Annotated in this window: 48 protein-coding genes (2 of these 48 cut by a window edge); 22 read left to right on the top strand and 26 right to left on the bottom strand. The window is 48.9% G+C overall.

The annotated features are described in order from the left end of the window. The 3 genes from ACXIT9_RS02700 to serA form a co-directional block, all read right to left on the bottom strand. A protein-coding gene (locus tag ACXIT9_RS02700; RefSeq protein ID WP_458054706.1) for a tetratricopeptide repeat protein crosses the window boundary here: on the bottom strand, window positions 1-2,834 show its 5' portion. It extends 166 nt beyond the left edge of the window; only the first 2,834 of its 3,000 coding nucleotides appear in the window; it begins with the start codon at window positions 2,832-2,834; its stop codon lies off the left edge, out of view. Between the two features lie 27 nt (window positions 2,835-2,861). After that, the gene (holA, locus tag ACXIT9_RS02705; RefSeq protein ID WP_458054707.1) at window positions 2,862-3,884 is read right to left on the bottom strand and encodes a DNA polymerase III subunit delta; all 1,023 of its coding nucleotides are present in this window, start codon (window positions 3,882-3,884) and stop codon (window positions 2,862-2,864) included. A 193-nt stretch (window positions 3,885-4,077) separates the two neighbouring features. Then, window positions 4,078-5,970: a phosphoglycerate dehydrogenase gene (gene serA / locus ACXIT9_RS02710; protein WP_458054708.1), complete on the bottom strand. Its 1,893-nt coding sequence runs from the start codon at window positions 5,968-5,970 to the stop codon at window positions 4,078-4,080. Between the two features lie 377 nt (window positions 5,971-6,347). Here serA and ACXIT9_RS02715 point away from each other — a divergent pair, with 377 nt between their 5' ends. Both ACXIT9_RS02715 and ACXIT9_RS02720 read left to right on the top strand, forming a co-directional pair. Beyond that, a complete protein-coding gene (locus tag ACXIT9_RS02715; protein WP_458054709.1) occupies window positions 6,348-7,271 on the top strand; it encodes a 2-hydroxyacid dehydrogenase in 924 nt (307 codons plus the stop codon). Between the two features lie 9 nt (window positions 7,272-7,280). Next, window positions 7,281-8,111 carry a universal stress protein gene (locus tag ACXIT9_RS02720; protein ID WP_458054710.1) on the top strand — a complete coding sequence of 277 codons (831 nt, stop codon included), beginning with the start codon at window positions 7,281-7,283 and terminating at the stop codon, window positions 8,109-8,111. Window positions 8,112-8,200: 89 nt separating this feature from the next. Here the strand turns inward: ACXIT9_RS02720 and ACXIT9_RS02725 are convergent, their stop codons facing one another. Next, a complete protein-coding gene (locus tag ACXIT9_RS02725; protein ID WP_458054711.1) occupies window positions 8,201-8,986 on the bottom strand; it encodes a tetratricopeptide repeat protein in 786 nt (261 codons plus the stop codon). A 166-nt stretch (window positions 8,987-9,152) separates the two neighbouring features. On the opposite strand from ACXIT9_RS02725, the gene ACXIT9_RS02730 reads away from it, so the two are divergent. From ACXIT9_RS02730 to ACXIT9_RS02755, 6 genes are all read left to right on the top strand, one after another. Further along, entirely contained in the window at window positions 9,153-9,764 is a 612-nt protein-coding gene (locus tag ACXIT9_RS02730) for a fumarylacetoacetate hydrolase family protein (RefSeq protein WP_458054712.1), read from the top strand. Then, window positions 9,761-11,641, top strand: a complete 1,881-nt coding sequence (locus ACXIT9_RS02735; RefSeq protein WP_458054713.1) for a M23 family metallopeptidase — start codon at window positions 9,761-9,763, stop codon at window positions 11,639-11,641. Before ACXIT9_RS02730 ends, ACXIT9_RS02735 begins: the two co-directional genes overlap by 4 nt. A gap of 18 nt (window positions 11,642-11,659) precedes the next feature. Beyond that, entirely contained in the window at window positions 11,660-12,109 is a 450-nt protein-coding gene (gene bcp, locus ACXIT9_RS02740) for a thioredoxin-dependent thiol peroxidase (RefSeq protein WP_458054714.1), read from the top strand. A 10-nt stretch (window positions 12,110-12,119) separates the two neighbouring features. Further along, window positions 12,120-12,971 (top strand): transketolase, encoded by an 852-nt coding sequence (locus ACXIT9_RS02745; RefSeq protein ID WP_458054715.1) that lies wholly within the window; start codon window positions 12,120-12,122, stop codon window positions 12,969-12,971. A gap of 35 nt (window positions 12,972-13,006) precedes the next feature. Then, window positions 13,007-13,981 (top strand): transketolase family protein, encoded by a 975-nt coding sequence (locus ACXIT9_RS02750; protein ID WP_458054716.1) that lies wholly within the window; start codon window positions 13,007-13,009, stop codon window positions 13,979-13,981. A gap of 344 nt (window positions 13,982-14,325) precedes the next feature. Beyond that, window positions 14,326-15,876 carry an aldehyde dehydrogenase family protein gene (locus tag ACXIT9_RS02755; protein ID WP_458054717.1) on the top strand — a complete coding sequence of 517 codons (1,551 nt, stop codon included), beginning with the start codon at window positions 14,326-14,328 and terminating at the stop codon, window positions 15,874-15,876. A 63-nt stretch (window positions 15,877-15,939) separates the two neighbouring features. On the opposite strand, the gene ACXIT9_RS02760 is transcribed toward ACXIT9_RS02755, so the two are convergent. The 3 genes from ACXIT9_RS02760 to ACXIT9_RS02770 form a co-directional block, all read right to left on the bottom strand. Continuing rightward, a complete protein-coding gene (locus tag ACXIT9_RS02760; protein ID WP_458054718.1) occupies window positions 15,940-17,322 on the bottom strand; it encodes an exonuclease domain-containing protein in 1,383 nt (460 codons plus the stop codon). Beyond that, window positions 17,319-18,920, bottom strand: a complete 1,602-nt coding sequence (locus ACXIT9_RS02765) for an NAD(P)/FAD-dependent oxidoreductase (RefSeq protein WP_458054719.1) — start codon at window positions 18,918-18,920, stop codon at window positions 17,319-17,321. Before ACXIT9_RS02765 ends, ACXIT9_RS02760 begins: the two co-directional genes overlap by 4 nt. 82 nt (window positions 18,921-19,002) lie before the next feature. Continuing rightward, window positions 19,003-19,968, bottom strand: coding sequence for a tryptophan 2,3-dioxygenase family protein (locus ACXIT9_RS02770; RefSeq protein WP_458054720.1), 966 nt, complete (start codon window positions 19,966-19,968; stop codon window positions 19,003-19,005). Window positions 19,969-20,084: 116 nt separating this feature from the next. Here ACXIT9_RS02770 and ACXIT9_RS02775 point away from each other — a divergent pair, with 116 nt between their 5' ends. The 5 genes from ACXIT9_RS02775 (at window position 20,085) to ACXIT9_RS02795 (ending at window position 26,470) form a co-directional block, all read left to right on the top strand. Then, window positions 20,085-21,293 carry an acyl-CoA dehydrogenase family protein gene (locus ACXIT9_RS02775; RefSeq protein WP_458054721.1) on the top strand — a complete coding sequence of 403 codons (1,209 nt, stop codon included), beginning with the start codon at window positions 20,085-20,087 and terminating at the stop codon, window positions 21,291-21,293. A 166-nt stretch (window positions 21,294-21,459) separates the two neighbouring features. Next, on the top strand, window positions 21,460-22,515 hold the full coding sequence (locus tag ACXIT9_RS02780) for a patatin-like phospholipase family protein (protein ID WP_458054722.1): 1,056 nt from the start codon (window positions 21,460-21,462) through the stop codon (window positions 22,513-22,515). Window positions 22,516-22,665: 150 nt separating this feature from the next. Then, window positions 22,666-23,211: a ferritin gene (locus ACXIT9_RS02785; protein WP_009056167.1), complete on the top strand. Its 546-nt coding sequence runs from the start codon at window positions 22,666-22,668 to the stop codon at window positions 23,209-23,211. 195 nt (window positions 23,212-23,406) lie between these two features. Next, window positions 23,407-25,887, top strand: coding sequence for a DPP IV N-terminal domain-containing protein (locus ACXIT9_RS02790; RefSeq protein WP_458054723.1), 2,481 nt, complete (start codon window positions 23,407-23,409; stop codon window positions 25,885-25,887). A gap of 94 nt (window positions 25,888-25,981) precedes the next feature. Beyond that, window positions 25,982-26,470: a copper resistance protein NlpE gene (locus tag ACXIT9_RS02795; RefSeq protein WP_458054724.1), complete on the top strand. Its 489-nt coding sequence runs from the start codon at window positions 25,982-25,984 to the stop codon at window positions 26,468-26,470. A gap of 158 nt (window positions 26,471-26,628) precedes the next feature. Here the strand turns inward: ACXIT9_RS02795 and rplT are convergent, their stop codons facing one another. The 4 genes from rplT to thrS form a co-directional block, all read right to left on the bottom strand. After that, window positions 26,629-26,973: a 50S ribosomal protein L20 gene (rplT, locus tag ACXIT9_RS02800; RefSeq protein ID WP_009056165.1), complete on the bottom strand. Its 345-nt coding sequence runs from the start codon at window positions 26,971-26,973 to the stop codon at window positions 26,629-26,631. Between the two features lie 107 nt (window positions 26,974-27,080). Next, the gene (rpmI, locus tag ACXIT9_RS02805) at window positions 27,081-27,275 is read right to left on the bottom strand and encodes a 50S ribosomal protein L35 (protein WP_009056163.1); all 195 of its coding nucleotides are present in this window, start codon (window positions 27,273-27,275) and stop codon (window positions 27,081-27,083) included. 21 nt (window positions 27,276-27,296) lie between these two features. Next, window positions 27,297-27,848, bottom strand: a complete 552-nt coding sequence (infC, locus tag ACXIT9_RS02810; protein WP_458054725.1) for a translation initiation factor IF-3 — start codon at window positions 27,846-27,848, stop codon at window positions 27,297-27,299. 94 nt (window positions 27,849-27,942) lie between these two features. Further along, complete coding sequence (thrS, locus tag ACXIT9_RS02815) at window positions 27,943-29,892, bottom strand: threonine--tRNA ligase (RefSeq protein WP_458054726.1); 1,950 nt, start codon at window positions 29,890-29,892, stop codon at window positions 27,943-27,945. A gap of 129 nt (window positions 29,893-30,021) precedes the next feature. Here thrS and lhgO point away from each other — a divergent pair, with 129 nt between their 5' ends. Next, window positions 30,022-31,221, top strand: a complete 1,200-nt coding sequence (gene lhgO / locus ACXIT9_RS02820) for an L-2-hydroxyglutarate oxidase (RefSeq protein ID WP_458054727.1) — start codon at window positions 30,022-30,024, stop codon at window positions 31,219-31,221. An 11-nt stretch (window positions 31,222-31,232) separates the two neighbouring features. Here the strand turns inward: lhgO and ACXIT9_RS02825 are convergent, their stop codons facing one another. Continuing rightward, the gene (locus ACXIT9_RS02825) at window positions 31,233-32,198 is read right to left on the bottom strand and encodes a YheT family hydrolase (protein WP_458054728.1); all 966 of its coding nucleotides are present in this window, start codon (window positions 32,196-32,198) and stop codon (window positions 31,233-31,235) included. Between the two features lie 114 nt (window positions 32,199-32,312). On the opposite strand from ACXIT9_RS02825, the gene ACXIT9_RS02830 reads away from it, so the two are divergent. Beyond that, a complete protein-coding gene (locus tag ACXIT9_RS02830; RefSeq protein ID WP_458054729.1) occupies window positions 32,313-33,656 on the top strand; it encodes an amidohydrolase in 1,344 nt (447 codons plus the stop codon). A gap of 181 nt (window positions 33,657-33,837) precedes the next feature. Here ACXIT9_RS02830 and ACXIT9_RS02835 read toward each other — a convergent pair whose 3' ends face one another. The 6 genes from ACXIT9_RS02835 to ACXIT9_RS02860 all read right to left on the bottom strand — a co-directional run bounded on the left by ACXIT9_RS02835 (window position 33,838) and on the right by ACXIT9_RS02860 (window position 38,281). Further along, complete coding sequence (locus ACXIT9_RS02835; protein WP_458054730.1) at window positions 33,838-34,902, bottom strand: VOC family protein; 1,065 nt, start codon at window positions 34,900-34,902, stop codon at window positions 33,838-33,840. Continuing rightward, the gene (locus tag ACXIT9_RS02840) at window positions 34,902-35,600 is read right to left on the bottom strand and encodes a TIGR04283 family arsenosugar biosynthesis glycosyltransferase (RefSeq protein ID WP_458054731.1); all 699 of its coding nucleotides are present in this window, start codon (window positions 35,598-35,600) and stop codon (window positions 34,902-34,904) included. Before ACXIT9_RS02840 ends, ACXIT9_RS02835 begins: the two co-directional genes overlap by 1 nt. 12 nt (window positions 35,601-35,612) lie before the next feature. Continuing rightward, complete coding sequence (locus tag ACXIT9_RS02845) at window positions 35,613-36,119, bottom strand: DUF6134 family protein (RefSeq protein WP_458054732.1); 507 nt, start codon at window positions 36,117-36,119, stop codon at window positions 35,613-35,615. A gap of 145 nt (window positions 36,120-36,264) precedes the next feature. After that, window positions 36,265-36,888: a TIGR04282 family arsenosugar biosynthesis glycosyltransferase gene (locus ACXIT9_RS02850; RefSeq protein ID WP_458054733.1), complete on the bottom strand. Its 624-nt coding sequence runs from the start codon at window positions 36,886-36,888 to the stop codon at window positions 36,265-36,267. A 1-nt stretch (window position 36,889) separates the two neighbouring features. Next, window positions 36,890-37,933: an arsenosugar biosynthesis radical SAM (seleno)protein ArsS gene (gene arsS / locus ACXIT9_RS02855; RefSeq protein WP_458054734.1), complete on the bottom strand. Its 1,044-nt coding sequence runs from the start codon at window positions 37,931-37,933 to the stop codon at window positions 36,890-36,892. A gap of 15 nt (window positions 37,934-37,948) precedes the next feature. Continuing rightward, window positions 37,949-38,281 (bottom strand): arsenosugar biosynthesis-associated peroxidase-like protein, encoded by a 333-nt coding sequence (locus ACXIT9_RS02860; protein WP_458054735.1) that lies wholly within the window; start codon window positions 38,279-38,281, stop codon window positions 37,949-37,951. Window positions 38,282-38,627: 346 nt separating this feature from the next. Here ACXIT9_RS02860 and ACXIT9_RS02865 point away from each other — a divergent pair, with 346 nt between their 5' ends. Next, complete coding sequence (locus ACXIT9_RS02865) at window positions 38,628-39,704, top strand: 3-oxoacyl-ACP synthase III family protein (RefSeq protein WP_458054736.1); 1,077 nt, start codon at window positions 38,628-38,630, stop codon at window positions 39,702-39,704. A 75-nt stretch (window positions 39,705-39,779) separates the two neighbouring features. Here the strand turns inward: ACXIT9_RS02865 and ACXIT9_RS02870 are convergent, their stop codons facing one another. Together ACXIT9_RS02870 and ACXIT9_RS02875 are read right to left on the bottom strand one after the other, a co-directional pair. Next, window positions 39,780-40,772, bottom strand: a complete 993-nt coding sequence (locus tag ACXIT9_RS02870) for a bile acid:sodium symporter family protein (protein WP_458054737.1) — start codon at window positions 40,770-40,772, stop codon at window positions 39,780-39,782. Between the two features lie 2 nt (window positions 40,773-40,774). After that, window positions 40,775-41,530 carry a TrmH family RNA methyltransferase gene (locus ACXIT9_RS02875; RefSeq protein ID WP_458054738.1) on the bottom strand — a complete coding sequence of 252 codons (756 nt, stop codon included), beginning with the start codon at window positions 41,528-41,530 and terminating at the stop codon, window positions 40,775-40,777. A gap of 16 nt (window positions 41,531-41,546) precedes the next feature. Between ACXIT9_RS02875 and tamL the strand changes: the two genes are divergently transcribed. Beyond that, window positions 41,547-43,970: a translocation and assembly module lipoprotein TamL gene (gene tamL, locus ACXIT9_RS02880; RefSeq protein WP_458054832.1), complete on the top strand. Its 2,424-nt coding sequence runs from the start codon at window positions 41,547-41,549 to the stop codon at window positions 43,968-43,970. A gap of 39 nt (window positions 43,971-44,009) precedes the next feature. Here the strand turns inward: tamL and ACXIT9_RS02885 are convergent, their stop codons facing one another. The 4 genes from ACXIT9_RS02885 to ACXIT9_RS02900 all read right to left on the bottom strand — a co-directional run bounded on the left by ACXIT9_RS02885 (window position 44,010) and on the right by ACXIT9_RS02900 (window position 48,736). Beyond that, on the bottom strand, window positions 44,010-44,936 hold the full coding sequence (locus ACXIT9_RS02885) for a YihY/virulence factor BrkB family protein (protein WP_458054739.1): 927 nt from the start codon (window positions 44,934-44,936) through the stop codon (window positions 44,010-44,012). 16 nt (window positions 44,937-44,952) lie between these two features. Further along, complete coding sequence (locus ACXIT9_RS02890) at window positions 44,953-45,912, bottom strand: aldo/keto reductase (RefSeq protein WP_458054740.1); 960 nt, start codon at window positions 45,910-45,912, stop codon at window positions 44,953-44,955. Window positions 45,913-46,099: 187 nt separating this feature from the next. Continuing rightward, window positions 46,100-47,488, bottom strand: coding sequence for an NmrA family NAD(P)-binding protein (locus ACXIT9_RS02895; protein WP_458054741.1), 1,389 nt, complete (start codon window positions 47,486-47,488; stop codon window positions 46,100-46,102). Then, window positions 47,489-48,736, bottom strand: coding sequence for an NAD(P)/FAD-dependent oxidoreductase (locus tag ACXIT9_RS02900; RefSeq protein WP_458054742.1), 1,248 nt, complete (start codon window positions 48,734-48,736; stop codon window positions 47,489-47,491). A gap of 294 nt (window positions 48,737-49,030) precedes the next feature. Here ACXIT9_RS02900 and ACXIT9_RS02905 point away from each other — a divergent pair, with 294 nt between their 5' ends. Further along, the gene (locus tag ACXIT9_RS02905) at window positions 49,031-50,260 is read left to right on the top strand and encodes a serine hydrolase domain-containing protein (RefSeq protein WP_458054743.1); all 1,230 of its coding nucleotides are present in this window, start codon (window positions 49,031-49,033) and stop codon (window positions 50,258-50,260) included. Window positions 50,261-50,350: 90 nt separating this feature from the next. Here ACXIT9_RS02905 and ACXIT9_RS02910 read toward each other — a convergent pair whose 3' ends face one another. Next, on the bottom strand, window positions 50,351-51,676 hold the full coding sequence (locus ACXIT9_RS02910; protein WP_458054744.1) for a DEAD/DEAH box helicase: 1,326 nt from the start codon (window positions 51,674-51,676) through the stop codon (window positions 50,351-50,353). Window positions 51,677-51,850: 174 nt separating this feature from the next. Here ACXIT9_RS02910 and ACXIT9_RS02915 point away from each other — a divergent pair, with 174 nt between their 5' ends. Continuing rightward, window positions 51,851-53,707: a gamma-glutamyltransferase family protein gene (locus ACXIT9_RS02915; protein WP_458054745.1), complete on the top strand. Its 1,857-nt coding sequence runs from the start codon at window positions 51,851-51,853 to the stop codon at window positions 53,705-53,707. A gap of 120 nt (window positions 53,708-53,827) precedes the next feature. Further along, a complete protein-coding gene (locus ACXIT9_RS02920) occupies window positions 53,828-54,115 on the top strand; it encodes a hypothetical protein (RefSeq protein WP_458054746.1) in 288 nt (95 codons plus the stop codon). A gap of 257 nt (window positions 54,116-54,372) precedes the next feature. Here ACXIT9_RS02920 and ACXIT9_RS02925 read toward each other — a convergent pair whose 3' ends face one another. Further along, complete coding sequence (locus ACXIT9_RS02925; RefSeq protein ID WP_458054747.1) at window positions 54,373-55,509, bottom strand: hypothetical protein; 1,137 nt, start codon at window positions 55,507-55,509, stop codon at window positions 54,373-54,375. A 104-nt stretch (window positions 55,510-55,613) separates the two neighbouring features. On the opposite strand from ACXIT9_RS02925, the gene ACXIT9_RS02930 reads away from it, so the two are divergent. Both ACXIT9_RS02930 and ACXIT9_RS02935 read left to right on the top strand, forming a co-directional pair. Beyond that, complete coding sequence (locus tag ACXIT9_RS02930; RefSeq protein WP_458054748.1) at window positions 55,614-57,251, top strand: acetolactate synthase large subunit; 1,638 nt, start codon at window positions 55,614-55,616, stop codon at window positions 57,249-57,251. Further along, a protein-coding gene (locus ACXIT9_RS02935) for an aldehyde dehydrogenase family protein (RefSeq protein ID WP_458054749.1) crosses the window boundary here: on the top strand, window positions 57,248-57,671 show its start. 971 nt of this gene lie beyond the right edge of the window; the window shows 424 of its 1,395 coding nt (coding positions 1-424); its start codon is at window positions 57,248-57,250; the stop codon falls past the right edge of the window. Before ACXIT9_RS02930 ends, ACXIT9_RS02935 begins: the two co-directional genes overlap by 4 nt.

Here is a 57,671-nt window from a genome sequence, read left to right on the forward strand (position 1 = left end):
TAGGCCGAAAATGCAGCCGACTCATCGAATATCAACTCATTCGATGCAGCAAAAGCCCGCTCCTTGCGCTTCATTTCCGCCACCATGTACAGCGCCTCAGCCCCTTGAATGGTCTTATGGGCCTTATAAAGTTCTGTGAGGGTCCCTGAAGCCTGCGCGGTTCTGTTTTGCGCCAGCTGTGCCTTCCCCTTCATCAGCAGGGCCTCTGGCTGCGACTCCGGAGTAATTGAGCCAAGGCGCAAAATTTCCTCTGCGAAAAATACGACAGAGTCCGGATTGCTGAGCGCCGCATAAGCTTGCATCAGCCCACGATTAGACTCGTACTCATCCATCTTCGTTCGCGCCGTTCCACGCCACTCCCGGAAGAAAGGCACCGCACGCCGATACTGCTTGTTGGCCAACTCAATACCCGCTAAACGCTGAACCGCACGTACCCGCTGCGGAGAGGTCCTCACCTGCACGATCTCCTGGTACAGCCTCGCCGCTTCTGTCGTGTTTTCCAACCTAAAATGAGACTCGGCTAAAAAGAGTTTAGCCTCTAGCTGATTAGCTGCTTGCGGATAATTCCGCATGTATGTTCCAAAAGCTGCCACTGCATCGCGAAACTTACCTGATAAAAACAAGCTCTTCGCTGACTCGAATTCCAGCTGCTGCACACTTTGGTTGTCTGGATTTGCCCGACGATAGGCACTCATGTAGTTGGAAAACTCACCTGCCCGCCCTAAAAGCACCAGTGACTCCTGAAGACCCACCAGCGCCTGATCGATATTGCTGGCATTGGGAAAATTATCCAGCAGCGACTTATAATCCTTCACCGACTGCTCATACTGCTGCAGCGAAAAGTTAGCGATAGCACGCCCTTCCAGGGCAAAAGGCTGAAAAGGTGAATTTGGCCGCGTCGTGATCAGCTGCCCGAAACCCTCTATCGCCTCCCGATACTGTAACTCCTCCATGTGAACCTGAGAACGCTGAAAGAGTGCATCCTCTACGTAGCGACTATTCGGAAATTGCCGAACCACTGTAGAAAAAGACTGTACCGCTGCACGATTATTCCCCTGAAAGTTCTGAATAACACCTAAACGGAAATGCGCATAATCTTGGTCAGCAACGCGCTCGTCCAGGGCACGCTGAAAGAGAAGCGAAGCATTCGTGAATTTTTTCTGCACATAATACGTATCAGCCAGGCGAAGTAGCGCATCCTCATAACGCTCCGTTCTTTGTGATCGGCTTTGTTTGTTGATATAGGTTTCAAACTCCCGCTCGGCTTTCTCATACTGCTGGGTATTAAAATAGGCATAAGCCAGGGCGTAATGCGCCTGCATAATCGCTGGACTTACCTCATTGCGATGACCAGAGATGAGCCGCTCAAATACCCGGATGGCTCCCGCCTCATCCCCCGCAGCTGCTAGGGCCTCCCCTTTCCAGAAAGTAGCTTCTTTTACCAAATCTGCATCGAGGGGCTTGCTGAGAGATTTATCGAAAAATACCTGTGCCTGTCGATAGTTTGCATCCCGAAAATAAACGATACCCTGATAATAGGTAATGCGCTGATAAGCACTTTGGATGCGGTTCGAGCTCCCCTGCCGTCCCATCTTTTCGATCATCTCGATGGCCCGCAGATAGTTACTCGTATTGATCAATGCATCCGCCAAAAGCTCTTCCGCCTGCCGTTTGTACTTGCCATTCGGATAATTTTCGATGTAGGTATCGATGGCATTTACGGCCTGCTGGAAATTACCCCGCTCTAAACTTAGCTTCGCAAAGTTAAAATACGCTTCCTCCTTGATATCGGGGCGCGCATCCAACCGCGCTGCGGTTTCGAAAGCGTTTAGCGCAAAGTTGGGGTTGTTCAACTTAACATAGGCATGCCCCAGGTAGTAGCTGGACACTTGCGCGATCGCATCATCACCCACCGCACTCACTTTAAAATAGTCCGTAGCACGCTGATAATTCTTGATTTCAAACTGCGCAATTCCCGCCTTGTACACCTGTCCGATGCTTAGATCTCCTCTACGCGCGTTCACGAAGGCATCGAAATGAAAAGCCGCACGCTCGAAGTTACGCTTCTCGAAATAAGCCTCCGACACATAAACATGAATCCGCTCCTTCCGCTCTACATTCCCTCTTTTCTGTAGCACCTCTTCGGCATAGGCGATAAGCTCTTCATAGGCCTTTTGCTCGTAATAAAGGGCTGCCAGTAAGTATGGTACCTTGCTTTGATAAAAAGGGTAGCGGTCTGCTTCCCGCAAATTTTGCACAGCGGCATCGGTGTTGCCAGCCTTTAACTCTAGATAACCCGCATAATAGTAAGCATCCGGCCGATAATTGCCCTGGCGCTCCTTTAAATAGTTGAAATAATGCAAAGCCTGCCGGTCTTGCTTGAGCTGCATGTGAGCATAGCCCTGCTTGAAGGTGGTTTCATCTCGCTGCTCTGGCCACACGTCCGCTGCCCGAACGGACGCGTAGGCACGTAAAGCTCCCGCATAATCGCGCTTATCAAAACGGAAATTACCCAGATAAAAAGCCGCCTCACTCGAACGTGGATGGGAACGATAGGTCCGAACCAAAGCCTGAAATAAGCCCTCCGCATCTTCGTCTTCTGCCTCTAGGGCAGCGATCGCACGCTTAAACTGTGCTTCTAGCAGCTGATCTGCATACAAGGTATCCTTCAGAAAACGCTCATAGGAGAAACGCGCTGCGCTAAACTGATGCAGATGGAACAACTGGGAAATTTCATCCAGTCTGGCCTCGGAGCTTCTCTGGAGTACACCCGACTGGGCGCGAGCACCCTGAAACAAGAGTAGTGCGCCAATAAAAAAAAGGACTTGCCTCATGCTTTTCTAATGGAATGGGTTGGGTTTTTAGTGCATTATTTTAAAAATGAGCTCTTTTAAGATGGCAGGCTCATCCATCTCGCCGCTGCCGACGCCCTTAGAACGTAGATCAGCTTCTTTTAAGTATTGCATGATATCAATAACCTTGCCCATTTTATAGCGATTCGCAGCGATTTTATACTCCTTTACAAAATAGGGATTCATCCCCAGCTGCCGGGCCAGGTCTTGATCCGAAGCCCCACGTGCCGCATGCGTTTGAGCGATCTTCTGAAACTGAGTAAAAATTAAAGCCAAAATAGGAATCAGCGGATGATTTCGCATGTTTTGACTGAAATAATGTACGATTTTATTCGCCTTTACCACATCCCCCACCGAAATGGCCTTCGTCAGCTCAAAATTATTGTACTCCTTATTGATGCCGATGTACTGCTGAATGTGCTCCGCCGTAATTTCGATGGACCCAGTAAAATTCAGCAGCAGCTTGCTCACCTCATTGTGCAGCACCTCGATGTTATTCCCAATGCTGTCGGCCAGCAGTTTCGCATTTACAGGCTGTATCCGATGGCCCAGTGAGGCGATATAGCCCTCGATCCAGTCTGCCATCTTATAGTCAGGCACCTTTTCACTTGTCACCAGCACCGCATGCTTGTCCAGCGCCTTAGTGAGCTTCTTTTTGCCGTCTAGCTTTTTGTACTTGTGTGCAAACACTAAAATCGTGCTTGGAAGTGGATTTTGGACGTAATGCATCAGCATCGCTTCATTTTCTTCCTTGCCAAAAAAAGGAATTTGTTGCGCCTCCTTCACGATGACCACTTGCCGCTCAGCCATCATCGGAAAACGTTTTGCATTCCCTAAAATAGCAGGCATGGTGGTATCCTTTCCGTACATAACCATCTGATTAAAGCCCTTTTCATGTTCGGCGATCGCGTGCTTCTCGATAAAATCACTGATCTGATCGATGAAAAAGGCTTCTTCTCCATGCAAAAAGTAGACGGGAGCATATTTACCCGCCTTCAAATCCTTTAAAACAGCTTCTGGTTTACTCGGCATCTAATCGTCTATTTCCAGCTCAAAGATACAATTTTCTAGCACCCACAAGCGGTTTTAAACCGCTCTTTTTTTCAGCTCCCAGCAGCCCCTCTTCTTCCTACCGTTCCTGAGGACACTTTGCGCTTCGCGCAAAAAAAAAAGGCCCCAAACCACCCTCGGCAGCCCGCGACCCTTTTTCCTGCAGGAAGCCCTACTAGTAAAGCATGCGGAAACGAATCGTTCCCGGAATTTTCTTCAGCGCGTCGATTACATCCGGCGAGTAGGCCTTATCGATATCCGTGATGACGTAACCGATTTTCTCGTTCGTCTTCAGGTATTGACCGACAATGTTAATGTCGTAGTCGGCCAGAGTACGGTTAATCTGCGCTAAAACTCCCGGCTCATTCTGGTGAATATGAATGAGGCGATGCGCATTTTTCAGGAAAGGCAGCTGAATATTCGGGAAGTTGACCGAGTTATAGGTATTCCCCGTATTGATGTACTCCATAATTTTATTCGGCACAAAATCAGCGATATTTTCCTGCGCCTCTAATGTAGATCCTCCGATATGAGGGGTCAGGATCGTGTTTCGTACGCCGATAAGCTCCGAAATAAAGGGCTCACTATTGTTTTTCGGCTCCTCAGGAAAAACATCCACCGCGGCACCCGCCAGCTTACCGCTTTCTAGGGCGGCTTTCAAAGCGGCAATTTCCACCACATGCCCCCGACTGAGGTTCACCAGGTAGGCACCCTCCTTCATTTTAGCGATAGCCGCCGCATCGATCAGGTTTTCATTATCTCCACGCCCATCCACATGCAAGCTCACAAAGTCGCAGGTGCTCAGGAGCTCGTCTAAGCTGCTCAACTTGGTCGCGTTACCTAAGGCAAGCTTCTCGATGACATCGTAGTAGTAAACGTCCATTCCCATATTTTCGGCCAAAACGGAAAGCTGTGCGCCGATATTTCCATAGCCGATGATACCTAATTTCTTTCCTCTGATCTCAAAACTTCCAGTGGCTGACTTGTCCCACTTACCCTGATGCATGGCCAGAGATTTATCATGAAAGTTTCGCGCCAGGAAGATGATTTCCGCGATAGCCATCTCCACCACAGAGCGGGTATTGCTAAAGGGGGCATTAAATACCGCTATCCCCTTTTCGGTACAGGTTTCCAGATCGATCTGATTGGTTCCGATGCAGAAGGCCCCGATGGCGATCAGGCGATTGGCTTGCGCCAAAACCTTCGCCGTCACCTGCGTCTTCGAACGTATACCCAGGATACTGACGCCTTTAATTTTTTCGGCCAGCTCCTCCTCACTAAGGGCAGAGCTGATCGTTTCCACCTGATAGCCTTCTTGGCGCATCAGTTCCTGCGCCACAGGATGGACATTTTCCAAGAGCAGAACCTGAATTCGGCTTTTCGGATAGGAAAATTTTTTATTCATTTTATTGATGTACAGGATTTCATCCAAGCTAGGCGCGATATGGTCGGCCTTACTACTCACTTTCGGGCGGTCTACATTTTCAGTGAAGGCATAAAATTTATTAGCTAAGCCTGCCTCTTTGATTTCGTAATCGGTATACCCATCCCCGATCACATAAATATCACCTTCTAAATTTAATTTCGCAATAGTGGCTGACTTACCACCATTATTGGAAAGTACATTCTCTCTATTAAAATCCACAATCCTGCCCTGCTTGTCGTAAACGAACTCATTCGCGAAGACATGGTCTGGCAAGATGCCATACTGTTCCACGATAGGGACGATAAAATCCTTAAAGCCATTCGAAATGATGATGATATCCTCGGCATTCTCCTCTAAAAACTCCCGGTTACGCGAAAAAGAGACCGACACTTTTTGCTTCAGCGCCGCGATGAGCTCTTGAATCTGCGCCTTGTCCGCTTGCAGAATCTGCAGCCGCTGCTCTAAGGATTCTCTTAGATTTAAGGTCCCTTCCATCCCCCTGTCGGTAATTTCCTTTATCGCCTGGAGTTTAGCTGCTTTTTTTGGGTCTTTCTCTAAACTGATTTCACCTAAAACATCTAAGGCTTCCACCTGCGTAAAGGTACTGTCGAAATCAATGATGAATTTTTTACTCGTTGACATGTAAGTGATTAGTTTCAATAGGTTGCTGCGAAATTACGGCTAAAATAACTGTTTTTTATTTTTATTATCAAGTTTCACAAGAAAAGGCCGAATATATTTCCTTTTTGCTAATCCTTCTGCGACTAAAGGCACATAGGCGGCAGGCGCAAAAGAACCAGTCTGAAACCTAATGCATCTCCTTTTTTCCCCCAGAGGCTTCTGTCAACAGGCAGGATGGCTTCTTTTAAATTCCTATCTAACATTTGAATAAGCCACTTACAAGGTTTTTTTGAATTAGATAAAGGTGTTTTTACTTCTTTTATTCATTTTTGACTATATTTAAAAGCTTCTAATGAAATCCTGCGAGTACGCAACACGCCAGCTATGCTTGAAAACCTATGAGTATCTTTTTATTAGCCCCAGGAAAAGACCTAGCCCCATGGAAAAAGGCCTTCCGCCGAGAGGCTCCTGAAATCCCGCTCCTGACGGAACAGGACAGTCCCCAGGAGATCGCAAAGGCGAAGATGGCCGTGCTGTGGCAGCATCCTTCCTCCTGCTGGGAGCAGCTACCCGCCCTCCAACTGATCGCCTCCATGGGCGCAGGCGTAGATCATTTACTTCAAGATCCGAATCTGCCAGAGGGCATCCCTGTCATGCGCATCGTCGATGAGGGACTTAGTCAATACATGAGCTCCTATGTCCTCTGGGGCATTTTGCAGCACCATCGCCGCGCCGGACACTTTGCGCAGCTACAGGGCCAACAGCGCTGGGACATGGAAGCCCCGACGCAGGAAGTTCGTGTGGGCGTGATGGGAGTGGGTGCGCTCGGCATGGATGTCATTCGTAAATGTCAGGCCCTGCAGCTACCCGTATGTGGCTACGGCAACAGTCCGCGTGAAAACACCGATTTTCCATACTTTGCAGCCGAGAAGCTGCCCGAATTTCTGCAGGCAGTAAATGTACTGGTCTGCCTACTGCCTCTGACACCGAAAACGGCGGGTATTTTAAATGCAGCCCTCTTCGCAGCATGCACGCCCGGAACGTACCTCATCAATGTAGGCAGGGGCAAGCATCTGGTGGAGGAGGACTTGCTTCCCGCCCTTGCTGCCGGCCAACTATCCGGCGCCCTGCTGGATGTCTTCCGACAGGAACCATTGCCGGAAGGCCACCCCTTCTGGTCCCATCCCGACGTGACGATAACTCCCCATATTTCTTCTGTCACAAATCCAGATGCCGCGGTGCCCCAGCTAGTAGAAAACTACCGCAGAATTCAAAAAAATGAACCACTCCTACACCTTGTCTCTCGCGAGAAAGGGTACTAACTCGAAACTATGCCAGCACCTAATACCTTACTTTGTCCCATAGATTTTTCCGAATGTGCATTAAATGCATTAGAATATGCCACGCGGCTTGCTAGCTACTATCAGGCGGAGCTGCACATTCTCCATGTCCTAGAAACAAAAGAGCAAGAGCTCGAAGCCATCAGTGAACAGCAGCGGGCCTTCGCGGAGGGAAAACTTCAGCGCTTTAAAGAAACCATTCTGGCAGAGACCGGGCCCCAAGGGCTAAAAGGCTGTACCACACAGGTGAGCAGTGGAAAAATTTCAGCCCAGATCATGAACTATGCAGATCAGATTCAGGCCTCCATGCTCGTGCTCGGCGCCGAAGGATTGAATGAATTTAAACCAAACTTTATCGGAGGGAATGCCGCCAAGGTGGTGATGCGCGCGGCGCAAGATGTGGTGCTTGTGCCCAAAAAAGGCTATTTTAAGCCCCCACGCAAGGTGGTGTACGCTACTAATTACCTCGAAGAGGATAAAATCGCCATTCAAAAAGTGACACACTTCGCCTCTTTCTTCGATGCGGAGGTCGATATCGTGCATGTGTCGAGCAAGTCTAAAGCCATCGATCGGGCGCTACACCAAACGATGGTACAAGAGCTAAAACCCTTCGTGCGCTACCCGAAATCTAGTTTTGTGCTAAAAACGTATCGCGATGAGCCTGGATTGGGCTTAGAAAATTATCTGAAGGTAGCAAAAGGAGATATTCTGGTGACGCTGACCAAGAAAAAATCTTGGTTCGACCAACTCTTCGCACAAAACCTAAGTAAGAAAATGTCCTACTTTATCAACAAGCCGCTTTGGGCGGTGAAAATGCTTTGATAAGGAAAGCGGGGTAAAAATTTCCCTTTGTCCGGAGCCGCGTTGATGAGGCTATAACTAATAAAAGAGGAAGCGTGTCACTTCCTCTTTTATTTTTTTAAGCCCCCTTTAAGAAACTGCCAAAACTCCTTTCGTGTCGCTGAATCGGTAAACAAAGCCTTCAAGACCCCCATGAAATGACTGAGATCCACCGCCTTTTTTTCAGCTTCGAAACTGGGTTGAACAGGCTGCCTAATCGATACCTTCTCTCCCTCACCCGCTTTCGTTTGCTTTCCATTTTGATCGATTTCACTTTCGTTTGCTTTCGTTTGCTTTCCTTTTGGATCGTTTTCGCTTTCGTTTGCTTTCGTTTGTGTTCGATTCGGGTCGTAACCGATTAGCTCGTCTGCCCGCTTAAAGGAGCGCTTGCTGCGCTCGATATACCCCAATTTTTCTTCTACCAGGCCTTTGTTGTTATAGGCCACAGCATCTTCCGGATCCAGCTCGATGGCCTTTTCATAATCCTCGATCGCCTCCTTTAGCATGCCGATGCGATCGCGAAAATAAGCCCGCGAAGCAAAGCGATAAGGATTTCCAGGCTCTAAATTGATCGCTTGATCGAAGCCCTCTGCAGCTTCTTGGTTCCGCCGCATCAAATGCAGCACCACGGCTCGATCACTGATATAGCTTGGGTTATAAGGCTCAAAGCTCAACAGGTAATCAAAATCCTCCAGCGCCGCCTCCAGTTGGCCTAAACGCGTATAAACCCGTGTCCGAAACGCTTTAAACTCGGTATTTCCAGCATCCGCCGCCAGACAATCGTTGATGGCTTCCAACGCCTGCTCGAATTCCCCTACCTTAAAATGGGCTATACTCTCTTCAAATCTTTTTTGCATCGCACTATATTCACTCTATAAGAGTACAAAATTACCCCGTAGAAAGTTTAAAAACCATGGCATTCTGCTTAAATCTGTCCATCACCAGCCCTGAGACAAGAGGATAAGCGGATTTTTCTTTAGGAAGCGGCCATAATTCCTTTATTTTGGGGAAACGTAAGGAACCATGAAGATTATCGCTATCGGCCGAAACTATGCCGACCATATCGCAGAGCTAGCGAATGAGCGCCCTGACGCGCCCGTTGTTTTTTTAAAGCCCGACACGGCCCTTTTAAAAAATGGCGCCCCTTTTTATCATCCGGACTTCTCTGAAAATATCCACCATGAGGTAGAGCTAGTCTTAAAAATCCAAAAAGAAGGCAAATACATCCAGGAGCAGTTTGCCCACCGCTACTACGAAGAAATCGGCCTTGGCATCGACTTCACGGCGCGGGATTTGCAGCAGCGCTGCAAAGAAAAAGGCCTCCCCTGGGAAATCGCCAAAGCCTTTAATGGCAGCGCCCCCATCGGAGGCTTCCTCCCGAAAAGCCACTTTAAGGAGCTGTCAAACATCAACTTCAGCCTCCAAAAGAATGGAGTAGAGGTGCAGCGCGGAAATACGGGCATGATGCTCTTCTCCTTCGATGCTATCATCGCCTACGTCAGCCAATTTTTCACGCTAAAGAAAGGGGACCTTATCTTTACGGGTACTCCTGCCGGGGTCTCTAAAATAGCTGTTGGAGATACCTTAACAGGCTTTATCGAGGACCAAGCCCTGCTTGAAGTGAGCATCAAATGAGGAGGAAATTCCCGCTGAACGGCACCTTGCTGGTATTTGTACTGCTTACGCTTACGTTTTTGGCCTCCGGCCAAAAGCCCGCCGACACCCCGCTTCCCGACTATGCCTTCCCCGTAGCCGGCAGCCCCCCTTTTTTACTATCGGGCAACTTTGCCGAGCTCCGGCCCACCCACTTCCATGCGGGCATCGACGTAAAAATAGGTGGCCGCTCAGGAGCGCCGATCTTGGCGATCAGCGATGGCTATATCGAGCGTATTAAAACCTCCTCTTTTGGGTATGGGCTGGTCATTTATTTGCGGCATGAAGACGGAAACAGCTCTGTTTATGCCCACTTAGACGATTTCAGCCCGCAGGTAAAAGCCCTTTTTATCCCAGAGCACTATGCCAAAGAAGAAAATGATTTGGAGTTTTTTCCTGAAGCGGGGAGCTGGCCTATCCAAAAGGGAGACCTCTTAGGCTATGGCGGCAACACGGGCAGTTCGGCAGGGCCACACCTGCATTTTGAAATTCGTGACAGCCTGGAGCGCCCCTTGGATCCGCTGCGCTTTTACCCGGGCCATGTGCGGGATGCCATCCCACCTTCCCTACTGGCCGTGACGCTGGTTCCCCTTAGCTTGGACAGCCGCGTAAATGGGCGGCATCAGCGACTGCGATTACCTCTCCGCATCACGGCGGAGGGCTATGCCCCCATGTCTTCGGAGCCCATTGTACTACGGGGTCCGGTAGGCATAGAAATATTCGCTCAGGACAAAATGAACGACGTGCATCACATTTTCGGGGTGCCACAGTATCAGCTGGAAGCACCCGATCTGGGGCTTTGCTTCCATACACACGTGCAGCACGTGGATTACAGCTATGGGCGGCAGTATTATTTACATACCCACCTGCAGCGCTATACGAAATTGTTTCGCCTTAACCCAGCGAACCGCCTGCCCTATTACGGCCCTGAGGGCCAAAATGGGGTCATCCACCTCCCCCCTGGGCTGGAGACGTCCCTGCTGGCACAAGCTTGGGATGGGCATCAGAATCAGTCCGTCCTGCGTTTAGAGGTTCGCGGGGAGCAGGGAGTGATGGCGCCACTTCCTGCCACGCAGGCAGATCCAGAAGGTGACTGGTTTACCTTTGCAGCACCGCTGCGCCATGCCCGCTCCCATGCCACAGTCCTGGCAAATGGGATGCGTTATGAGTTAGCCGCCACCGGAACGCGCGGGCAGGAAGTGCTCTACCACTGGCCGCTGGCCCTGGGGGTGCCTGATGCCTACCAAACCTGCGCGGATGAGGAAGCCATCGCCACAGGTTTTTTACCCGAGATCCTGCCAGGCACGTGTACCGAGGTGTTCGGAGACGGCTTTCAGCTGCATGTGGCAGAAAATAGCCTGCTCAGTCCGCTTTACCTGCGGGTGATTCGGGAAGCAAAGTCCCTTCGGCTGGAGCCCATCCCTCACCAGGTCTTGAACGAGGCACTCGAATGGCGCTGGCAGCAAGAGTCCACAGTGGATGCCCCTCCCTTTCAGGTTTATGAGCGGCGACCGAATGGGCAAAAAAGTTATGTGGGCGGAGAGATCGAAGGGCAATTCATTCGGTTTAAGAGCAGAAATTTTGGTACTTTTGTACGCGACCGCGATCTGTTGGCCCCAAGCATCGAGCCAATCCGTGTAGACCGGCAGGGGCTGCGCTTTCGCATTCGGGATGCCGACTCCGGCATAGCTCGCTACACGCTGAAGGTCGATGGACGCTGGGTGCGGATGCGGTACGAACACAAGCAGGCACTGATCTGGACCGATCCGTCCGATAAACAAGTGCTGCAGGGAGCGGTTCAACTGACAGTGACAGACCGTGCTGGGAATGAGCAGGTCTGGAATGGAATGATTCCTTAACCTAAAACAAACCAACGTATGCCTCTAGAAGTAGGACAAGTAGCGCCGGATTTCACGGCCAAAGATCAAGACGGAAACACGATTCGCCTAAGCGATTTCAAAGGAAAAAAGGTGGTCCTTTACTTTTATCCAAAGGACAATACCCCGGGCTGCACAGCACAGGCCTGTAACTTGCGCGACAATTACGAAGCTCTTCAGGCAGCAGGTTACGAGGTTTTTGGCGTAAGCTCTGACTCCGAAAAGTCCCACAAGAAATTTATCGAAAAGCAAGCTTTGCCCTTCCGCCTGATCGCCGATGAGGACAAGCAGGTGCATGAAGCCTATGGCACCTGGGTGGAGAAGCAGATGTATGGTCGCACCTACATGGGCACCGCGCGAACGACCTTTCTCATTGACGCAGATGGCATCATCGAAGAGATTATCTCGAAAGTAAAAACGAAAGAACACACTCAGCAAATTCTCAAATAATTCCACATTCATGGAACAACAATCCCTCGATCAATTAAAAAAGATCAGTTCACAAGTACGAAGAGACATCCTCCGCATGGTGCATGCGGTGCAGTCGGGCCATCCCGGTGCTTCCTTAGGATGTACAGAGTTTTTCACGGCCTTATATTTCCATGAAATGAAGCATGACCCGGCCTTTTCCATGTCTGGAGCCGGTGAAGACATGTTCTTTTTATCAAATGGGCACATTTCCCCTGTCTGGTACAGCGTGCTGGCACGAAGCGGGTACTTTAACACCGAGGAGTTAGCTACTTTCCGCAAGCTGAATAGCAGATTGCAGGGGCATCCCGCCACCGAAGAGGGACTTCCGGGCATCCGCATCGCATCGGGTTCCTTAGGTCAGGGACTTTCGGTCGCTTTAGGCGTGGCACAGGCGAAGAAATTAAACCAAGACCCGCACCATGTGTACGTCCTCATGGGAGATGGAGAGCTTCAGGAAGGTCAAATCTGGGAAGCTGCCATGTATGCCGCACATTATGGGGTGGATAATCTCATCGCGACAGTGGATTATAACGGTCAGCAGATCGACGGTCCTACCACTGCGGTGATGGACTTGAAAAACCTGCGTGCCAAATGGGAAGCCTTCGGCTGGGAGGTTATCGAGACCCAGAAGGGAAACGATATGGAAGCCGTTCTAGCCGGTCTTCAGGAGGCGAAAGCCCTGACGGGCAAAGGGAAGCCTGTGCTCCATTTACTCCACACCGAGATGGGCTATGGGGTAGATTTTATGGTAGGCACGCACAAGTGGCACGGCATCGCGCCAAGCGATGAGCAGTTAGCCGATGCGCTCAGCCAGTTAGAAGAAACCCTAGGTGACTACTAACCTTTATTTATCCCTTTTACTAGCATAATGCACTCATGGAACAAACATTAGATTTAAAATATACCTACACAGAAAAAAAGGACACACGCTCAGGCTTCGGTGATGGCTTGCTAGAAGCAGGAGAGCAAAATCCAAACGTAGTAGGACTCTGCGCTGACTTGATCGGCTCTCTAAAGATGGGCGCTTTCCAAAAAGCTTTTCCTGAACGCTTTTTTCAGGTAGGCATCGCGGAGGCCAACATGATGGGCCTCGCCGCAGGCATGACGATCGGGGGCAAGATCCCTTTCACAGGGACTTTCGCGAATTTCTCCACCGGTCGTGTGTACGATCAGATCCGACAGTCCATCGCCTATTCAGGTAAAAATGTAAAAATCGCAGCCTCGCATGCCGGCCTCACCCTCGGTGAAGACGGTGCTACGCATCAAATCCTGGAAGATATCGGCCTGATGAAGATGCTTCCGCACATGTGTGTCATCAACCCCTGCGACTACAATCAAACCAAGGCGGCCACCATCGCGGCTGCAGCCTACGAAGGGCCTGTCTACCTCCGTTTCGGTCGCCCGAGCTGGCCTATCTTTACCCCGAAAGATCAAATATTCGAAATCGGAAAGGGCTGGAAAATGATCGAAGGTGCTGACGTAACCCTCATTGCCACCGGACACTTGGTGTGGGAAGCGGTAGTAGCCGAGGCCCTTCTACGTCAGGATGGCATCCGTGCTGAGGTGATTAATATCCACACGATCAAGCCCTTGGATGAAACGATGATACTCGACTCAGTAGCCAAAACCAAGTGTGTGGTGACGGCCGAAGAACATAATATACTCGGTGGCTTAGGCGAAAGCGTGGCCCGCACGCTGGCCCAAAATTTCCCTTGTCCCCAGGAGTTTGTGGCGGTCATGGATAGCTTTGGCGAGTCCGGTACCCCCGCGCAGCTAATGGAAAAGTACGGCCTAAACGCTGCTGCCATCGTAGCGAAAGCGAAGGCCGCGCTCGCGCGCAAAGGGGCCTAAGAGGTCTCATCTCAAGAAATACTTACCGATCAGAAGTGGATGCTAAAAAGCGCATCGGCTTCTGATTTTTTTATGTAAAAAGGCGTGCAGAAGACGCCGTCCCGAGCCCGAAGCACTTTTCCTCTCTCCCCTCCCCGATAAGCCGCCCTGCCTTCCTCTTCGCCTAGTGATTCGACAAAAAAATAAACTAAATTAAGCGTAGTGAAATAATAGTTGAAAGCCAGTTCGTTTTATAAACTCTACTTAGTTTATAGCGTTATAAATTTTAATTTTTTTTACGTTTTTTTTTAAACTTATAGCTAGCTACTCTGTTAAGACCCATATTTTATTAAACTTGGATGAGTATGCCAACAGGAATGAAAATTTTAGAAAAGGCTGAATGGAATGGGCTGCTCAAGCAGGCTAAGGAGATCGCACCGGAGGCATTTGGTTGTTCCTTAGACCCGCTGAACTTTCTAGCAGGGACTTGGCAAGTGGAAGGCAATAAAAGACCTTTCTACTCGAGTATCGATGGTTCTTTTTTAGGCCACTACCCGAATATCGACTTAGAAACCTGTAAGCGAGCCGTCGCGTATGCGAGTGAAGAGGCGAAACGCTGGGCGGACAGTGAGCTATCTGTCCGCAAAACAGCTGTGCAGGCGACCATCGATGAGATGGAAAAACACAAGTCACTGATCGCGTTTCTTTTGGTGTGGGAAATCGGCAAGCCTTTCGATCAGTGTGTGGACAGTGTGGAACGCTGCATCAGCGGTGTTCAGTGGTATCTCGATACGATCGAAGACATGTTGGGAAGCCGAAGGCCGATCGGTGTGGTATCCAATATCTCTTCCTGGAATTATCCTATCTCAGTACTGGTGCATGCCTGTTTGGTACAGGTACTTTGCGGCAACGCCGCGGTAGCAAAAACCCCTTCAGACGGAGGTCTCTTTTCGTTAACAGTGTGTTTCGCTATCGCGAAAAGGCATGGGTTACCCCTCACTTTAGTGAGTGGTTCTGGGGGAGCCCTGAGTGAGGCACTCGTAAAAAATGAGCATGTAGACTGTCTCGCCTATGTAGGAGGAAAAAGTAATGGACGTAACATCGTCGCCAGCTTGGTGGATAAGAATAAACGCTATATGTTGGAGATGGAGGGTGTTAATGCTTATGGCGTTTGGAATTACTCGAATTGGGAGCATCTCGCTAAGCAGCTTAAGGCTGGCTTTAAGTATGGCAAGCAGCGTTGTACTGCGTATGTGCGTTTTGTCGTGCAGCGCACCCTATTTCCTGAGTTTTTAGAGATGTACTTGGACATGTTGAAGTCCATAACCTATGGACATCCCTTGCTCGTGAAGGAAGGAGATACAGAGGCACCGAAAGTGGATTTCGGCCCGCTGATCAACAGTAAGAAAGTAGAAGAGGTGGACGCCATGTACCATGATGCGATCGCTAAGGGTGCCGTATGCCTCTATAGGGGGAAAATAGACCCTGCACAATTTCTTCCGAATCAAGATATCAGTGCGTATTACCCACCCACAGCGCTGTTAAACGTACCCAAAAATGCCTTGCTCTATCATCATGAGCCATTTGGACCGCTAGATAGTATCATTTTAGTAGATTCCGAAGAGGAGTTGATCAGTGAGATGAATATCTCAAACGGTAGTTTGGTTGCCTCCATCGCTTGCGATCATGAGGAGGAGGCTCGACGCATAGCGGGTCAGCTACGGGGCTATAAAATCGGCATCAATAAGTCACGGTCACGGGGAGATCGAGAAGAGTCTTTCGGAGGAATCGGCGAATCTTGGAAGGGATGCTTCGTGGGAGGAAAGTATCTCGTGGAGTCAGTGACTACAGGTGAGCCAGGCGAGCGGCTGATGGGAAATTTCAGCGATTACACCTTGGCGCCTGCAGAGCGCTAAAAAAAATACGTTAAAACCAGTTTGTGCTTTTAAAACCGTGCGGCGCTTGCTGTGCGGTTTTTTTTATCCTAGCGCAACGTGAAAAAAGGCTTTTGGAGGCAGTTTAGGCAAAAAGCTTCGCATGATATAACTGCTTTCGGGGTATGGGGGAACGGCTTGCAGGTAGTCGCTAAGTTCTTCAGGCTCCTGAATCTGCACCTCCTCGGGATTTAAAAAGGCATAGCCGGTAAAACAACCGTTTTCCAAACGAATAAAGGCTTGCTCACGTGCCTTTCTGCCGGGAAGCTGAAGGAAAACACGCCCTTTAAGACTTTCGATACGCGCTAGCAGTGCCATGACCTTCTCCTCATACACGTCCACAGACTCTAAGCCCTCACAGGCTCCCGCGCAGGTGCCCGCCTGGCGGTCGTAGCAGGCTCCGGGTGTCTTTTGTATTCCGGATAATTTGGGGCAGAGCCCAAAGTCCTGGACGGCCTTTTTCCAAAAGCTCCAGGCTTCCGCATGGCTATCCAATAACAGCAGCGCTTCAAAACCTTTTTTGGCCTTGGCCACAGAAAAACGGCTGTAGCCAAGGTGATCCTGATAGCGGTAGAGGCCCCACTGCTGAAGGGGGCGTTTTAAGGCGGCATTAAAAGGGGGCCAATGCTTTTTAATTCCCTGAAGTTCGAGGAGATAGGCGAGCAGCTCAGACCCTGTTAGCTCAACGGCGACATCGTGCAGATCCGCTGCTAAGGCCAGTTTGCCTGGGTCCTTTTGGGCGCTGGTAAAATGCTGTTGAAATCGTTTTTTGATGTTGAGTGCCTTTCCGATATACAGAATATCGCCTTTGGCATTTAAAAAGTAATAGATGCCCGTGGCCTCCGGCAGAGCTTCGAAGCGCTCTGGGCTGAAGTTAGGGGGTAGAAAGGCATACTGTTTCTTTTTTTTCCCGGCAGGCAGGATCAGTTCAGGGGCTTGCGCAAAGATACGGCTGAAGAGTATAGCGGTGGCCTCTGCATCTCCGAAGGCCCGGTGTCGGGCGGAGATGGGGATCTGGAGCTGCTCACAAAGACGTCCTAGGCTATACGAACGGAGGTTGGGAAAGGCTTTGCGCGCGAGCCGCACCGTGCAGAGTCGCCGCGCCTGCCAGTGAATACCGGCACGTTCGAGCGCAACCTTAATAAAAGTGTAGTCAAAATTTACATTATGGGCCACAAAGGTGTGGGGGGCCAAGAGTGCGTATAATTTAGGCGCCAGTTCCTGCATGGTGGGAGCATCGGCGACCATCTGGTTATCGATACCGGTGAGGCCCGTAATAAAATGGGGTATGGGGCGCTCAGGGTTCACCAGTGTCTGAAAAGTTTCCAGCACCTGGTGTCCATCGTGAATGAGGATGGCGATTTCGGTGATAGCACCTGCGTGGGCATGGCTACCTGTCGTTTCGATATCGACGATGGCGAAGCTCATCGGGCAGCAGTGGTCATGTATTTAGCGGCGTATTTCGCTAGAAGTTTTTCGGCGCAGCGCTCCCCATCCATGGCCGCGGACATGATCCCTCCTGCATAGCCGGCACCCTCCGCACTAGGGTACAGTCGCTTGATTTCGACATGTTCGAAGCTCTCACGATCACGTGGGATACGCACAGGAGACGAGGTCCTGCTTTCCACGCCGATCATCTGAGCTTCGTTCGTGAGGTAGCCCTGCATTTTTTGGTTGAAGAGCTGAAATCCCTGCTTCAGCCTTTGGGCGATAAAGGGAGGAAGTACCTGGTGCATGTCCACTGACTTTAATCCGGGCTGGTAGGAGGTGGGAAGTAGCTCCTCAGAAACGGTATGCGACACGAAGTCGAGGAGACGCTGCGCGGGCGCCACCTGGCTCTCCCCTCCTGCCTGCCAAATGGCTCTCTCCACATCCTGCTGAAAACGCATGGCAGCGAGCGGTCCATGTTGGGCATAATCCTCGAGGTCCTCCAGTTCCACCGCCACCACGATGCCTGAATTGGCATACTTGCTGTCGCGTCGGCTAGGGCTCATCCCATTGACCACCAGTTCACCTGGAGAAGTGGCAGCAGGAACGATAAAGCCACCCGGACACATACAAAACGAGAAGACACCACGCTGCTTGCCTTTCCACTGGGTCTGGGCGACCAGGCTGTAACTAGAAGCAGGCAGGTAAGGCCCTCGTTCCACGGGGCAGTGGTATTGCATCTGATCGATAAACTGCTGAGCATGCTCCACACGCACACCGAGCGCAAAAGGCTTCGCCTCAATTTTTATCCCTTGGCGGTGCAGCTGTTCAAAAATATCTCGTGCAGAGTGACCGGTGGCTAAAATGACACCTAAACCTCTAAATTCCTCTCCTTTTTCGGTGAGAACACCCTTCATTTCATCCCCTTCCAGTAGGAAAGAGCTGACTTTGGTCTCAAAGTGCACCTCTCCTCCTGCCTCCAAGATGCTCTGACGCAGGGCAGCCACGATTTTAGGTAGCTTGTTGGTTCCGATATGCGGATGTGCGTCAACCAAAATTTCTTCCGTAGCGCCATGGGCTACGAAGATCTCTAAAATACGGCGGATATCTCCACGTTTTTTGGAGCGGGTATATAACTTCCCATCCGAATAGGTGCCTGCTCCTCCTTCCCCGAAGCAGTAGTTGGAATCTGGATCTACGGTATGTGCCTTATTGATGGCCGCCAGATCCCTACGGCGCGCGCGCACATCCTTTCCCCTTTCGAGGACTACTGGTTTAAAGCCTAATTCGATGACGCGGAGGGCCGCAAAGAGCCCTGCCGGGCCGGCTCCTACGATTACGACAGATGGCCGAGTGCTTACATCGCCATACTGCGGCGGCTGGATCCGCGGAGGAAGAGGTGCTTGGGCAGAATGAAAGGAAACCTCTACATGCACCCATACCTGTCGGCGGGAGCGTGCGTCTATGGAGCGTTTTTCAACACGCACCTCCAGCTCAGCTTGGGGTGGGTAGTTCGCTGCTCGAAAGGCAGCTTGTTTCAGGGCCGCAGCATCGAAGGCGACCTCAGGGGTGAGTTTTAATGCTAATGTCTTTACCATGCGTGTAAGGGATCTATCCTTAAAAGAAAGGTAATTTTTTTACAAAGATAGCTGAATTTATCTAGAAAACCTGTGCAGGCACTCAGCCCTCCTGCTCGCCTAAGAGCTCTTTAAGCACCCAGCCTTTTCCCCACTCTTCTTGCTCCTGTTCAGACCAAAGGCTAGGGTAAAAAATCACCTTTTGGAAGCGGGGCGGCAGGTACTGCTGCCAGTTCGTTCCTCCTGTGGCGGCGATGGCTTCTGGTTTACGCGCCAGGTAGTGCACCGCCGATTTATAATGTGCCAGCGGCCAGTGAACGTTTGCCTTAAGGTCGAACTGCCGCATGGCTTCTCTTAGCGCTTCAGAGGGGTTCTCCACCTGCTGGTATTTACGCCAGATATTACTTTTTTTGTAATCCTTAATCGTACGTTTGAGTTTACGTCCATATTTTTGGATGAAGGAGTTGAGCGTCAGGGTTTTTTGGCCGGAGGCCAATTCTATCGCCCCCTGCTGCCAGTAAAGTGCCTCAAACAAGGTTTCCAGATCTCCTTTTTCGGTAGCTGTACCTCGGTGCTGCTGGGCCAGGAGGTGCTTCACATCGGTGGCCATCAACTCGATGAAGCGGTACTGTGCGGACTGGAAGCCCGAAGAAGGAAGCAGTGACATGCGGAATTTAAGAAATTGTTCCTTTTCCATCCCTTGCCACATGACGGCAAATGAGCTGATCAGCTGATCAAAATAGAGATGTATCCTCCCCAGTTTTTCCAGTAAAAAAGCCTCCCTGGGCTTGGGCTCCGCAGAGATTTGATCCATCTCCCAAAGGATCAAATTGAAGTAGAGCTCCGTGATCTGATGGTAGACGATAAAAATTTTCTCATCTTTAAAGGAAGTACGCGGCTGCTGGATAGAAAGCAAAGTGTCCAGGTTAATGTAATCCCAATAGCTCATATAGTCTGCATGCAAGAGTCCTTCCAGATAGGAAGAGAGATCTTGGCCCGAGGCTTTGAACTTTTCTTCTAAAAGTACTATTTTAGTATAAACAGCTTCGGGTAGGGTTTCCCTGGTCATGCGGAAATATTTTAGTCGATGAGGTAGTAATTTTCAAAAGATATGCGTTATTTCAAGTGATGCTAGCACCGTGTGCAAAAATCCATTAATTCGAGCAATAAACCAAAAAGATAGCTATGCAAGCAGTTGATGAAGCAATAAAAAGCAGTAAACAAGACCTTTTTGAGGGGGTAGATTTTTACGGAATCGATGACCTATTAAATGAGGAACACAAGCTGGTACGCGCTTCCATTCGGGATTTCGTTAAAAAGGAAATTAGCCCTTACATCGAAGATTGGGCACAGCGTGGGCATTTCCCCTATGAGATTGTACGCAAATTTGGTGAGGTGGGGGCTTTCGGTCCTCAGATTCCCAGTGCCTATGGGGGTGGCGGTATGGATTATATTACCTATGGCCTAATCATGCAGGAAATCGAGCGGGGCGACTCTGGAATGCGCTCCACGGCCTCCGTGCAGGGCTCTTTGGTGATGTATCCGATTTACAAGTTTGGAAGTGAAGAGCAGAAGCAAAAGTTCCTTCCGAAGCTGGCGAGTGGTGAGTTCTTGGGGTGTTTTGGGCTGACGGAGCCGGATCACGGGTCGAACCCTTCGGGCATGACTACCCACTTTAAGGATATGGGGGATCATTACCTGCTAAACGGTGCTAAAATGTGGATTTCGAATGCTCCCAAGGCGGATATTGCGGTAGTCTGGGCGAAAAGTGAGGAGGGCCGCATCCACGGCCTGATCGTGGAGCGTGGCATGGAAGGCTTCAGCACACCGGAAACGCACGGTAAGTGGTCTTTGCGCGCAAGCGCGACGGGAGAGCTTGTTTTTCAGGATGTAAAGGTCCCGAAGGAGAACCTGTTACCTGGAAAAAGTGGGCTCGGTGCCCCGATGATGTGCTTAGATTCGGCGCGCTACGGGATTGCTTGGGGTGCTGTGGGTGCTGCCATGGACTGTTACGACAGTGCACGACGCTACGCGCTGGAACGCATTCAGTTCGATAAGCCAATCGCCAGTTTTCAGTTGATCCAGAAAAAGCTGGCCGAGATGCTGACGGAAATTACGAAAGGACAATTACTCGCCTGGAAGCTGGGCATGATGATGGACGCGGGAAAGGCGACGACGGCGCAGATTTCCCTAGCCAAGCGGAACAATGTGGAGATGGCACTTCATATCGCCCGGGAGGCTCGCCAAATTCACGGAGGAATGGGAATTACGGGTGAATTTTCGCTTATGCGACATATGATGAATTTGGAATCGGTCATCACCTACGAAGGCACGCATGATATTCACTTGTTGATTTTAGGCCATGCCATCACTGGCATACCTTCTTTTAAATAAATATGCGTCCGAACTCTCCCATACATACAGCATGTAAAGAGGATGTAAACTAGGGCATGAAGTTTCAAGAACTCCACCTTTTTCTGGGTGGAGTTTTTTTTTAAGCGTTTAGTAACCGGCTCTTTTGGCTTAAGGGGAGTTAGTTTAAAGGGTTAAATGAAGCATTATGCAGAAAATCGTCATATTAAGCATCGATGGAGGAGGCATTCGGGGCATTATAGCTGCCAGGATATTAGCACATCTAGAAACCCTGATACGCCTGGAAACAGGAAATACTACGCTGCGCCTGATGGAGTTCGTAGATTTTGTGGCAGGAACCAGCACGGGTGGAATTTTAGGATTGGGGGGACTTTTGCCCGACGGGCAAAATGCGGAGCAGTTTCGCTATGATTTTTCCGATCTACTAGCGCTTTACCGCGAGCACGGCGGGCGTATATTCTCTCGCTCTCTGGCACAGCGGGTTGCTTCCGGTTTTCGCTTACGCCGGTCCAAATACCGCCCTGAAGCCCTGGAGGAGCTCTTGCTGGACTATTTTGGAGATACGCTACTGAGTGAGCTCAAGCGTCCCTGTCTAGTACCTGCCTATGCGCTGGCGGAGCGAAGCGCCTACTTTTTTACACGAGATAAAGCGCGACGTGCCCGCTCTGCCAACTTTCGCACTGTAGATGTGGCCCGCGCAACAACGGCAGCGCCCACCTATTTCCCGACAGCACTGGTACGCAGTCAAAGTGGAAGCGCTCATGGTTTCATTGACGGGGGTGTTTTCGCGAATAATCCTGCCATGTGTGCTTATGCGGAGGTCCGTAAAATGCGCTTTGGTGAAAATTCGCGTCCGAGTGGTCGTGATATGTTTCTTCTTTCCATCGGCACTGGCACGAGTAAAGCTCCTATCGATCCTGAGCGTTCTGTCCACTTTGGACTCGTACAGTGGGTGGAGCCTTTAATCGACGTCATGATGTCGGGAAATGCAGAGACGGTAGAGCATCAGATGCATCAATTGTTTTCTGCTGCTGAAAATAGAAGTCATTACCTGCGGCTCAACCCGCTTTTCGACCGCCGTTTCGTGAATCCAGCGATGGATGCTGCCCAAACCGAAAATCGAGAAGCGCTGATGCACTTGGCTGAGCGTTACATCGAAGCGAACGCCGAAATATTAACAGCGCTAGCCCGGCAGCTGCTCCGCTTGCAAGCAGCCAAAAAGGAAAAGCCCCTTGATTCTTAAAGGTTTCTGAGATTATCAAGACTTAATCTAATTTGGTAGAATACTATTTTACAACATTAAACTTATACCAATTCCAAATTACTCCTATTTTCTTATGCTTTGGAACTTGCTCAAAGTATTTTGGTTATGTTTGTATAAATTAATTTAGCTATGAAAGTAAAAGAGATCGTAACCTTGCAGCGTTCGCTTCTGCATGATACAGAGAAGTTGTTAAACAACCAGATTGAAATGGAGGGAAAGTCTTCTGCTTACTATCTTTCCATGGCCTCTTGGTGCCACATGATGGGCTATGAAAATGCCGCTCAGTATCTTTATCAGCATGCTGATGAAGAGCGTGAGCACATGATGAAGCTATTACGTTACATAAACGAAGCGGGAGGGCATGCGATACAGCCTGAGATTACGGGTATTCGCCATCATTTCAACTCCCTACGTGAGGTGTTTGAGTTGATCTTAGAGCATGAGGTGCAGGTAACCCGTTCGATAAATGCTATCGTAGACCACTGTTTTTCGGTGAAAGATTTCGCTTCTTTCAGTTTCATGCAGTGGTATGTAACTGAACAGCGTGAGGAGGAAACTTTAGCACGTAGAGCGGTGGAATTATTCGATATCATCGGGGAAGAGGGCATTGGACTTTGGACCATCGATCAAGAGCTGGGCAAGTTGCACGGTAAGGTGGCAGAGCCGGGAGCGTAAGTGCACCTACCTAATATGTATGTGACAGGGGTAACCTTGTCACTTTTTTTTGCCCGAAGGGCAAATACCCGGAGCACATAAACCGCTTATCGGGTAAGAAGCGGCTCCAACCTACTTTTTTACACGCTTATAGAAACACCTACGCCAGATAGAGGGACTTTTATAAATTTACTACTTCAAACTATTATTCAGATCATGCGAAAAATAATTCTTGTTCTGTTCATGGGCCTCAGTAGCATTGGCGCATGGGCACAAGAGCGGCCTACTGCTAATTATGAGTTGGCCGCCCGGTTCTCGCCGGAAAAAGTGAGAAAAATGGTGCACAGCACGGATGTGCGTCCTAATTGGTTTCAGTCCTCCGATGGGTTTTGGTACGAATATCAGACGAGCGAGGGAAAAAACTGGTACATCGTAGATCCGAATAATCGCAGTAAGCGTCCTTTATTCGACAGAGATGCTTTGGCGGCAGCCATTACCATTCAGGTGCAGGATCCCTTTGATGGTCAGAATCTGCCTATCCAGGACCTGAAGTTTTTAGAAGCCGAAAATGCACTACGCTTTAAGGTGCGCAGCACAAAGGAAGTGGTCAAGAAGAACTGGGAGGAAATTAAGCGTAAAGATCGTTCTGCGAAAGACTCCTTGGAAAAAAAGACCTTTTTCTTCCGCTATGACCTACGCACCCGTGAGTTAACTGAAATAGAAGACTATGAGGAGAAAGAAAAGCGCCTTTCATGGGCGAATATAGCTCCAGACTCTTCCAAAATCGTGTTTGCCAAGCACTATAATCTGTATTGGATGGACAAGGAAAATTTCTTGAAGGCCATCAAAGACGAAAAGGACAGCACCATCGTAGAGCATCAGCTCACTGAGGATGGTGAAAAATACTTCGAGTGGGGCGGTGCTAGTCGTGGTGAAGACAATGTAGAGGAAGAGAAAAATAAGGACAACAGAAAGCGTGCGGGTGTCCTATGGGCGCCAAATAGTGCAAGCTTTATCGTCACACGTACGGATAGCCGACATGTGAAGGACCTCTGGGTACTGCATAACATCCGAAATCCGCGTCCTACTTTAGAGACGTACAAGTATGCGATGCCTGGAGAAAAGGAGCAGCCGCAGACCACGCTTCATCAGTATCGCTTCGAAGGCGAAGAAATGCGCACCCTTCCTGTGCAGACGTATAAAGATCAGTCTTTAGGTGTATACTCCCTCTCCTATCCGATCGAGCAAGCAGATGAAGCTTTCAAGCCCGTGGTTTGGTTGGGCGACGATTCCGGCTTTTACTTTTCGATCACGTCTCGGGATTTAAAGCGCATCGACATCTGCCGCTGGGATTTACAGGCAGATGAAAAGAAGGTCCTTGTAGAAGAGCGCAGTAATACCTACATCGAAATTAAAAAACCATACCTGGTCAATAATGGTCGCCAGTTTATTCACTGGTCGGAGCGCGATGGCTGGGCGCATCTATACCTGTACAGCAGTGAGGGCACTTTGATCCGAAGACTTACAGAAGGGCCCTACCACGTGGAAAATGTGGAGACGGTCGACGAGCGCTCGAAAACCGTTTTCTTCACAGCGAATGCAAAAGAAAAAGGAGAAGATCCCTACTATGAGCATCTTTACAGTGTTTCTTTAGAAGGTGGTCAGCCGCGCTTATTGAATGCGGGTGACTTCCAGCACAATACCTCAATCAAAACGAACGGGAAGTTTTTCGTCAACAATTACTCTCGTGTGAATACGGTTCCGAAGTCAGACCTGCATAATGCCCGAGGAGAGCGTGTAATGTCTTTAGAGGAAGCCGACCTCTCCCAGCTTTTTGCCGCAGGCTACCAGTTCCCGGAGCCTTTTAAAGTAAAAGCAGACGATGGCATCACCGACTTGTATGGGGTGATGTATAAGCCCTTCGATTTTGATTCTACCAAGCATTACCCGATTATCCAGTACGTGTATCCGGGACCGCAGACGGAAGCAGTGAACAAGTCTTGGTCTAGAGGGATGGACCGCACGGATCGTTTGGCACAGCTGGGCTTCGTCGTAGTCACCGTAGGAAATAGAGGGGGCCACCCGAACCGTTCCAAGTGGTACCATAACTATGGCTACGGAAATCTGCGCGACTATGGGTTAGCAGATAAAAAAGCCGCCGCGGAGCAGTTGGCAGATCGCCATGCCTACATCGACGTGAGCAAGGTGGGAATTCATGGCCACTCTGGCGGTGGTTTTATGTCTACAGCAGCCATGCTGGTGTATCCAGACTTCTTTAAGGTGGCCGTTTCAAGTGCGGGGAATCATGAAAATAACATTTACAATAGATGGTGGTCCGAGAAGCATCACGGGGTAACGGAGCGGGTAAGCCCTAAGGGAGACACCACTTTTGTGTACCAGATCGAGAAAAACCCAGATTTAGCGAAGAATCTGAAGGGACACTTGTTATTAGTGACGGGTGATGTGGATAATAATGTGCATCCTGCGGGCACTATACGCATGGCTAATGCCTTAATCCAAGCCAATAAGCGCTTTGATTTTATCCTTTTACCGGGTCAGCGCCATGGCTTCGGAAATATGACGGAATATTTCTTTTGGAGAATGGGCGATTATTTCGTGCGTCATCTTTTAGAGGACACCAGCACACCGCCTGTAGACATGCTAGAAATTCAGCGGGAGCGGGCACAAAGGAGATAATTTATCTTTCTACCTTCTTTTTCGCGTAGATATCGGCTAAAGCCTGTTGGAATGTAAAGTGAAGCCAGTAAATTTGAAGCTTAATCAAGCATGTATGATGAAGATAGCACAAATTACACGGACTAGCTTGCTCCTCATGGGCTTTAGCTTTTTTATTTTCGCCTGCGGTAAAAGCGACGAAGAAAGACGGCAGGAGGTGCTCGAAAAAATAGACGCACTGGAGCAGGAGGCTGCCTTAGAAATGGCGCGCGAACATAGTGCACGCCTAGCGCTGGATTATGATGGCACCTACACAGGAACCCTTCCCTGTGCGGACTGTTCCGGCATCAAGACAGTACTTCAGATCAATCAAGACGGCAGCTATTTCAAGCAGCTTACCTACGAGGGGAAGTCAGAAGAAGTCTTCGAAAGTACAGGGAATTATGAGTGGAATGATATGGGGAATACCATCACGCTTATCGGCGAAGAGGCACCAAATCAGTATTTCGTGGCGGAAGGCATGCTGCATCACCTCGATGCGGAAGGCAATCGCATTCAGGGTCAGCTCGCCCCCTTTTATATATTAAAAAAGCAGGTTGATTAAATTTTCCAAAACACCTTTCAGCCTGTAGATGTACGCTAAGGTTGTTTACGAATCAAGAAGGTGTATGAAATAGATGCAAAAAAAGGTTATCGAATCCAAACGATAACCTTTTTGCTTGTTGGCCCGAGGGCCGGTATCAATAAACGGTGTGCCGACGTTTATTTCACTTTTTCAACTACAGCTTTAAATGCCTCAGGGTGATTCATTGCTAGGTCAGCTAAAACCTTACGGTTTAGCTCGATGTTCGCTTTTTTCAAAGCACCCATAAATTGAGAGTAAGAGAGTCCGTGCTCGCGTGCACCTGCATTGATACGCTGGATCCAAAGCGCTCTAAACTCACGCTTCTTCGCCTTACGATCTCTGTAGGCATACTGTAAACCCTTCTCATACTTGTTTTTCGCTACCGTCCAAACGTTACTTCCTCTTCCGAAATAACCTCTGGTGGCTTTTAATACGCGCTTTCTTCTTGCTCTTGATGCAACGGAATTGACCGATCTAGGCATAATGTGTTAATTTTTGACTCTAGGTGACCGCTTTATGCGATACTTAAACCTCAGCGTCTGGTGAATAATAAACCTTAAATTTAATGTGAAAACAAGTTAAAGAATCATCAGATTCTCAACATGTCTTTTACTCTGTTTACATCAGACTCATGTACTTCGCCCATCTTGGTCAGGTTACGCTTTCTTTTCGTCGCCTTTTTGGTCAAGATGTGACTCTTGTAAGCATGCTTTCTTCTGATTTTTCCGGTTCCTGTTAACTTGAACCTCTTTTTTGCACTTGATTTAGTTTTTACTTTAGGCATAACTGTATGGATTAGTTGAAATTATTTCTTTCCTGACTTCGGCGCTATGAAAATATGCATCCGCTTGCCTTCCATTTTCGGAAGCTGCTCCACGGCCCCATATTCTTCTAATGCTTGCGCAAATTTCAACAACAACATCTCACCTCTTTCTTTAAAGACGATCGATCTCCCTACAAAGTGTACGTAAGCTTTCACCTTCGCACCTTCTTTCAAGAAGTTTATCGCATGCTTGAGCTTAAAGTTAAAATCATGATCATCCGTATTCGGGCCGAAGCGAATTTCTTTCAGAACAGTTTTAGCGGCATTCGCTTTAATCTCCTTCTGTTTTTTCTTCTGCTCGTACTTAAATTTCGCGTAGTCGATAATTTTACATACCGGAGGACTCGCATTAGGTGAAATCTCTACTAGATCCAGCTCATTCGCCTGTGCGAGTTTGATCGCCTTATCCGTAGGCATCACCTGATTGCCCTCTTCTACAAAATCCCCTACTACACGTACTTCTCGTGCACGAATTTTCTGATTTACTTTATAAGGCTCTTCTTGCCTCTGTCTAAACGGTGTTCTTCCTCTCAAAATTTAAGATTTGGTTGTTGATGAAATCGCCTGCAAATATCGAAATATTTTTTCACTTGATAAAGCTTATACGAAATTTAGCAAGATTTGGCGCTTATTTTTTTAAAGATTCTGCTATAATTCCTTTGAAGTAGGCGGCAAACTCCTCTTTGGTGTAACTGCCTACATCTCCTTCACCATGTTTTCTAACAGAAAGCGTGCCTTCTTGTTGTTCTTTTTCTCCAACAATCAGCATAAAAGGTATTTTTTTCACCTCTGCATCGCGAATTTTACGCCCTATTTTCTCGTCTCGGTTGTCGATTGCTCCGATTATATCGATATCCTCCAGGTAGGCACGTACCTCTTCGGCATACTCTTTATACTTCTCTGAAATCGGCAAGATACACATCTGCTCAGGCGATAGCCATAGCGGGAAATTACCTGCGCAGTGCTCGATCAGTACTGCTACGAAACGCTCCAAGGAGCCGAAAGGTGCCCGGTGAATCATCACGGGGCGGTGTTTCTGGTTATCTGCCCCTATGTATTCCAGTTTAAAGCGTTCCGGAAGCTGGTAATCCACCTGGATGGTTCCGAGCTGCCATTTGCGCCCCAGCGCATCTTTCACCATAAAATCCAGCTTAGGGCCATAAAAGGCTGCTTCTCCTAGCTCTGTCACGGTTTTCAGCCCACGCTCTGCGGCGGCCTCTATAATGGAGGCCTCTGCCTTATTCCAAGCTTCATCCTCCCCGATATACTTGGTTTTATTTTCTGGATCACGCAGGGAAATCTGCGCTGTATAATCTTCGAAGCCTAAGGCTTTAAACACATAAAGCACTAGGTCGATCACTTTAATAAACTCTTCTTTCACCTGATCCGGGCGGCAGAAAATATGGGCATCATCTTGGGTAAAGCCCCGCACACGAGTAAGGCCGTGTAGCTCGCCACTTTGCTCATAGCGATAGACCGTACCGAATTCCGCATAGCGCACCGGTAAATCCTTATACGAACGTGGCTTATGCTTGTATATTTCGCAGTGATGTGGGCAGTTCATCGGTTTGAGTAAAAACTCCTCTCCTTCGTTCGGGGTATGAATAGGTTGGAAGGAGTCTTTTCCATATTTTTCGTAGTGCCCTGATGTTTCGTAGAGCGCCTTGTGACCGATATGTGGCGTGGTGACCTGCTGATAGCCTGACTTATCCTGGGCACGCTTCATGAATTGGATGAGACGCTCACGGAGCAAAGTTCCCTTTGGCAACCACAAGGGAAGCCCCATACCTACCTTCTCAGAGAAGGTAAAGAGTTCGAGCTCGCGGCCCAACTTACGGTGATCCCGTTTTTTCGCTTCTTCCAGTTGGGTCAGGTACTCTTGAAGTTCCTTTGCCTTCGGGAAGCTTATCCCATAGATACGTGTGAGCATCGGACGCGTCTCATCCCCGCGCCAGTAAGCACCTGCTATGTTGAGTAATTTGATGGCTTTTATAAAGCCGGTATGTGGAATATGAGGTCCTCGGCAGAGATCCACGAAATTTCCTTGCGTGTAAAATGTGATGCTCCCATCTTCTAAACCTGCTAATAGGTCTAATTTATAAGGATCATTCTTTTCTTTAAAGTACTGGATGGCTTCTGCTTTGCTGATCGCCTGGCGCTGATAGGCATTTTTAGCTTTCGCGAGTTCCACCATTTTCTGCTCTACTTTTTCAAGAGCTGCCCCGTCGAAAGGCTGATCGCCAAAATCCACATCGTAATAAAAGCCATTCTCGATATTCGGACCGATGCCGAATTTAACGCCAGGATATAAAGTTTCGAGAGCTTCCGCTAAGAGGTGGGCAGAGGAATGCCAAAAGGCTCCTTTCGCCTCATCATCATTCCAAGTTAAAAGCTGCACCTGTGCATCCTGTTCGATCGGGCGTGTAGCATCCCAAACCTCTCCATTTACCTTTGCTGCAAGTACGTTCCGGGCTAATCCCTCACTTATGCTACTCGCAATCTGTAAACCTGTGGTCCCTACTGCATACTGCCTAACCGATCCGTCTGGAAGGGTGATGTCGATGTGTTGTTCGCTCATTTTTCTAAAGTTTACTCACCTATACAAACAGGTGATACGATTTAAGCCACAAATATGCACAATAGCCCCCGCTTTATAAAATATCCATCGTAGGAGTTTATATTTGTAGGGAAATTAAGACGAAGACACATGCGATATGATGCCATCATCGTGGGAGGTGGAATAGTGGGCCTCGCCACGGGGCTGCAGCTTTTACGTGCGCAGCCTAGCCGAAAGGTCTTGCTACTGGAAAAGGAAGCGGCCCTGGCGCTGCACCAAACTGGAAACAACTCTGGAGTCATTCACTCTGGACTTTATTATAAGCCTGGATCCCTGAAGGCTAAAAACTGTATTTCGGGGTATAGGCAACTGCTCGACTTTTGTCAGGAGATGGGTATTCCCTATGAAATCACCGGAAAGGTCGTAGTGGCCACGCAGCAGGAGCAGCTCCCGCTAATGAGAGGGCTTCTGGCTCGAGGCCTTGAAAATGGTCTTTCAGGCAGCCGCCAGATCACCTTGGATGAGCTGAGAGAACGCGAACCTTACTGCGCTGGTGTGGGGGCTCTCTTCATTCCGCAGACGGGTATCGTAGACTATCATCGTGTTGCTCTAGCCTTCGGAGATAAGTTTAAAGCGCTAGGGGGAGAGATTTTACTTCAGCATGCCGTCACTGCTATAAAAACGGACTCAGAAGGGGTAGCGGTACGTGCTGCGGGCTTGGATTTTAAGGCCAAGCTGCTAATCAATTGTGCCGGGCTATATACCGACAAGATCGCAGAAAAAGAAATGGGGGAATCTTCAGATGTACGTATTATCCCATTCCGCGGCGAATATTATAAACTAAAAAAAGAACGTGAATACTTGGTAAACAATCTCATTTACCCCATTCCAGACCCGAATTTTCCTTTTCTGGGCGTGCATTTTACGCGCATGATGAAGGGAGGCGTAGAGGCAGGTCCTAACGCGGTACTCGCATTTCGACGAGAGGGATACACAAAAGGCGCTGTGCATTTAAAAGAGCTGGCCGAGACGCTAAGTTGGCCCGGCTTCCAGCAGGTGGCAAAAAAATATTGGAAGACAGGGCTAGGCGAGCTGTACCGCTCTTTTTCTAAAACCGCCTTTACGGAGGCACTCCAAGCACTCATTCCTGACGTGCAGGAGTCGGACTTAGTGGCTGGAGGTGCCGGCGTCCGCGCCCAGGCCTGCGATCGAAACGGGGGCCTGTTGGACGATTTCGCCATTCGTGAAACGCGTTCGGCAGTACACGTATTAAATGCACCCTCCCCTGCCGCGACCAGTTCTTTAGCCATCGGCCAGACAGTCGCGGAGCTTTGCGCGAAGCGCCTGTAGAAGTGAAAGGCCTAAAAATGAGAAACAAACTCAGCCAATCGGATTTCTGAGTAGGCCAGCGATTGTTGGCCAAGGGTAAAGCCTGTATGCCCACCACGAGCCGGAACTTCGAGATGTAGCTCCGGTTTTTTTTGCGCCAGCGCAAAAGGATAACAGCCTTTCTCCAGGAGCGGATCATTCGCGGCATTTAAGACCAAGGTCGGCACCTCAATGGCAGGCATAAATTGGTCGGCGCTAACCTGCGCATAAAAGTCCTGCGCGTTTCGAAAGCCGTGCAGTTTCGCTGTGTACAGGGTATCGAAGGCATCGAAATCCCGCACCTTATCGAGCGGGCCTAGATCGATAAGACTGGGGAACTGCGCCGCCTTCAGCCGCACCTTTTTCTTTAACTTGCTTAAAAATTTATTCTTATAAACTGCGTTCGCTTTCTTTTGAAGAGTGGCGGCACTATCGGCCAAATTACAAGGTGTAGAATGCACGGCAGCAGCCTTGATTTTTGGGGACAACTGGGCACCCTTTTCACCGAGGTACTTCAGGGTCTGTGCTCCCCCCATGCTGACTCCTACCAGGTAAATTTTTTCATACTTCCGCGTTCGCAGGAGGTGAGTTACCACGGTATCCAAATCATAGCTGGCTCCATGATGGTAAAGTATAGGGCCTCGATTCATTTCTTCCCCGCAGGAACGATTATTCCAGGCGAGTGCCGAGATGCCTCGTAGGTGAAAAGCCTTCACCAGCCCTTTCACATAATGGCGGTCCGTACTTCCTTCCAGGCCATGGGAAATCACCACACAGGCGGGCGAGCCTAACAGTTCCGCCCAGTCTAGATCTAAAAAGTCCCCGTCAGGCGTGTCGATTCGTTCACGCCGATAGTATATTTCAGGCACTTTTCGCCAAATGGACGGCACGATGGTCTCTAAATGCGGATGAAAGAGGTAGAAAGGTGGCTTCGTATAGCCACTCGGAAGAATCGGCATGCGCGTAATCTTTTTAAGGCTCACTCCAAAGTACATAGGTAAGCGCAAGAATTTGTAACTTTTTTTACAAATTTCGGTCTTATTTAACTAGTTTCCGAATCTAAAAACACAACGATGAAGCTATTGATCGCATCTTTTTTTCTTTTCCTGCTCTACTGCCCCCCCACTCTCCAGGCGCAAGACAGTCGCATTAAGGCATATATTCAATATGAATACCCTGAACTTGAGGCACTTTACAAGCATTTGCACCAAAACCCTGAGCTATCCCTTCAGGAAAAAGAAACATCTGCGCGTATGGCAGCGGAATTAAAGCGCGCTGGCTTTCAAGTGCAGACAGGCATCGGCGGGTACGGGGTCGTCGGTGTATTCGAAAATGGCCCGGGTCCTACAGTTTTGATTCGCACCGATATGGACGCCCTTCCGATGGAAGAAAAGACCGGCTTGCCATTCGCAAGCAAGAAAAAAGGAGTCACGGCCGATGGACAGGAGACTTATATCGCGCACAGCTGCGGTCATGACATCCACATGACGGTATTTGTGGGTACGGCGCGAACGCTCGTGGAATTTAAAAACCGCTGGAAAGGGACCTTAGTGATGGTGGCGCAGCCTGCGGAAGAAAATGGCATGGGTGCCTACCAGATGTTCCAAGACAGCCTCTACCAGAAAATCCCATATCCGGACTTTGCGCTAGCGCTCCATGATGATCCTTTTCTACCCGCTGGCACGCTTGGCTTTAAGGAAGGCGCCCTCATGGCGGGTGTGGACATGATGAATATTACCGTATATGGGGAAGGCGGGCATGGAGCGGCTCCACATACGACCATCGACCCGATCGTACTGAGTGCGCAGCTGATACAGAGCTTCCAAACCATTGTCAGCAGGAAATTAGCCCCTACCACGCCAGCGGTCATCACAGTGGGCGCTATCCGTGGCGGCTCCGTTCATAACATCATTCCGGATCAGGTGGAGCTTTTACTGACCATTCGCACCTATTCTCCGGAAGTCCGCGAGGAGGTGCTGACGCAAATAAAACATATGAGCCAGCACTTAGCGCGGGCGGCGGGCATGGGAGAGGATAAGCTACCGACATTTAAACTTCGCGAGCCACATACCCCTGCACTGATTAATGACGGTGCACTAACGGCACGGCTCCGAGGGGTGATGGAAGAAAATTTCGGCATGGCGCAGGTGGTAGATGTAGACGCCCAGATGATCGGCGAGGATTTCTCACGCTTCGGGCTGCAGGAAAAGCCTGTACCGCTGAGCATGTTTTATTTGGGTGCGGGAAATCCGGAGTTTTTGGCTCGCGCCAAAACAGAAGGACTGGAAATTCCTGGCCTGCATTCGCCCTATTTCGCACCGGACTACAAGCCTACACTTTTAACAGGTGTAGAAGCTATGACTTTGGCGGCGCTTTCCCTGCTGCAAGAGGAGACTGTACTGGATTCTAAAAAATAGGCGTGGTCTCACCCATTATGGAGTGGCGTAGTAAAATCATACAAAGTTCATTTCCGGAAGAGCGAAATAATAGTTGCTTAATATCGAAGCAAAATAAGTGTAGTACCTTTAGGGCAGTGAAATTTTCTTCATAGGTATTCAATAGAGCTAATAGCAACCTTTATAAGGTTGCTTTTTCTTTTTAGCCTTTGACCTTATTCAAGCCTAGCAGGTGGAGCAGCCAGCGGGGAAGTGGTTTTTCAGGATCGCGCTTTTGGAGGTTGAGGTACCAACCTATTTTTTCGAAAATCGGAATCTTATGCGTTTCCACGAATTCGATAAGCGTGCCATCGGGGTCTTCGCAATAGGCAAAATGACCTGCGGCTTTTCCCATATCGAAGCTATCGCTACTATCGACGGTAAAGGGGTGTCCGAATTTGGCGCATCGCGCCTTCAGGGCTTGCATCCCATTTATATCGAAGCAAAGATGAATAAATCCCAGATCTCCCCAGTCTCTGTCCCGGAAAATAGGGATTCCCTTTTTATCTGTCCGCTCGATAAGCTCAAGAGTAGTTTTACAAAGGAGTGGACTGAAGGCTCCTTTACGCTCCTGCTCATGCGTTAAAAGGGCTCGCTTTACGGGGCAGGGTGCAGGTGTCAGCGGTGTCAGGTCCTCGTAGTCAGCCTCGGTAAATTCTTGTACAGTATCGTAAGCGAGCACATCTCGATAGAAGCGAATGGAACGATTTAGGTCGCTCACACCTATTACACAGCCGAGAACTCCTCCTGTAAGCTGCTCATTTCGTGTAAACCAGGCGTGATGCTCCACGATGTCGAAAAGATTGCCATAAGGATCTTCCACATAAAAGTGAATATTTCCGGCAGGATCGCTGATCGGAGTGCTTCGTAGTTTTAATCCTTCCCCTTTGAAGTAAGCATAGGTGGCCTGGGCATCTTTACAGCGAATTTTAATAGCATAAATACCAAGGTCCCCTAATTTAGGTTTTTCAAGTGGCGCTTGAGCTGCTTTTGAAGTGTATTGCCAAATCTCAAAACCTCCTCCTCCCTGCATATTCATGGCGAGAATCGCATAACGCTCTTGCGCAATACCAGACGTGTAGCGGGTCATTAATTTAGCCACCGCCGCATCCTTAAAAATGGGCACGTTCATACCAAAGTATTTTCTATACCAGGCCCAGGCTTCGTCTGCCTGTGTGACTCCGATACCCACCTGCTGGATACCACTAATAATGGGAAACTGCTGCATTAACTCGTAATTAGTAGCCGTCGATAGAGTGCTTTTAAGCGATCTGGCGGCCTGTTAAGGTAAAAAAGAAGAAATACGATAAGATTAGCCAACTGTACCCGAAGCCAGCTATTTTTATCATACTTTCTTGCGGATACTAAGATACTCTTAGGGATGACAGAAAAGCGATATTTTTTAGATTTTTTTATTCTACGCACAAGCTCGAAATCCTCCATGATGGTATAATACTCATCGAAACCTCCTAAGGAACTGAAAATTTTTCGCGTAATAAACAGTGTTTGATCTCCTCCGCCCGCTAGAGGACCATTAAATCGGGTAAACCAACTATTGATTTTAAGCATCAGTTTATTCGAGTCAAACTTATAGCGAAAACAGCCTGCATGGGCGCCTTTTCTCAGTTCTGAGGCGATATCATTTATGAAGGAAGGGATCACAGTGGTATCCGCGTGAATAAAATAAAACAGATCTCCGATAGCTACAGATGCGCCCAGATTCATTTGGGCGGCACGTGTACGGACTTTACTGGTAATTACTTTAGCGCCTGCCGCTTCTGCTAGGGCTACTGTTTGATCTGTACTTCCTCCATCGACCACGATGATCTCAGCGAGACGATGGTCTTGCGTGTGTAGGACAGTATCTATGCATTGCGCAATCGTTTCGGCCTCGTTGTATACGGGGATTATGACAGAAACTTTCATGTAGGGGTAAAATTATTCTATACGGGATATGATATAATTTTTAATGGGGCTTTGCATAACGGCCTTCACTAGAACGCCATCTGCATCATAATAAAACCTATTTTTATTCCCATTCACATTCACTTCGTAATACTCTTTCACTTTTTTGACAGGTGCTTTTAAGCCATAATTTTCGGCTAAAAAGAAGGCTTCGTGCTTTGGCTCATGAAAATACATGCGCGCAGAACTGAAGCGCAAGGGACCTTCTATCCGTTCTGTATTTTCGAACTTATAGGTCTCCGCATCTACTTCATAACCCCCTGCCTCCCAATGGACATTGGAAGTAAAGTCCCCTCGATTGGTTTTTGTGTACGCTTTACTTTGAATCACCTTAGTTCCATCGTAATGCGTCTCGATCCCATACTCCACGTCTACTCTGCCAAAAAACCAAAAACTGACTTTACTTTCTATCGAATAAATAATCGAATTTTCTTTATGAAATTTAACGGCTAGCATCTCCCCTATGGAAAAACCTGCCACAGATATTTCATACTTATGTACTGCCTTTTGTGCTTTAACTTCATAATTCAATGATAATAAGGCACATGAAAAGACAATAAAGAGAAAGCACACTCTATTCATCTTGCATGATACGAGTTTTTTATTAGATTTAAAAAAGAAGACTTTAGGAATTATCGCCTGACACCACATGGTGGCGATAGGCATTCCAGTCCTCTTCTGTGTCGATATCGTTTAATTCTTCCAACATCGTTAAACGAAGTCCTTTCTCACTCACCCTTTGGCGCGTTAGCGCTAAAACTTCTTCTGTACTCCAAGGCATGTTCTGAAAGACATAATCCAGTGGCTCGCGAAGTCCTAAAAGGTAATAGCCTCCGTCCTGCGAAGGTCCGATAACCACTTCTTGCGTAGTTAAGGCTTCTTGAGCTTCCAAAAGAAGTACATCCGTCAGCTCCGGACAGTCTGTTCCGATAATTAGCACACGCTTGTATCCTTGCAGATGCATCTTTCGAAATGCATGAAGCATCCGTAATCCCAGATCATCCCCTTGTTGAAGATGATGCGGAAAAGTAAACTGTTCGAGGTAAGCATCCGAAGTAGCTGGAACTTGGTCGTAAAAAACATGTATGTCCATCACGTCTTTCACCTTTTCCAACTGCTGATAGGTGTAAAGCACCATGGATTTATAAATCCACAGTGCTTTTTGATCCCCTACTGTTTTTGCCAGTCGCGTTTTTACGTGGCCTGCGATTGCATGCTTTTGAAACACGATAATAGCTGTATCCTTCATCTTATGTAGTGGCCCCTCCACAGCTTGAACCTGAACCCGCAGTACAGCCGAAACAGTGCTGTTTTACGATAATTTCGCGCTGGTGCAACTGTTCGGAGTTCCAATCTTTAATATGCTGACTATCTGGAGCTGTTACTTTTAACTCTAACATTTGATTAAAATCACAGTCGTATAGAAAGCCGTCCCAGCCTACGGAAATCGTACTTCGGCACATCACGTTCATGGCAGCTACTGGATTGTAGGCATTGACCAGCTTTTCCATGTAATTTTCGTAATTCCCAGAGCTCATGAGATAGGCCAGGTAACGACTTATCGGTAAGTTGGTAATGGTGAAAAGAGAGTTAAACACAATGTTATAACCATCCGCCAATTTTTTCTTAAACTGCTGTTCCAGTTCTTGTTGACTCCCTGGTAGAAAGGCGCCCGAAGGATTATAGACCAAGTTTAAGGTTAGTCCAGAATCTGCCACCCCATAGCCCACTGCATTCAGCATTTCAAGGGCACGGATCGACTTGCCGAAAACACCATCACCACGCTGCGCATCTGTTTTTACAGCTGAAAAATAAGGGAGTGAGCTGACTACTTCTATACGGTGCTGCTTAAAAAATTCAGGTAGGTCATGGTATTTTGGATTCGCGACGATAATGGTTAGGTTACAGCGCACGATGATGGTCGCTGTCTGGGTAATCGCACGAATTTCTTCTACGAACCAGCGAAAATCCGGATTCATCTCAGGAGCTCCACCTGTGAGGTCGATCGTCTTAATGGTATGTTTGCGGATCACCTCTAGGCAGTGCTGCATGGTTTCCCGGGTCATGATCTCTTTGCGATCAGGTCCTGCATCCACATGGCAATGTTTACACACCTGGTTGCACATTTTTCCCATATTGACCTGCAAAATATCGATCGTGGTGGGTTTTAAAGGGAACAAAGCCTGTTCCTGAAGAAAGCCTTCGAATGTTTTTCCCTCTACGGGTTGGTCGAGAATGGCGATTTCTTGTTCTACGCGAGAAAGCGGGTGATTGAGTGCTTTTAATGATTTCATTTAATAAGCTCCGGATTACATCGAAATTTCTTTCACTTTATTCATCATCTGGGTGCTGTGGACTAAAGAAGCGCCACCGCGAATGGCTGCAGCTACATGGACAGCTTCCATCATTTGCTCTTCATCGCAGCCCTTTTCCATGCTGTCCACCGTGTAGGCATCGATGCAGTAAGGACACTGCACAGCGTGCGCCACGGCAAGTGCGATCAGCGCTTTTTCACGAGCTGTTAAAGCTCCTTCTTGAAATACCTCTCCATAATAAGCGAAAAATTTATCCGCCATGGATTTCTGGAATTCGCCAATTTTACCGAATTTTTTGAGGTCTTCAGGGTTGTAATACGTTTTCATAAGAGATTCGCTTTAGTTTCAGTTACGGAATTCCTTCCTGTTTTAGATGTAACCTTTGAGTAGGTCTAATGTATGGAAATTTTAGCGATAAAGTTGAAATTTTAGCACTAAGTATCCGTTTCATTACACTTCGTTCCTCTTACGTTTCCAGCGTTAGAAAAAAATCAGCCTGAAAGTCAATAGCTTGCCTACCCGATAAATCAGCTTCTTCCTGGTGAGCATTTATTGTTTTAGCAAAAATTCGAAACTTAATTACAAATTCACCAAAATTAATTTCTTCAGGCAGTGAACAAATCAATAAATAAAGATTTATACGTATGTTGCAGAAATTCACGATCACACTACCATGCAGATAAAAACTATTATCTCCGGCTCCGGGCATTATTTACCCGAGAACATCATTAAAAACGAAGATTTTTTCCAGCATGCTTTTATGGATGAAAGCGGCAAAAAACTCGAAAAGCCTGCGCAGGAGGTAGCCGCCAAGCTTGAAGAAATTACCGGAATTCGGGAGCGCCGCTATCTAAGTCCAGGCTTGAATACCTCTGATATGGGCTACTTTGCGGCCGCCAGGGCGCTACAAGATGCTCAACTCGACCCCGAAAAGCTAGACTACATCATCTTCGCCCATAACTTCGGAGACGTGAGTGCCCGCTATCTACAAAGTGACATGGTGCCGGCGTTAGCGGCCCGCGTTAAGCATAAATTGGGAATTAAAAACCCAAATTGTATCGCCTATGACCTCCCCTTCGGCTGCCCCGGCTGGGTGCAGGGTGTCATCCAGGCAGATTATTACCTTCGATCAGGAGATGCCGAGCATGTCCTGGTAATAGGGGCGGAAACCCTCTCCCGTGTCATCGATCCTCATGACAGGGATGCGATGATTTTTTCAGATGGTGCAGGCGCCACCCTGCATAGCGCACTGAAAACAGATCGCGCAGTGGGTCTGCTGGCACATAAAACACGTACAGACACGGTAACAGAAACGGCCCTTCTCTATATGGCACCCTCTCATAACCCCAGCTATCCAGAAAATCGCATTTTCGTGAAAATGAACGGCCGCAAATTGTACGAATATGCCGTCACCACCGTCCCGGGCGTGGTAAAAGAGGCCCTAGACAAGGCAGGAATTACCCTAAACGAGGTAAAAAAGGTACTCATTCATCAAGCAAATGAAAAGATGGATGAAGCCATCCTGAAGCGCCTCTTTCGCCTCTATGGCATGCGAGAAATTCCAGAAGGGCTGATGCCGATGAGTATTCAGTATTTTGGGAATAACTCCGTCGCCACCATCCCGATCCTCTACGATAGAATCCTGCACCAGCAGATGGAAGGCCAAGAAATTTCCTCTGGAGATGTGATCGTATTCGCCAGCGTGGGCGCCGGGATGCACATTAATGCGATCGTTTACCGTGTACCTTAGCCTCGCTTGGACTGCCGTCCAAAGGAGCCCTTCAGGCACGATTTCCTTGGCCTTTGGGCGGCAGCCCCTCTCCCACTACTCCGCTACGGGACGAGCCCCTAAGCGCTGTGCTAATGCCGAACCCGCCATAAGTTGTAGCGTGTGGTAAAGCATCAGTGGGAGCAGGATCAACCCAAATACTTGAGGATCCGGAAATAACACCCGTCCCATTACAGCGCCCTGTACCAAAGATTTTTTACTCCCACAAAACAGCAGCGTGATCCGATCCGGTAAAGAAAGACCAATTGCCTTACCCACCAGATGCATGATCACGATCATAAGAAAGAAAAAACCGAGCATCAAGAGCCCTAGCTGGACCAACTGCCTCCAGCTTTGGCCTGCAAACATGTCCGCTCCGAAGCTCTCAGCGAAGGCACTGAAGACGATGAGTAATATAATGAACTGGTCGAAATTTTTTAAGGCCACTTTATGCCGTTCTACGTAGCGAATCAGCAAGCGGTGAAAGAACAGTCCGATGAGTAAAGGGACGAGCACCTGCAGGGTAAGCTTCTGAAAGGTCTCTCCGAGGGCAAAATCTATCGCGGTAGCTGGGAGCATAAGCTCCATCCAGAGCGGGGTCAGGAAAATCCCAACCATACTGGAAATGCTGGCATTAAAGATGGCTGCGGGTAGATTGCCACGTGCGATCGAAACCATCACCACTGAGGAAGAAACCGTCGAGGGAAGTGCCGCCAAGTAAAAAGTCCCTAACCATAAAGGAGTAGCTTCAGCTCCCAACCCATAATAGAGCGCCAAAATAAAAAGGGGAAAGAGTAAAAAGGTGGCCGCCTGTACCAAAAGATGTAATTTCCAGTTACTTAACCCTTTCCAAAGGTCTTGCGGACTTAACTTTACGCCGTAAAAGAAAAAAATGAGCGAAACGCCAATCCCGGTGAGCTTTTTCACCGGGACCGGACTACTTTCCATGCCGAACTCAGGAAAAACATAGGCCACCACGATGGTGCCCAGGAGCAGAAAAAAAAAGGCATTGAAGCCTACCTTTTTAAGCGTTTGGAGAAGGTGCGCCATAGTTAAGGCTGCTGCCGTTTAAAATGATCGATAAGGATAGCGGTAGCCACGCCCACATTTAAGGATTCGGCTCCGCCAAAGCGGGGAATCGTCAGCGCTTGACTAACGTAGGGGCGGCAAGCTGGGGATATACCATGGGACTCGCTCCCCATCAGTAGCACTCCACCCTGCTGCCAGGCATAGTCATGCACATCAGCACCATCGAGAAAGGCCCCGAAAATAGGTACCTGAAGTGTAGCTAGCCATGCCGGCAAGTCCACCTGATGCACCGCCACACGCGTAAAAGAACCCATGCTGGCTTGTAGGACTTTGGGGTTATAAAGTTCTGCACAGTCCTCACTCACGAAGACATCCCGAATGCCGTACCAGTCGGCGATGCGCAGTAAGGTCCCTAAGTTGCCCGGGTCGCGCACCCCATCTAAAGCGAGAAACAGCTGCTGGACGTCCGGGACGGGAACAGTGGGTGCTGCTGGCATCTCAGCCACTGCCAACACATAGCTGTTCTGCTGTAGCGCACTGGCTTGCTGCAGTTCTCGCTCGCTAACGGGAAGCAGTGTGGTCGATTGCGGAACTTGGCGCAGCGTAGAGGCATGCCCCTCCAGATACCGGTCTGTGTAGAGCAGGTAGCGAATGGTAAAGCCCTGCTGGATCATTTCCTCCACATTTTTGACCCCCTCTACAAAAAATAGCCCTTCCGCCTTACGGAATTTCTTGAGATGTAATGATTTTATAAACTTAAGCGTATTTTTGCTTAACATTTTGATAGCAGACCTAGTGTTAAAGGCCAAAGATATAAACTTATTTTTGCTTCTTCTCCTCACATCGGCGTGTTCTTTAACCCGAAACGTGCCGGAGGATCGCCTTGTGCTTTACGATACGAAGGTTTCAGGTGTCAATAAGGAAGACCGCAGGAACATGCAGGGGCTCTTCAAGCAGACTCCAAATACACGGATTCCGATTTTTAATGGCTCCTTAGGGGTTAGCCTTTACCAACTGGGAGCGCTCACCTATAACGAAGAAAACCTTATCGCCAGGCGACAGCAGGCACGCACGGAAAGGGACTCCCTGAATCTACTTCTCACCACTGTCAGCACCGACAGGGAGCGCCGGAAGCTGAGCCGAAAAGTGGGCAGACGCGAGGATCGTATAGCCAGTTTAAATCGGAATTTAAGCTATGGCAACTTTTTAATGCGCACAGGAAATGAGCGCGTCCTGTATTCCCCCGAGCTCATGGAAGAAACACGGAAGCAGCTCCAGTTTTACCTCTCGAATAATGGTTATTTCGATGCAGAGGTGACGGAAGTTTTGCGCCAGAGGCGCAAAAAAGCCTACGTGGACATGCAAGTAAGCGGCTATACGCCTTACCTCATCCGTTCATTCGAAGCAGTCTACGCGGATACTGCCCTCTACCAAGCGCTCGAAACGTACCCAGACCCGATTCGTGTGGGCAACCGTTATGAGCAAGCGGTCCTCTCACGCGATCGGCAAGCTATAGAAGACTATCTTCGCGAAAGGGGTTACTATACCTTCAACAAATCTTTTATCCGGTACGAAGTAGAAAAAAATCCCGAAACCCGCGAGCTCGAAGTAAAGCGGATCATTTCGGCGAACGAAGAGGGGCTCCCTCATGCTGTCTACCTGCTTGACAGCATTCAGTTTTTCATCGATGCACCCAGTGAGAACCTTGCGGGCCGTAATCAAAGCCGCCGCTTCCGCTACCGAGACATCGATTTCCGGCTCTATGAGGAGCGCTATTCCGAGCGTATCCTAGCCTCTCGCGTATTTTTACGCAAAGGAGATGTATTCAAGCGCAGTGATGTTATCGAAACGCAGCGCCAGCTTGCAAACCTAGATATATTCCGCTTTATTAACATCACCTTCGAAATGGTAGGAGATACGCTGATCCCACGTATCTTCACCCAGCCGAGTGAAAAATATCAACTTGTGAATCAGCTCGGTGCCAGTATCACCGAACAGGTGCCGGGGCCTTTCTTTAGCCATTCACTCCGGAACCGCAACCTCTTCCGGGGTGCGGAAATATTCGAATTCAACTTTCGTGCAGGGCTGGAAGGGGTCGTATCTGCCACAGGTGAGGGCGGCGTTTTCCGCTCCCGTGAGGTGAGCACCTCAGGATCCATCTTGTTCCCCCGCTTTTTAAGTCCTGTGAAGCTGTTCCAGGTGGATCAAATCGGACGGTATAATCCGCAGACCCGGCTGCTGCTGGGTTATAATTACGTGGATAGACCGGAGTATAACCGCGAGGGCTTGAATGCTATTTTAGGCTATACCTGGAATACACGGAACTTCAGGCAGCAGTTCACACTAAATGTGGTAGATGCTAATTTTATTAGAAGCAGTTTAAGTGATGATTTTAATGAAATCCTTGAAGACCTTCAAAATCAAGGAAATAACCTAATAAATTCCTTCCTTCCCTCTTACGTTAGTAGTGTGAGTGGACAAGCTATTTTTAACATCAACCAGTACGGTAATTTTCAAAAACGGAGTGCCTCACTCCTTCGTTTGTATGCAGAAAGTGGTGGTACTACACTCAATCTTCTACAGCCTGAATTTGTGAAAGCCCGAAATTTGGCTTACTTCCAATTTCTGAAATTTCAGGCAGACTACCGGCGATTCATCCCTTTAGAGGGCCGCCAGACGATGGGCTATCGGCTCAACTTAGGCGTAGCCAAACCCTATGGGGTGAGTGAAGGCATCCTGCCGTATGAAAAATATTTCTTCGCAGGCGGAAGTACGAGTATTCGCGCCTGGCAGCCGCGTCGTCTGGGGCCAGGCAGCTTCACTCCTCCTGTACTAGAAAATGGGGGCTTTGACTATCGTTTCGAGCAGCCGGGAGACATCCTGTTGGAGGCCATGTTTGAATACCGAACGAAGATTTATGGCTACTTTGATGGCGCACTCTTCTTGGACATCGGGAACAGTTGGGCTTTTTTCGATGACCCTACCCGCCCCGGAGCACAGTTTCAGTGGGATCGGTTTTTCACCGAACTGGCAGTAGGTACCGGTGTGGGCCTTCGCATGGATTTTGACTTTCTCGTCTTTCGACTGGACATGGGTATCAAGGCTTTTGACCCCGCCCGCCCGTTAGCAGAACGCTTTATTTTAGGCGATTTTTTTACCCGCTTTCCTGGCCTGCCCGGCCAAACGGTATTTAACATCGGAATCGGCTACCCCTTCTGAGCCCATGCTCGCTTGAAAAAACTACTGTTCCACGGCTGTCTACTGCTCTTCGTCTATTTCACGGACTTCTACTCGAACGGCCTGCGGCAAGGGAATGACATTTCCACCTACCTTTTCAGCTATATAATAGGTAATCTGTGCTCCGAATAGGAAAATAACCACCGAATAGTACACCCAAACGAGTAAAATCACTAAGGAGCCCGCCGCACCATAGGTGGAACCCAAATCACTGCTGCCCATATAAACACTAATCAGATACTTGCCAAGAGCAAACAGTAGCATGGTAACAAAAGCCCCCATCCAAGTATCCCTCCAACGGACCTTGGCATCTGGTAAAATCTTATACATGAGCGCAAAGACAACTACTAAAAGTAGTTGAACGACGATAAAATGTACAATAGATGCCATGTAGATGAACCCAAGGTCCATAAACTCATCCAGATAATTAAAGAGCACCACGACCGCAGCATCGATGACCAGGGATACAAGCAGGATAAACCCGATCGAGGCCACCATGGAAAAACTCAGCAGTCGATTGATCACAAATTTCAAAATCTCTTTCTGTGGTTTCGGGCGTATATGCCAGATATGATTCAGCGCACCCTGTAAACTAACGAAAACAGTGGTAGCAGAAAATGCCAGCACTAGAATGGCTACCAAGCTCGATATCCCCGTTCCATCCGCCAACTCGAAGTTATCCATGATGCTCACTAAGGTTGCTGCACTTTCTTCGCCTGCTAGGTCTGAAACCTGCAAGACGATTTCATCACGAATTTCCGATTCAGAAAAAAAAGCAGAACCGATATTCAGGAGAATAATCAAAAGTGCCGGTAAACTGAAGATGGTATAAAAAGCCGTGCTCCCCGCGAAGGTCATGGAGTCCGAGCTGGTAAAATCCTTAACGCTGTCGACGATGATATCGACAGCGGTCAGTTTTCGTATTTTTTTTATGATGCGTTTAGCCATAATAGAAGCGTCTCTTTTACAGTGCCTCTTCCCACAGATCTTTTAACGAATAGGGACTTTGATCCCCTACAAAAGGACCTCCATCTAAGAAACGATATGCCTTACCGATTTGTAATAAGCGTTTCAGCTGCTCCTCAGAGAATTTTACAGCTGCCGCCTCCAAATTTTGCTGGATGCGCGTTTCATTTACTGACTTGGGAATGACGACGATGTCCCGATGCAGCGCATAGGCGATAAGCACCTGAGCTGGGGAGCAATTCAGTTCTTTGGCAAGCTGCTGCACCACAGGGTCTTCCATGAGACGAGGCTCATCTTCCTTTTTCATCGAAGCATGTCGATCTCCCGACCCCAAGGGAGAGTATGCCGTGATACCGATGTGATGGGCCCGGCAAAAATCTACCAGCGCATGCTGCGGCAAGTAGGGATGTAACTCTACCTGGTTCATCTCCGGATATTGGGTGGCCTGCTCCATGATTTCCTTTAACTTCGCCGAATTAAAATTGGACACACCAATATGCCGTGTAAGCCCCTCCTCTTGCACCCGCTCCATACCGAGCCAGGTTTGGCGTAAGGGAATATCATGATAGGTATAAAATTCTTCGCGCGTCCGGGCAAAGCCCACTCCCTGCTTGTAGCTTATCGGCCAATGGATCAGGTAGAGATCGAGATAGTCTAAACGGAGGTCCGATAGGGTCTTCTTGAGTGCTGGCGCTACATCCTCTAACCGGTGGTTGGAGTTCCAAAGCTTGGAGGTTATGAATAAGTCCTCTCGCTTAACCCTTCCCGTCTGCATGAGCTCCTCCAGAGCACGTCCTACTTCATGTTCATTTTCATAGATGGCCGCACAGTCAATATGCCGGTAACCTGCTTCTACTGCCCACTTCACCGCTTGGTAGACTTCGCCTGGCTTACTTTTCCAAGTCCCTAGCCCTAATAGCGGCATTTGATCACCATTTTTAAATGAAAATGTCTTCATGATTTTTTCTATTTGGTACGCTTAATTTTTTAACGAATAATGACCTCCACCGTTTTCGACATGTACAGAAAAGATGCCAAGAAAAGAAGAAGATCGAATGCTGTAAAGGTCTACCGAAGACAGAAACACAGTTGAAAGGTTCAAAACTGCTCGTAAACGGTACTTTCCACTGCTTGGTGGTTGCAGCTTAATCTTGATTTTTATTTAAGTAACTACTAAAACGCTTCATTACCCAAACATGTGCTACCGCTTGTGTATTAACGTATATAACCCACGGCAAGCGTGGCACAAATTCGTGAATTGCAGTCATAATGTGGCGACCTCCCAGCACATCACGGAACTCTAACCAGCCATAGTCAATGCGCTTTACCAGCCAGCCTCCGGTGATATAAAAAAGCTGGCGTTTATGATCGCTACGGTCAGGCACTAAAGACAACTTGAGCATCGGCTTTTTGAAGAACAAAGGATAGAAGGCCACCTCTCCTTGCCCATTGTCTGCCGCATTAATGAACACACTGAAGAAGGTGGGCAACCACACTTTATACCGATTCGCTACCCACTGGGCACTACGGTGCCTTGTGTTGGGGAGGCGCTGAATACTTCGCACAGTGTTTTTCGGCTTGCCTTCCTGTTTATACTTCGGACTGCAGGGCACCTCATGGGCGCGAGCTAAAGCATCCGAAACGCTTTCTTCATAGCTGAGAAAGTCGATTTCCTCCAGATCGAAACGCAGCTCAGGATCCACTGTAAGCGTATGCCGCAAACTTTCTACCAAGGGGGATACCAGTGAAGCGGGGCTATCACTAAAAAAACCCACCCACAGCTTAGAAAAACCTACAGAAAAAACAGGCACAGAGAAAATAAAGCGCTTCTTCCCCATAGCTTTGGCCGCTAGTTCCATCATTTGCTTATAGCTCAGAATTTCTGGAGCACCGATTTCAAACACCCTTCCATAGGCTTTCGGGTTACCTAAACAAATGTCCATGATCTGTAAGGTATCACGCAGCGAAATCGCCTGCGTCTCCGAAAGTGTCCATTTGGGGCATGCCATAACCGGCAGCTTGCGCACTAGCTTGTCGATCATTTGGAAGGAAGACCCGCCCGGACCCACGATGATCCCCGCTCGCAGCGCTGTAAAAGGGATGCCTTTGGCTGCTAAGGTTTCCTCCACCTCTAAGCGGCTGGCCAAATGTTTACTCATCGGGTGATTTCCCGTTTCTTTCGGTAAAATTCCACCCAAATAGAGAATATGCTTGATACCCACACGCTGCGCTGCCCGCGCAAAGTTATCTGCCAGCAACAGATCCGTATCTTCGAAGCTTCCTTGGTTCAAACGCGTCGAAGGACTCATCGAATGGATCAGATAAATAGCATAATCCGCACCTTGGAGCGCCATCGTGGTAGACGTAATCGAATAAAGTTCCACTTGCCGCCATTCGATGTCCGGATGCTGCTCTCCTACCACCTCTCGCCTACTGAGCGCGATGATACGGTATTTCCCTGCATACGTGGCAATGAACCACTTGCCGATATAGCCGTTAGCGCCTGCGATTACGATGGTCGGTTTTTCATTCATTTAAAGGGGGGCTTGTAAACTGTAGCGAAGTGCTTCTGAGGCCAGGCGGCCAGAGGTCATGGCCGCATTTATGGAAGCGTTCAACTGATGATCGCCTGCTAGAAAAACATGTTCATTTAGCTTAAACTGCGTAAAATTAACCGCATAACGCATGTCTTCTACCTCAGGAAGCGCTTCTTGAATATGATAACTTGTTAAAAACACGAAGTGTTCAGCAGAAATACCGGTCAGCGCCTCGAGCTCCACTTGAACTTCCCGGACCACTTTATCAGGATCAGCTACCTCCTTCACCACAGAAACCGAAAGAAGCGCTTTGCCCTTCGGGGCATAGGCTGCGCTAACATCCGTCATAAAAACAATATTATTCGTCCAAAAACTCTCATCCGGTACCAGCCCAATCATCGGCGTTCCAATAAAAGACTTGGGTAAACTGAAGTAACAGTTGAAAACGCGTCGATAGGTATTGATCTGCCCGCGAAGCTGCGGAATGACCACATCAGGCTTACAGGCTACTAGAATTCTGTCAGCCTCCAGAACGCTGCCATCCTGTAAAAAAACACGATTCATTTCGATTCGCTCCACAGGAGTCTGCAGGCGTAACGTGGTCTGCTTGAGTTTCCCCGCCAGTTGCTCGGGAATCCGCTGCATCCCTTTGGCCGGAACGGCCGCATGCCCTTCACCGAAAAGTTTAAAAACGAACTTAAACATGCGCGAGGAGGTTCTCAAGTCATTTTCCAAGAAAATCCCCTTAAAAAAGGGCTTGAAAAACTGAGTAATCATTTTTTCAGAAAAGCCATAGTGACGTAAAAAATTAATGGTCGGCTGCTGCGGCTCTTCGAAAATGGTCTCCACGGACTTTTTCTTTAGCTCCCGTGTCAAGTAAAAAAGGGAAAGCTTGTCCTTTAAAGTGCCTACCTGCGAAAAGGCCATCGTCACTAACTTAAGCGGATCCCGAATCGGATCATGTACCGCAAAGGAGTTTCCTGGCTTCAAGATGAGGGCTCCAGGCGAAAACGTGCGTAAATCCAAAGCAGCAAAATCCAAATACCGTTTGGCCTCCGGGTAGGCGGTCAAAAGCACCTGAAAGCCGCGGTCAAATAGGAATCCATCCTGCTGGTCCGTTCGAATTCTACCCCCTACCGCATCGGAGGCTTCTAATAGGGTGGGCTTGAACCCAGCTTGCTCTAACTCATAGGCAGCCACTAAACCGGCCACACCGGCTCCGATAATAACGATATTCTGATTCATATAGGCGTTAAGGATGCGTTTCTAGTTTTACTCACTCAGGATAGAATTGTTCAAAATTACATCTTTCCCTAAAAGGTTTCAGGCGATCGGCCCCATATGTAGATGAATAGTCTAAAAAAAGAATTAAACGACAATTTTTGGTGTACAGCAGCACGAACTTGCTTTTGTTAGCATTTGGCCGTATCCGGCCAAAGCCAATAAGATTAAGGAAAATCCGTCCTTTTTGATGAATGGTTTGGTGACAGTGCATAAATTCGCCTTTTTTCGGCCTACAACAAAAAACGCGAATTCCTTATGGTTGGACGTGCGACTACCTGCTTACTACTGGGCATTTTACTCTTTCTACACAGCGCACTACAGGCACAGCGCTACTACCCCCCCGCGGGTGACTGGGAAAAGAAAAGCCCGGAGTCCCTAGGCATAAATGCCAGTAAGTTGGCCGAAGCGGTGCGCTTCGCGCAAGAAAAGGAAAGCACAGCAGATCCCAACTTAAAAATCGCACACTACGAAAGCGCCTTTGGGCGGGAGCCCTTCGGATACCCAATAGGGCCTATGAAAAACCGTGGAGAAGCCACCGGCTTGGTCATCTATAAGGGTTATGTCGTGGCCGAATGGGGAGATCCACATCGCGTCGACCTGACCTTTAGCGTGGCTAAAAGCATCCTTTCGACCACTGTGGGGCTGGCCTTTGACCGGGGGCTGATTTCGGACATCCACCGCCCTGTCTATGAGCTGATGGCTCCGATCATCCCCTATCAGCCAGAGCGCCTGGCCATAAATAAAGCCGATCACTTGGAGCAAGAGGATGTTTTCGAACTTTTCGCAGGCGCGCACAACAGAAAAATCACTTGGGATCATCTGCTGCGCCAAACTTCCGACTGGGAAGGCCGTCTTTGGGGCAAGCCTGACTGGGCGGATCGCCCACGAGGAAATGCTACTACCTGGCGCTCGCGTGAACGATTCGAGCCAGGAACACAGTACACCTATAACGACACGCGCGTGAATGTGCTGGCCCTCGCCGCGCTGAATATTTGGCGCAAGCCTCTGCCACAAGTATTACGGGAAGAACTGATGGATCCCATCGGCGCAAGTGCTACCTGGCGCTGGACTGGATACGAAAATTCTTTTGTGATCTTGGATGGGCAGATCGTGCAGTCCGTCAGTGGAGGCTCCCACTGGGGCGGAGGGCTTTTTATAAATGCGTATGATCAGGCCCGCTTCGGTTATCTGACGCTCGCCGAAGGGCAGTGGCAAGGTCGACAGGTCATCTCGAAGGACTGGTTGGCCATGGCCAAAACTCCTACTGCTGTACAGCCCAATTATGGCTTTATGAATTTTTTCTTAAATACGGACCAAAAAGAAATTCCTGCGGCTCCTGAAGAGGCCTTCTTTCACCTGGGTGCTGGAGTAAATATCGTCTATGTAGACCCTGTACATGACCTCGTCATCGTAAGCCGCTGGATCGATAATGCAGCGAAGGCTACCTTCATCGCTAAGGTACTGGAGAGCTTACCGAAAGAATAGCGAAAGAACGCGGAAAGCCTGTTTTCATACGGTTGATACCGAATGCGAACAGGCTTCTTTCTACATTTTCACCATTTTAGCGGAAGCGCTTTACGCGCCACTGTTGGGCTGCTCGTTACGAGGAGCGCCGGGTTTCTTAGCGCCACTACGCTTCTTTTTCCAGCCCCCTTTGCGTTTAGCACCTTCTCCGGAACTGGCAGAAGCCGTATGTGGAGCTCCACCCGATGGACGTTTATGACGACCACCGCCGCCACCGCCGCCTTTTCCTTTTCTTCCGTAGCTAGGGCCTTCTTGCATGCCTTCTGGCAAAGCAGGCTTCTCTATCTCCATCCCGATCAAGTCTTCGATGGCGTTAAACTTTCGGATATCTTTTTCATTAATAAACGTAATCGCCTCCCCTTTCGAGTCTGCCCGAGCGGTACGGCCCACACGGTGCACATAGTCTTCTGGATCTCCCGGCACGTCATAGTTCACGACCAGTTCGATGCCCACCACATCGATTCCACGAGATATGATATCTGTACCAATAAGCACCTTCAGTTTCCGGTTTTTAAAGCGACTCATAATTTCTTCTCGCTCCATCTGGTCGAGATCGGAATGGAAAGCCTCTACCTCATGGGTTTTGCGCAGGCGCTGAAACAGGCTTTTTACCTTATCCTTCGTCGAGGCGAAAATAATGACCGCCTCATAGGGCTTTTGTGCCAGTAAATGTACGAGGAGCGCCTCTTTATCGGGGTCATGCACCATAAAAGCCTGCTGCGTTACGCCTTCCGCTGTTTTACCTACTGATAGGGTAACCTCCTTAAATGGATAGCTTAATATTTTCTTAGCGAACTGCCGTATTCTCGGTGGCATGGTCGCTGAAAAAAGGATGGTCTGTCGCTTGGTGGGTAAGGCCTTCACGATCCGAAAAAGATCATCTGAGAAGCCCATATCAAGCATGCGATCTGCCTCATCTAATATCAAATGCTGGAGAGAACTTAGGTCTACCTTACCTCCGGCTAAAAGGGCAATCAGTCGTCCCGGCGTAGCCACCACGATATCGGCGCCTTCGGTAAGCGCCCGCTTCTGCACCTCCCATGTGGCGCCATCTCCCCCTCCATAAACCGGAATAGAGCTGACGCCTGTAAAATACCCAAAACCCTGAATCTGCTGCTCAATCTGAATGGCCAATTCGCGGGTCGGGGCTAAAATCAAGGTATTGATACCGCTTGTGGATTCCTCAGCGATACGATGTAAAATCGGTAGTACGAAAGCAGCCGTCTTGCCCGTACCCGTCTGCGCACATGCGATTAGGTCATGTCCAGCCAGAATTTCGGGAATAGCTTGCTCTTGTACGGGTGTGGGGGTATCGAAGCCCATCGCCTCCAAGCCTTCTTGGAGCGATGCGGTAAAATTAAATGCGGAAAATCCCAAAATCTTGTTTGTTAAGTCATTAAATCGTCACTAAGATAGGAGGAATCCCGCTGAAAACAAAAACCAAGAGATGAAGACGATACAGAAGGCCTTAAATCTGAAAAAATAAGTGAAAATTACAGCTTTAAAGCAGAAAATGAGCATATTTAAGCGCGAATCCTTTCCGAAATAAGCATGAAAAGCCATCTGTACCCTCTGCTCTTAATTGGGATGCTCCTGTCCTCAAACCTTCTCCAAGCCCAAATACAAACCCAGAAGCCTCCCTTACATGGAAAGGACTGGATGGCCATCACCGGCAAGCCCCTCGCAGCCACTGCTGGCGCTATGACCTTTCAGCGTGGCGGAAATGCTGTAGATGCCGCCTGTGCCATGCTTGGCGCGGTCTGCACCATGTGGGACATGCTAGGATGGGGAGGAGAGACCCAAGCGCTCATCTATCATCCCGGACTGCAAAAGGTGATCGCTATTAATGCCATGGGAGTTGCCCCCTCTGGTGCTACGGTAGACTTCTTCACTGAAAAAGGCATGGCCTACCCCCCTGAATTTGGCCCCCTGGCCGCCACCACGCCAGGAACACCGGGAGGTCTGATCGTGATGCTGGCCGAGTACGGTACCTTGAGCCTGGAAGAGGTACTCGCCCCCGCGATGGACATGGCCAAAGGCTACCCCATCGAAGCGCAAACGGCGGATAGGATAGAAGGCAACAAAGAAGAACTAAAAAAATGGCCTTACAGCCGTGCGATTATGCTGCCCCACCTTGGTGCGGAACGAGAGGCGCCCTACCCAGGAGAAATTTTCGTGCAAGAAACACTCCTAAGTACCCTCCAAAAGCTCGTAGACAGCGAAAAAGAGGCTTTAGCAGCTGGAAAATCCCGCAAAGAGGCACTCTATGCCGCATTCGATCGCTTTTACAAGGGAGACATCGCCGAAGAAATCGTCCGCAGCGTGCAGGAACAAGGCGGCCTCTTCCAACTCGCCGATCTGGCTACTTATGAGGTGAAAATCGAGGAGCCGCTTTCGGTCAACTATAAAGGGATAGAAGTTTATAAAATGCAGGAATGGACACAGGGCCCGGTGCTGCTGCAGACGCTAAATCTACTGGAAGAGCAGGATCTCCGCGGTATGGGCTATAACTCTGCACGATACCTGCACACCCTTTATCAGGCGATGAATAGGGCCTTCGCAGATCGCGACTTTTATTATGGAGACCCCGCCTTCGAGCCGAAAAGCCCGATGAAAGGCCTGCTTAGTAAAGCTTACGCACAGGAACGGATGGCCAACCTCTCCCCTGTAAATGACCCCCATATCGGGCCTGGTGACCCCTATCCTTTTCAGGGCGAGCAGAACCCTTTTCTGGACCTCTTAAACAGTCAGAAAGCTGGCGGCCTAGCCGCAAAACCTCTCGCCGCCGAGGATGGGCTAAGTGAAAAATACCTAGCCGATTTTCATGCCGGTACCACCACCATCCAGGCTGCCGATAAGGAAGGCTGGGTGGTGTCCATTACGCCATCGGGCGGCTGGGTGCCGGCTACCATCGCCGGTACGACTGGAGTAGGACTGAGCCAGCGCATGCAGAGCTTTGTGCTTGACCGCAGGTTGAATCCATTTAACGTGCTGGAGCCAGGCAAGCGCCCCCGCGTGACACTCACGCCAAGTATGGCCCTGAAAGACGGCGTACCCTTTCTCTCCTTCGCTGTTCAGGGCGGCGACAGCCAAGACCAAAACCTACTGCAGTTTTTTCTCAATATGGTGGAATTCGACATGACCGTGCAGGAAGCCGCTGAGGCAGCTAACATGAACAGCTACCAGATGCGCTCTTCTTTCGGCGCTCATGAGCGCAAGCCAGGAAGGATGACGCTCCAACAAGAAACGCCTCCCTGGGTGCGAAAAGAACTGCAAGAAATGGGCTATCGCTTGGATTTTGTGCAGCGCTCTTCCGGACCGATAAATGCCATCTGGTTTGATCGAAAGCATGGTACCCTCTGGGGAGGAAGCAGCCATCACGGTGAGGACTACGGGATCGCTTGGTAAGGCGCTCGTAAAAGCGCATAGAAAAATAGTCTAACGAGCAGAAAAAAATACCACGTCTCTTGGACTTGTCAGAGGCAAGTGTTAATTTAATGAACTTAAAATTGTTAATTAAATAAACACATGCAGCCGCATCATCTAATCGATTGGTTACAAGAGAAAGAAAAGCGTATCGAGGAGAAAATCGATCAGCTAATCGAGCAAAATCTAAATCCTTTTCCTTTCGAGCGCATCAATAAAGGCAAACGCCTGCTACAGTTAATCCAAGCATGCAGACAGCATGTCCAGCAAGATGAACTTATCCTGGCGGGAAGGGTCTTGCATGCACTGGAAATGGAGGGGCTAAAAGTGCCCGAAAGCCCGCAAACCACCAGCTCCAGTTCTCTCAAAAAACCAAGATCCGCTCCCTAAAAAAGGAAAGAGGATCTATGCCGTGCTTCATAAAGATTCGGGCGATGCTAAAAAAGAAGCACGCTATTTAAATTTAATCTAAATAACTTGCGGGTTTATTTTTTTTCATCTATTTTTACTCTTGGATAAATTTAAGTAGAAAAAGCGGTGGCCCTGTGTGTTTCAGTAGTTTAGCACAGGGTCTTCCGCCTTTTTTCAGGCATGAAATTTTGGGCCTAAGCAGCCTTCACATACCAAGGGGTCTACTTCCCGCCGCATCACGGCTCTATTACAGGTCTCAACTTCATCTTGTAAAATGTGAGGTACTCCTGTTCCTCTCCTAGGTAGTCGTCGTCGCGTAGTCCGTAAAAAACCTGGTCTAAGCCTTCGATATTCAAAATGGTCTTTACTTGAGCAGGTACCACGATTTCATTTGACCAACCTACCTCCTTCCGGTACAGGCGCAGCAGACGCTTCTCCATATCAGGAATTTTATACCAATTTTCCTTTTGATTCAGCCCAGCATTCAGAAAATCATCCTTTTCGATGCCTTCAGAATAGTATATAAGAGGTCCTTCGTTTAGTGCGAAAAGGTTAAGCATCCGCCCACGACTCATGAAATTTCCGCTCACATAGCCTACCCTTGCTTTAGCACCTTCAAGTTGAACATATTTATCCGGCTGAAAATCTAAGGTCTGCTGATGCGCTCCACCTGCCTGCAAGTCGTACACCCCGATCAGGGTTTCGGTATCTAGGCTGAGATATAAAAGATCACCAGCTATACCCATGACTACTCGGGGATTTTCATAAAATAACTCGCCCAGATGTTGACTCTCCGGAAAAAGTGTGAGAAAAGGTTGCATTTCCTTTTTCTCTAGGCTGTAATACTCCAATAGCGAATTGTTTTTCCAGAAATCTTCTAAATAGGGGTTTTGGCCCTCACGGCCGGGATAAAACAGCAGCAAGTCCTCCTTATAAAAATCAAAAGCGCGCGTGTGATAGGGCCCGTCACGCATTTGGCTCGCAAATTCCATGGGCAGCTTTTCCAGTATTTCCAGGTCAGGGTTCAACCTATACATTTCTCCTGAAAGGCTATAGGCAAAAATTTGTCCGGAGGGATGAAAACGCATGCTTAACACCCAGCGGAGTGCCCCCGGACCCTCTTCCGGATAGCTCACTTGCTTGAGGATTTCACCCGTCTCGTTAAAAAGTACGAGTTCATTAGCGGCCATATCGAAAAATGCTCCTTTTCCATTAATAAAATCGAAAGTCCTCGGATTACCGAGATAAGCCACTTGTATCGAATCTATAAGTTCAAGTTGAAAATAGAGCGCTGAACCGTCCTTTTTTTCTGTGGTTTGGCAGGCGCCAAAGAGGAGCAAAGCGATAAAAAATAGGCATGTATGGTGCTGCATAGGGGCTGTATGTTCGGTGAAGCGAAACCATCGCCCCAACGTTTGAGTTTAGAATACGTACTCTTAAAGATAAAGAAATTTTTAATCTTTTACCCTACAACCACATGAAAGCATCGCATGCCTTTGTACAGGCACTCGAAAATGAAGGCGTCACCCATATTTTCGCCGTCCCTGGCGAGGAAAATTTGGACCTTCTGGACGCCATCCGTAGTTCCTCTATCACCTTAGTGCTAACACGCCATGAGCAGGGCGCTGGATTTATGGCAGCTACTTATGGCCGGCTGACTGGCAAAGCGGGGGTGTGCATGGCCACGCTAGGGCCCGGCGCCACCAACTTGGTCACACCCATCGCCTATGCGCAGCTTGGTGCCATGCCCATGTTTGTCATTACCGGTCAAAAGCCGATTAAAAAATCCAAACAAGCACGCTTCCAGATCATCGATGTGGTGGACATGCTGCGGCCAATTACTAAGTTTACCAAGCAAATCGTTAATAGCGCCACCATACCCTCTCTGATTCGGGAATCCTTTCGTCTCGCCGAACAGGAAAAGCCTGGTGTGAGCCATCTAGAATTTCCTGAGGACATCGCTCAGGAAACCACAGAGCCGACACTTTACTTTAAAGCGCCGTATCACAAAACACAGCCCGCTCCAGCAGCCATCCAGCAGGCCATCGCACTGATCGAACAGGCCGAGAAGCCTGTAGTGCTAATTGGGGCCGCAGCCAATCGTGCCTGCTCTCCTGAGGTACTACGCGAATTCATCGATTCCACTGGCATCTACTTCTTTACCACACAGATGGGAAAAGGACTCATCGACGAACGGCATCCTCGCTACTTGGGTACAGCGGCACTTTCGGATCATGACTTTCTCCATCGCGCCCTTGAAAGTGCAGACCTAGTACTGAGCGTAGGCTATGATGTCGTAGAAAAACCTCCATTTTTCATGAAGCCGGGTGGCAAAAAGGTTATTCACATCAACTATGCCCCATCGGAGGTAGATCAGGTGTACTTCCCCCAGCTAGACGTTATCGGCGCGATGGATGCCTCATTAGCAGCCATTGCCAAAGGCCTCACCCCTCCCTCCTCCTGGAATTTTAGCGTATTCGAGGAAGCTAAAAAGAAGATTCAAGGCCACCTTTCTAAATATTTCCAAGATACGCGCTTTCCGATGCTCCCACAGCGACTCGTGCACCTTTTGCGCGAAGCGCTGGAGGAAAAAGATGTCATCACCCTGGATAATGGCGTGTACAAGCTATGGTTCGCACGTAACTATACCTGCTATGGACCCAACACGCTGCTGCTCGATAATGCGCTGGCCAGCATGGGAGCAGGACTTCCTTCTGCCATGGCAGTCAATATGCTGCACCCCGATCGAAAAGTGGTCAGCGTCTGCGGCGATGGCGGCTTTATGATGAACTCGCAAGAGCTGGAAACAGCCGTTCGACTGAAACTAAACCTAACGGTTATTATTCTAAACGATAGCGCCTATGGCATGATCAAATGGAAGCAGGAGGACATGGGCTTCCCCCATTACGGATTGGACTACCAAAACCCGGATTTTGTCCGCTATGCCGAAAGTTACGGTGCACGTGGCTACCGACCCGACTCGGATGAAAAATTCCAGTCTATCCTTGCCCACTGTCTCTCCACAAATGGCGTCCATGTCGTCGATCTGCCCGTGGATTACAGTCTCAATCATCCGATTTTAAACCAACTTTTAAAAGAACAGACCCAATCATGAGCACCTTGCACGTTTTTAACCCTTATACCCTTGAAAAAATCGACAGCATCCCCCTTCAGGGCCCTGAAGCCTTAGAAGAAATGCTCAGCCGGGCTTATGCACTAAGTCTAGATACCTCCCGCGCTCTCCCTGCTCATGCGCGCATTCGGCTACTTGAAAAACTCGCCGCCGCCATGGAGGATCGGGTGGAAGAACTTACTCGTATCGCTGCCGAAGAAGGTGGCAAGCCCTACACCGACTCGCGCGTAGAGGTGCTGAGAGCCATCAATGGGGTCAAAACTGCCGCCACAGAAATTCATCAGCTGAAAGGCGAACAGATTCCTATGGGCCTTACCGAGGCCTCTGCAGGGCGCATGGCCTTCACCTTTCGGGAGCCCATCGGAGTGGTAGCGGCTATTTCAGCATTTAATCATCCGCTCA

The sequence above is a fragment of the Nitritalea sp. genome (genome assembly GCF_054166705.1).

Coding starts and splice junctions, on each gene's coding strand:
- holA (WP_458054707.1), bottom strand. CDS start 3,884: ATGCCGAGTAAACCAGAAGCTGTTTTAAAGGATTTGAAGGCGGGTAAA.
- serA (WP_458054708.1), bottom strand. CDS start 5,970: ATGTCAACGAGTAAAAAATTCATCATTGATTTCGACAGTACCTTTACG.
- ACXIT9_RS02715 (WP_458054709.1), top strand. CDS start 6,348: ATGAGTATCTTTTTATTAGCCCCAGGAAAAGACCTAGCCCCATGGAAA.
- ACXIT9_RS02720 (WP_458054710.1), top strand. CDS start 7,281: ATGCCAGCACCTAATACCTTACTTTGTCCCATAGATTTTTCCGAATGT.
- ACXIT9_RS02725 (WP_458054711.1), bottom strand. CDS start 8,986: ATGCAAAAAAGATTTGAAGAGAGTATAGCCCATTTTAAGGTAGGGGAA.
- ACXIT9_RS02730 (WP_458054712.1), top strand. CDS start 9,153: ATGAAGATTATCGCTATCGGCCGAAACTATGCCGACCATATCGCAGAG.
- ACXIT9_RS02735 (WP_458054713.1), top strand. CDS start 9,761: ATGAGGAGGAAATTCCCGCTGAACGGCACCTTGCTGGTATTTGTACTG.
- bcp (WP_458054714.1), top strand. CDS start 11,660: ATGCCTCTAGAAGTAGGACAAGTAGCGCCGGATTTCACGGCCAAAGAT.
- ACXIT9_RS02745 (WP_458054715.1), top strand. CDS start 12,120: ATGGAACAACAATCCCTCGATCAATTAAAAAAGATCAGTTCACAAGTA.
- ACXIT9_RS02750 (WP_458054716.1), top strand. CDS start 13,007: ATGGAACAAACATTAGATTTAAAATATACCTACACAGAAAAAAAGGAC.
- ACXIT9_RS02755 (WP_458054717.1), top strand. CDS start 14,326: ATGCCAACAGGAATGAAAATTTTAGAAAAGGCTGAATGGAATGGGCTG.
- ACXIT9_RS02760 (WP_458054718.1), bottom strand. CDS start 17,322: ATGAGCTTCGCCATCGTCGATATCGAAACGACAGGTAGCCATGCCCAC.
- ACXIT9_RS02765 (WP_458054719.1), bottom strand. CDS start 18,920: ATGGTAAAGACATTAGCATTAAAACTCACCCCTGAGGTCGCCTTCGAT.
- ACXIT9_RS02770 (WP_458054720.1), bottom strand. CDS start 19,968: ATGACCAGGGAAACCCTACCCGAAGCTGTTTATACTAAAATAGTACTT.
- ACXIT9_RS02775 (WP_458054721.1), top strand. CDS start 20,085: ATGCAAGCAGTTGATGAAGCAATAAAAAGCAGTAAACAAGACCTTTTT.
- ACXIT9_RS02780 (WP_458054722.1), top strand. CDS start 21,460: ATGCAGAAAATCGTCATATTAAGCATCGATGGAGGAGGCATTCGGGGC.
- ACXIT9_RS02785 (WP_009056167.1), top strand. CDS start 22,666: ATGAAAGTAAAAGAGATCGTAACCTTGCAGCGTTCGCTTCTGCATGAT.
- ACXIT9_RS02790 (WP_458054723.1), top strand. CDS start 23,407: ATGCGAAAAATAATTCTTGTTCTGTTCATGGGCCTCAGTAGCATTGGC.
- ACXIT9_RS02795 (WP_458054724.1), top strand. CDS start 25,982: ATGATGAAGATAGCACAAATTACACGGACTAGCTTGCTCCTCATGGGC.
- rplT (WP_009056165.1), bottom strand. CDS start 26,973: ATGCCTAGATCGGTCAATTCCGTTGCATCAAGAGCAAGAAGAAAGCGC.
- rpmI (WP_009056163.1), bottom strand. CDS start 27,275: ATGCCTAAAGTAAAAACTAAATCAAGTGCAAAAAAGAGGTTCAAGTTA.
- thrS (WP_458054726.1), bottom strand. CDS start 29,892: ATGAGCGAACAACACATCGACATCACCCTTCCAGACGGATCGGTTAGG.
- lhgO (WP_458054727.1), top strand. CDS start 30,022: ATGCGATATGATGCCATCATCGTGGGAGGTGGAATAGTGGGCCTCGCC.
- ACXIT9_RS02825 (WP_458054728.1), bottom strand. CDS start 32,198: ATGCCGATTCTTCCGAGTGGCTATACGAAGCCACCTTTCTACCTCTTT.
- ACXIT9_RS02830 (WP_458054729.1), top strand. CDS start 32,313: ATGAAGCTATTGATCGCATCTTTTTTTCTTTTCCTGCTCTACTGCCCC.
- ACXIT9_RS02835 (WP_458054730.1), bottom strand. CDS start 34,902: ATGCAGCAGTTTCCCATTATTAGTGGTATCCAGCAGGTGGGTATCGGA.
- ACXIT9_RS02840 (WP_458054731.1), bottom strand. CDS start 35,600: ATGAAAGTTTCTGTCATAATCCCCGTATACAACGAGGCCGAAACGATT.
- ACXIT9_RS02850 (WP_458054733.1), bottom strand. CDS start 36,888: ATGAAGGATACAGCTATTATCGTGTTTCAAAAGCATGCAATCGCAGGC.
- arsS (WP_458054734.1), bottom strand. CDS start 37,933: ATGAAATCATTAAAAGCACTCAATCACCCGCTTTCTCGCGTAGAACAA.
- ACXIT9_RS02860 (WP_458054735.1), bottom strand. CDS start 38,281: ATGAAAACGTATTACAACCCTGAAGACCTCAAAAAATTCGGTAAAATT.
- ACXIT9_RS02865 (WP_458054736.1), top strand. CDS start 38,628: ATGCAGATAAAAACTATTATCTCCGGCTCCGGGCATTATTTACCCGAG.
- ACXIT9_RS02870 (WP_458054737.1), bottom strand. CDS start 40,772: ATGGCGCACCTTCTCCAAACGCTTAAAAAGGTAGGCTTCAATGCCTTT.
- ACXIT9_RS02875 (WP_458054738.1), bottom strand. CDS start 41,530: ATGTTAAGCAAAAATACGCTTAAGTTTATAAAATCATTACATCTCAAG.
- ACXIT9_RS02885 (WP_458054739.1), bottom strand. CDS start 44,936: ATGGCTAAACGCATCATAAAAAAAATACGAAAACTGACCGCTGTCGAT.
- ACXIT9_RS02890 (WP_458054740.1), bottom strand. CDS start 45,912: ATGAAGACATTTTCATTTAAAAATGGTGATCAAATGCCGCTATTAGGG.
- ACXIT9_RS02895 (WP_458054741.1), bottom strand. CDS start 47,488: ATGAATGAAAAACCGACCATCGTAATCGCAGGCGCTAACGGCTATATC.
- ACXIT9_RS02900 (WP_458054742.1), bottom strand. CDS start 48,736: ATGAATCAGAATATCGTTATTATCGGAGCCGGTGTGGCCGGTTTAGTG.
- ACXIT9_RS02905 (WP_458054743.1), top strand. CDS start 49,031: ATGGTTGGACGTGCGACTACCTGCTTACTACTGGGCATTTTACTCTTT.
- ACXIT9_RS02915 (WP_458054745.1), top strand. CDS start 51,851: ATGAAAAGCCATCTGTACCCTCTGCTCTTAATTGGGATGCTCCTGTCC.
- ACXIT9_RS02920 (WP_458054746.1), top strand. CDS start 53,828: ATGCAGCCGCATCATCTAATCGATTGGTTACAAGAGAAAGAAAAGCGT.
- ACXIT9_RS02925 (WP_458054747.1), bottom strand. CDS start 55,509: ATGCAGCACCATACATGCCTATTTTTTATCGCTTTGCTCCTCTTTGGC.
- ACXIT9_RS02930 (WP_458054748.1), top strand. CDS start 55,614: ATGAAAGCATCGCATGCCTTTGTACAGGCACTCGAAAATGAAGGCGTC.